40 protein-coding genes and 3 pseudogenes are annotated in these 56,545 nt (G+C 56.9%); 25 read left to right on the top strand and 18 right to left on the bottom strand.

The window, feature by feature from the left end:
- The 3 genes from VGC62_RS26945 to VGC62_RS26935 all read right to left on the bottom strand — a co-directional run.
- Positions 1 to 474, bottom strand: a 474-nt coding sequence (locus VGC62_RS26945) for a pyridoxal-phosphate dependent enzyme (protein WP_331190126.1), incomplete at its 3' end; no start/stop codon positions are given.
- A 589-nt stretch (positions 475 to 1,063) separates the two neighbouring features.
- Positions 1,064 to 2,104: an AraC family transcriptional regulator gene (locus VGC62_RS26940; RefSeq protein WP_331190122.1), complete on the bottom strand. Its 1,041-nt coding sequence runs from the start codon at positions 2,102 to 2,104 to the stop codon at positions 1,064 to 1,066.
- A gap of 4 nt (positions 2,105 to 2,108) precedes the next feature.
- Positions 2,109 to 3,251 (bottom strand): carbon-nitrogen hydrolase family protein, encoded by a 1,143-nt coding sequence (locus tag VGC62_RS26935; protein WP_331190121.1) that lies wholly within the window; start codon positions 3,249 to 3,251, stop codon positions 2,109 to 2,111.
- Positions 3,252 to 3,499: 248 nt separating this feature from the next.
- On the opposite strand from VGC62_RS26935, the gene VGC62_RS26930 reads away from it, so the two are divergent.
- From VGC62_RS26930 to VGC62_RS26915, 4 genes are all read left to right on the top strand, one after another.
- Positions 3,500 to 5,533, top strand: coding sequence for an NADPH-dependent 2,4-dienoyl-CoA reductase (locus VGC62_RS26930; RefSeq protein WP_331190120.1), 2,034 nt, complete (start codon positions 3,500 to 3,502; stop codon positions 5,531 to 5,533).
- A gap of 117 nt (positions 5,534 to 5,650) precedes the next feature.
- Positions 5,651 to 6,676 (top strand): 1-aminocyclopropane-1-carboxylate deaminase/D-cysteine desulfhydrase, encoded by a 1,026-nt coding sequence (locus tag VGC62_RS26925; RefSeq protein WP_331190119.1) that lies wholly within the window; start codon positions 5,651 to 5,653, stop codon positions 6,674 to 6,676.
- Positions 6,677 to 6,999: 323 nt separating this feature from the next.
- On the top strand, positions 7,000 to 8,340 hold the full coding sequence (locus tag VGC62_RS26920; protein ID WP_331190118.1) for an MFS transporter: 1,341 nt from the start codon (positions 7,000 to 7,002) through the stop codon (positions 8,338 to 8,340).
- 252 nt (positions 8,341 to 8,592) lie between these two features.
- Positions 8,593 to 9,807 (top strand): MFS transporter, encoded by a 1,215-nt coding sequence (locus VGC62_RS26915; protein WP_331190117.1) that lies wholly within the window; start codon positions 8,593 to 8,595, stop codon positions 9,805 to 9,807.
- Here VGC62_RS26915 and VGC62_RS26910 read toward each other — a convergent pair.
- Positions 9,757 to 10,755, bottom strand: coding sequence for a DUF1853 family protein (locus VGC62_RS26910; RefSeq protein ID WP_331190116.1), 999 nt, complete (start codon positions 10,753 to 10,755; stop codon positions 9,757 to 9,759). The two genes, VGC62_RS26915 and VGC62_RS26910, sit on opposite strands and share 51 nt — an antisense overlap.
- 124 nt (positions 10,756 to 10,879) lie before the next feature.
- On the opposite strand from VGC62_RS26910, the pseudogene VGC62_RS27865 reads away from it, so the two are divergent.
- From VGC62_RS27865 to VGC62_RS26840, 15 genes and pseudogenes are all read left to right on the top strand, one after another.
- Positions 10,880 to 11,050 (top strand): annotated as a pseudogene (locus VGC62_RS27865) (S-type pyocin domain-containing protein); the annotation flags it as partial.
- 36 nt (positions 11,051 to 11,086) lie between these two features.
- Complete coding sequence (locus VGC62_RS26905; protein WP_331190115.1) at positions 11,087 to 11,491, top strand: hypothetical protein; 405 nt, start codon at positions 11,087 to 11,089, stop codon at positions 11,489 to 11,491.
- Entirely contained in the window at positions 11,491 to 11,757 is a 267-nt protein-coding gene (locus tag VGC62_RS26900; protein ID WP_331190114.1) for a bacteriocin immunity protein, read from the top strand. The genes VGC62_RS26905 and VGC62_RS26900 overlap by 1 nt, the downstream gene beginning before the upstream one ends.
- Before the next feature lie 30 nt (positions 11,758 to 11,787).
- Positions 11,788 to 11,865 (top strand): annotated as a pseudogene (locus tag VGC62_RS26895) (colicin E3/pyocin S6 family cytotoxin); the annotation flags it as partial.
- Positions 11,862 to 12,089 (top strand): DUF7683 domain-containing protein, encoded by a 228-nt coding sequence (locus VGC62_RS26890; RefSeq protein ID WP_331190113.1) that lies wholly within the window; start codon positions 11,862 to 11,864, stop codon positions 12,087 to 12,089. The pseudogene VGC62_RS26895 and the gene VGC62_RS26890, both read left to right, overlap by 4 nt.
- Positions 12,090 to 12,296: 207 nt before the next feature.
- Positions 12,297 to 12,425 (top strand): bacteriocin immunity protein, encoded by a 129-nt coding sequence (locus VGC62_RS26885; RefSeq protein ID WP_331190125.1) that lies wholly within the window; start codon positions 12,297 to 12,299, stop codon positions 12,423 to 12,425.
- A 408-nt stretch (positions 12,426 to 12,833) separates the two neighbouring features.
- Positions 12,834 to 13,724 (top strand): NAD(+) kinase, encoded by an 891-nt coding sequence (locus VGC62_RS26880; protein WP_331190112.1) that lies wholly within the window; start codon positions 12,834 to 12,836, stop codon positions 13,722 to 13,724.
- The gene (locus VGC62_RS26875) at positions 13,724 to 14,695 is read left to right on the top strand and encodes a metallophosphoesterase (RefSeq protein ID WP_331190111.1); all 972 of its coding nucleotides are present in this window, start codon (positions 13,724 to 13,726) and stop codon (positions 14,693 to 14,695) included. Before VGC62_RS26880 ends, VGC62_RS26875 begins: the two co-directional genes overlap by 1 nt.
- Positions 14,692 to 15,564 (top strand): rhomboid family intramembrane serine protease, encoded by an 873-nt coding sequence (locus VGC62_RS26870; RefSeq protein WP_331190110.1) that lies wholly within the window; start codon positions 14,692 to 14,694, stop codon positions 15,562 to 15,564. Before VGC62_RS26875 ends, VGC62_RS26870 begins: the two co-directional genes overlap by 4 nt.
- A gap of 29 nt (positions 15,565 to 15,593) precedes the next feature.
- The gene (locus VGC62_RS26865) at positions 15,594 to 15,854 is read left to right on the top strand and encodes a YeaC family protein (RefSeq protein ID WP_331190109.1); all 261 of its coding nucleotides are present in this window, start codon (positions 15,594 to 15,596) and stop codon (positions 15,852 to 15,854) included.
- A complete protein-coding gene (locus tag VGC62_RS26860; RefSeq protein WP_331190124.1) occupies positions 15,851 to 16,681 on the top strand; it encodes a DUF2797 domain-containing protein in 831 nt (276 codons plus the stop codon). Before VGC62_RS26865 ends, VGC62_RS26860 begins: the two co-directional genes overlap by 4 nt.
- Before the next feature lie 13 nt (positions 16,682 to 16,694).
- Positions 16,695 to 19,358, top strand: coding sequence for an aminopeptidase N (gene pepN / locus VGC62_RS26855; RefSeq protein ID WP_331190108.1), 2,664 nt, complete (start codon positions 16,695 to 16,697; stop codon positions 19,356 to 19,358).
- A gap of 222 nt (positions 19,359 to 19,580) precedes the next feature.
- Positions 19,581 to 20,540 carry an omptin family outer membrane protease gene (locus VGC62_RS26850; RefSeq protein ID WP_331190107.1) on the top strand — a complete coding sequence of 320 codons (960 nt, stop codon included), beginning with the start codon at positions 19,581 to 19,583 and terminating at the stop codon, positions 20,538 to 20,540.
- Positions 20,541 to 20,911: 371 nt separating this feature from the next.
- Positions 20,912 to 22,021 (top strand): WD40/YVTN/BNR-like repeat-containing protein, encoded by a 1,110-nt coding sequence (locus VGC62_RS26845; protein WP_414705854.1) that lies wholly within the window; start codon positions 20,912 to 20,914, stop codon positions 22,019 to 22,021.
- A gap of 27 nt (positions 22,022 to 22,048) precedes the next feature.
- The gene (locus tag VGC62_RS26840; protein ID WP_331190106.1) at positions 22,049 to 24,430 is read left to right on the top strand and encodes an RND family transporter; all 2,382 of its coding nucleotides are present in this window, start codon (positions 22,049 to 22,051) and stop codon (positions 24,428 to 24,430) included.
- A gap of 109 nt (positions 24,431 to 24,539) precedes the next feature.
- Here the strand turns inward: VGC62_RS26840 and VGC62_RS26835 are convergent, their stop codons facing one another.
- Positions 24,540 to 25,736: an alkaline phosphatase family protein gene (locus VGC62_RS26835; protein ID WP_331190105.1), complete on the bottom strand. Its 1,197-nt coding sequence runs from the start codon at positions 25,734 to 25,736 to the stop codon at positions 24,540 to 24,542.
- Between the two features lie 258 nt (positions 25,737 to 25,994).
- On the opposite strand from VGC62_RS26835, the gene VGC62_RS26830 reads away from it, so the two are divergent.
- From VGC62_RS26830 to VGC62_RS26820, 3 genes are all read left to right on the top strand, one after another.
- On the top strand, positions 25,995 to 26,282 hold the full coding sequence (locus VGC62_RS26830; RefSeq protein WP_331190104.1) for a DUF5629 family protein: 288 nt from the start codon (positions 25,995 to 25,997) through the stop codon (positions 26,280 to 26,282).
- 369 nt (positions 26,283 to 26,651) lie between these two features.
- Complete coding sequence (locus VGC62_RS26825; RefSeq protein WP_331190103.1) at positions 26,652 to 27,821, top strand: lactonase family protein; 1,170 nt, start codon at positions 26,652 to 26,654, stop codon at positions 27,819 to 27,821.
- A gap of 174 nt (positions 27,822 to 27,995) precedes the next feature.
- Positions 27,996 to 28,178, top strand: coding sequence for a hypothetical protein (locus VGC62_RS26820; RefSeq protein ID WP_331190102.1), 183 nt, complete (start codon positions 27,996 to 27,998; stop codon positions 28,176 to 28,178).
- A gap of 302 nt (positions 28,179 to 28,480) precedes the next feature.
- On the opposite strand, the gene VGC62_RS26815 is transcribed toward VGC62_RS26820, so the two are convergent.
- The 13 genes from VGC62_RS26815 to VGC62_RS26755 all read right to left on the bottom strand — a co-directional run bounded on the left by VGC62_RS26815 (position 28,481) and on the right by VGC62_RS26755 (position 47,256).
- Entirely contained in the window at positions 28,481 to 30,598 is a 2,118-nt protein-coding gene (locus tag VGC62_RS26815; RefSeq protein WP_331190101.1) for a TonB-dependent receptor, read from the bottom strand.
- Complete coding sequence (locus tag VGC62_RS26810; RefSeq protein WP_331190100.1) at positions 30,595 to 31,821, bottom strand: MFS transporter; 1,227 nt, start codon at positions 31,819 to 31,821, stop codon at positions 30,595 to 30,597. Before VGC62_RS26810 ends, VGC62_RS26815 begins: the two co-directional genes overlap by 4 nt.
- Positions 31,811 to 33,733, bottom strand: coding sequence for an IucA/IucC family protein (locus tag VGC62_RS26805; protein ID WP_331190099.1), 1,923 nt, complete (start codon positions 33,731 to 33,733; stop codon positions 31,811 to 31,813). The genes VGC62_RS26810 and VGC62_RS26805 overlap by 11 nt, the downstream gene beginning before the upstream one ends.
- Positions 33,734 to 34,107: 374 nt before the next feature.
- On the bottom strand, positions 34,108 to 34,725 hold the full coding sequence (locus VGC62_RS26800; protein WP_331190098.1) for a glutathione S-transferase: 618 nt from the start codon (positions 34,723 to 34,725) through the stop codon (positions 34,108 to 34,110).
- A 5-nt stretch (positions 34,726 to 34,730) separates the two neighbouring features.
- Positions 34,731 to 35,240: a peptidylprolyl isomerase gene (locus tag VGC62_RS26795; protein ID WP_331190097.1), complete on the bottom strand. Its 510-nt coding sequence runs from the start codon at positions 35,238 to 35,240 to the stop codon at positions 34,731 to 34,733.
- A 102-nt stretch (positions 35,241 to 35,342) separates the two neighbouring features.
- Positions 35,343 to 38,987 carry an AAA family ATPase gene (locus tag VGC62_RS26790; protein WP_331190096.1) on the bottom strand — a complete coding sequence of 1,215 codons (3,645 nt, stop codon included), beginning with the start codon at positions 38,985 to 38,987 and terminating at the stop codon, positions 35,343 to 35,345.
- On the bottom strand, positions 38,984 to 40,228 hold the full coding sequence (locus VGC62_RS26785; protein ID WP_331190095.1) for an exonuclease SbcCD subunit D C-terminal domain-containing protein: 1,245 nt from the start codon (positions 40,226 to 40,228) through the stop codon (positions 38,984 to 38,986). The genes VGC62_RS26790 and VGC62_RS26785 overlap by 4 nt, the downstream gene beginning before the upstream one ends.
- A gap of 170 nt (positions 40,229 to 40,398) precedes the next feature.
- Positions 40,399 to 42,090 (bottom strand): BatD family protein, encoded by a 1,692-nt coding sequence (locus tag VGC62_RS26780; protein ID WP_331190094.1) that lies wholly within the window; start codon positions 42,088 to 42,090, stop codon positions 40,399 to 40,401.
- Positions 42,087 to 43,802 (bottom strand): vWA domain-containing protein, encoded by a 1,716-nt coding sequence (locus tag VGC62_RS26775; protein ID WP_331190093.1) that lies wholly within the window; start codon positions 43,800 to 43,802, stop codon positions 42,087 to 42,089. Before VGC62_RS26775 ends, VGC62_RS26780 begins: the two co-directional genes overlap by 4 nt.
- On the bottom strand, positions 43,799 to 44,866 hold the full coding sequence (locus VGC62_RS26770; protein ID WP_331190092.1) for a VWA domain-containing protein: 1,068 nt from the start codon (positions 44,864 to 44,866) through the stop codon (positions 43,799 to 43,801). The genes VGC62_RS26775 and VGC62_RS26770 overlap by 4 nt, the downstream gene beginning before the upstream one ends.
- Positions 44,859 to 45,353, bottom strand: coding sequence for a DUF4381 domain-containing protein (locus VGC62_RS26765; protein ID WP_331190091.1), 495 nt, complete (start codon positions 45,351 to 45,353; stop codon positions 44,859 to 44,861). The genes VGC62_RS26770 and VGC62_RS26765 overlap by 8 nt, the downstream gene beginning before the upstream one ends.
- Positions 45,350 to 46,294, bottom strand: a complete 945-nt coding sequence (locus tag VGC62_RS26760; protein WP_331190090.1) for a DUF58 domain-containing protein — start codon at positions 46,292 to 46,294, stop codon at positions 45,350 to 45,352. Before VGC62_RS26760 ends, VGC62_RS26765 begins: the two co-directional genes overlap by 4 nt.
- Positions 46,295 to 46,296: 2 nt before the next feature.
- Positions 46,297 to 47,256: a MoxR family ATPase gene (locus VGC62_RS26755; protein ID WP_331190089.1), complete on the bottom strand. Its 960-nt coding sequence runs from the start codon at positions 47,254 to 47,256 to the stop codon at positions 46,297 to 46,299.
- A gap of 383 nt (positions 47,257 to 47,639) precedes the next feature.
- Between VGC62_RS26755 and VGC62_RS26750 the strand changes: the two genes are divergently transcribed.
- The 3 genes and pseudogenes from VGC62_RS26750 to VGC62_RS26740 all read left to right on the top strand — a co-directional run.
- Positions 47,640 to 52,538, top strand: a complete 4,899-nt coding sequence (locus VGC62_RS26750; protein ID WP_331190088.1) for a Tc toxin subunit A — start codon at positions 47,640 to 47,642, stop codon at positions 52,536 to 52,538.
- Positions 52,539 to 52,690: 152 nt separating this feature from the next.
- The gene (locus VGC62_RS26745; RefSeq protein WP_331190087.1) at positions 52,691 to 53,545 is read left to right on the top strand and encodes a neuraminidase-like domain-containing protein; all 855 of its coding nucleotides are present in this window, start codon (positions 52,691 to 52,693) and stop codon (positions 53,543 to 53,545) included.
- 225 nt (positions 53,546 to 53,770) lie between these two features.
- Positions 53,771 to 56,545: pseudogene (locus tag VGC62_RS26740) on the top strand (hypothetical protein); the annotation flags it as partial.

Genomic DNA, 56,545 nt, shown 5'->3' with positions numbered 1-56,545 from the left:
CACCGTGCCTTGCCCGGCGATGGTGTCGGGGTCGTCGTAGGGGTGGACGTAGACGTAGCCTTTTTCATCGACCAATTTCAGCGAATAGGCCAGCGCTTCGGGGAACGAATCCCCGTGCAAAACCACTTTGCCACCTCGGGAACGCACACCTTCGACCTTGATCTCCGGTGTGGTCTTGGGCATGACGATGGTCGCTTTGACGCCCAGGGTTTTCGCCGCCAGCGCCAGCCCTTGCGCATGATTGCCCGCCGACGCGGTGACCACGCCATGTGCCAGTTCTTCGGGGGTCAACTGCGCCAGCTTGTTGTAGGCGCCGCGAATTTTGAAAGAAAACACCGGTTGCAAGTCTTCGCGCTTGAGCAAGACCTGATTGCCAAGCCGTTCGGACAACTGCCGCGCGCCCTGTAGCGGGGTTTCCACGGCGATGTCGTAGACGCGAGAGGTGAGGATTTTCTTGACGTAGTGGTTGAGCAGGTCGCTGTTGAACCGCGCGTTATCCAGCATCTGGTTCATCGTGTTGGCCTCGTGCAAAGGGCGGCGATGATCAGGTTCAGGCAAGCGGCAGAGAGGGAAGGGCGAATAAAGTTCATGTCTGACTCCTGGTTCGAGATTTTTGGCCCGGGAGACAGAAGGAAAAAACCCGCCTCGAGGGCGGGTTGGGTGCAAACGTCGGCTAACCCGCCATGACTGGAATGGCGGTAATAATTATCTGGCCGAAGAGGTGCTGGGTTACGTTCATGGCGTGAAGACTATTGCGCTTAGGGTTCGAGCGTCAAGAGCTGCATTGCTCATGCAAGCGCGCCGTCAGGTTTTCCTGACCCCTCGTCCCCTACGTCGGGCGCCTTCATTTTTCCTTCATGACGGCACTCTAAGGTGAGGGTTGTGATCAGTGATGTAAGTAATGCAGTCGCTGAAACGTCAATGAAAGACAACCGAAACGAAGAAACCAGCCACGAGGGCATGAGTAATGGACGACTATCAAGAAGAGCTTTTGGAATACAACGCGTACGAGTTTGATCCTTTTGAACCCGCTGACGACGCAACCGAGTTGTAGGCTGTCGCTTCAAGCGGTATGACGTTGGCTGCGGCGGAACTCTCCAGGAGTCTCACCGTTCCAGCGTTTGAAGGCGCGCTGAAAGGCCTCGGCCGATGAAAACCCTAGTAGATAGGCAATCTCGCCAAAAGCCAGTTCCGTGTCACGGATGTAGGTCATGGCCAAGTCGCGGCGCGTGTCATTGAGAATGGCGCGAAAGCGCGTACCTTCGTCGGCCAGTTTGCGCCGCAAGGTCCAGGTCGGCAGCTTTAGCCGTGCTGCCACTTCCTCCAGATCAGGCTCTCTTCCACCATTCAACAAAGGCCCCAACAACTGAGTGATCCGTTCACGCAGGCTGCGGGTGCGCGTACGGTGCTCCAGTTCCTGTTCGCAGAGCGCCAGCAAATGCCGCCAGGTGCTGGGGCAGTGATCGGGATTACGCAGGCCAAGGCTGTGTTGGCTGAGGCGCAATTGATTGGCGCCTGCGGCAAAACTCACCGGATGCTCACTCAAGTGCGCGTATTGAGCTGAATAGATGGGCGCCTCAAATTCGATCTCGATCTTTTGCGCACGCAGCTCAGTGCCCGCCAGCGTCGATAACTGTTGCAGCCAACTGCCGAGAATCGAATCGACGACGAAACGGTTGTAGTCGTTGTAAGGGCTAATGGAGTAGAAACGCAGCCAGGCACCACTGGCGTCTTCATGAAAGCTCGATTGCCCGCGGTAGTTGGCGCCATACAAGGCTTCGAAACGAATCAATGTACGTGCTGCTTCTCGCACAGTGGGGGCTTGCGCGGCAGTGACGCCTGCCAGCCCGGCTTGGCTGATGCGGCTCAACTGACCCATGCGCAAGCCTAGCCAGGGCACCCCTGTCAGTTGAATCGCCGAGTGTCCCAGGCGCATGTAGCGCGCAATTGACAACCGTGCGCCTGCTTCACCCAGCGTTGCCGCGTCCAGTCCGTACTGCTCAAGCAAGGGGGTTGGGTCCTGATCGAAGCTGCGCACGGCATCCGCCAGGCTATGGACGAAACCTACCGACAAATCCCCCAAACGTACCCGAGGCGCGGTCATGGCGTCATAACCACAGATTGATCAGCCGCGCGCCGTGCCCAGGCTTGCTGCCTTTGGGGGGCGTACTGACAGATTGTTCAGTGATACTTTGCCCGCCGCGATTGGCAAAGCTATGGCCTGTGCTGCCTTGATCCCAAAACTGGCCGCGCATAAACACGCTGATACCCGCTTGAGCGGTACTGATGGGCGCCAGTGTCAAGCGCCGCCACGCTTCGCCTTCGGTCAGGGGGGCAGGTTCAACACCGAGTTCTACAGGGAGCTTTTGCGCATGCCACGGTTGTGACCATGCATCATTGCCCGCAACGAATGCGGGCACCGCGATCAGCTCGACACCGCTTTGATTGAGGCGCGTGTAGTTGCGTGGGTACCAACTGTCGCTGCCGATCAGCGTACCGAGACGGCCGGCCGGAGTGTCGATGACATTGAGCGGCGCATCCTTGCCTGAACGGATATAACCGCGCTGATACCAGGTCGCAAACAATTGCCGTTGGGGTTGGCCGATAGGCAGACCATCGCGGCCAAACACTACGCTGCAGTTATAGAGCGCGCCATTGCCCACGTGCAATTGACCGTTCTCCACCGAAGGCCCTGGCAGCACAATCGAACCCGCCACCAACGTCACGCCAAATTCCTTGGCCAAACCACCGAATAGCGTCTGGTAGTCACGGGCCATATTCACCGACTTCATCCTGATACGCGCATCGTCAATCCGGTTTTCGCCTTTGGCGTGCAGCATCGCGATGGCAAATTGCAGTGGGTTGCTGACGGCTAGCCAATTCAGCGCTTCTTCAATAGTCGTGGCCTGGTAGAACTGGGATTTTTCGTCCACGGCAAACAACCAAGTGCCTACATGCTCGGGCAACACAACAATGGTTTTGTCGTTGATCAGGCCGTGTTCACGGGCTTGCTGGAGATAGGCGGCAAGTTTTCGGTGCAGGCGCTTGAGGCTTTGATAGTCGGACGCAAACAGTTCTGGCTGTATGCCCAGCAGATTGCCGCGATCACCAGGCTGGCCATCGTTGATCACCAGTTGAATGCGCAAATCGGTGAGGTAATGACCGGCGTGACGCTTGCCGGTCCACAGGCCATAGCTGACGAGGATAATCACCAGCAATAACACCGTGGATAAACCGAGAATTTTACGCATGTAGAACCGAACGCTGTCGTGGATGAAGGTGCGCACAAGAGTAGGGCGCAGCCAGGGACTTGCCAACCCTTGCTGCGCATTTGGATCAATAAGTTGTTACTTTCAGTCATTGAGCGTGATCAGGGTGCTGTTTACTGTTGGCGCCATGAACAGCGAGCTATTGTCAGTGCTTGATAGCGACCGCCGAATAATTTGACGAGTGCCTACAGAGCCCTCGCATCCCGTGATGATGCTCGATGGAGTTTGCGATGACCGCCCACTATCCACACCTGATGGCCCCCCTTGACTTGGGTTTTACCACGTTGCGCAACCGGGCTCTGATGGGCTCCATGCACACGGGGTTGGAGGAGAAACCGGGCGGGTTTGAGCGCATGGCCGCGTATTTTGCCGAACGGGCGCGTGGCGGTGTGGGCCTGATGGTCACCGGCGGTATTGCGCCGAATGTCGAAGGCGGTGTTTATTCCGGTGCCGCCAAGCTGACGACCACCGAAGAAGCCGACCACCATCGTGTTGTCACCCAGGCGGTGCATGAGGCGGGCGGCAAGATCTGCATGCAGATCCTCCATGCCGGTCGTTATGCCTACAGCCCAAAGCAGGTCGCACCGAGCGCGATTCAGGCGCCGATCAACCCGTTCAAACCCAGGGAGTTGGATGAAGAGGGTATCGAAAAGCAGATTCAGGACTTCGTGACCTGCTCGACCCTGGCCCAATCCGCCGAATACGACGGCGTCGAAATCATGGGCTCGGAAGGCTATTTCATTAACCAGTTTCTCGCCGCCCACACCAACCATCGCACCGACCGATGGGGTGGCAGCTACGAAAACCGCATGCGCTTGCCGGTTGAAATCGTACGCCGGGTGCGCGAAGCCGTTGGTCCGAACTTCATCATCATTTATCGCCTGTCGATGCTTGACCTCATCGAAGGCGGCAGTACCTGGGAAGAGGCCGTTCAACTGGCGCAGGCCATCGAGAAGGCCGGCGCGACCCTGATCAACACCGGCATCGGTTGGCATGAGGCGCGGATTCCGACCATCGCCACCAAAGTCCCGCGCGCTGCTTTTGTGAAAGTCACGGCCAAAATGCGCGGTTCGGTGTCGATTCCGCTAATCACCACCAACCGCATCAATACCCCCGAAGTTGCCGAGCACGTGCTGGCCGAGGGCGATGCCGACATGGTGTCCATGGCGCGGCCTTTTCTGGCCGACCCGGACTTCGTCAACAAGGCGGCTGCTGGGCGGGGCGATGAAATCAACACCTGCATTGGTTGCAATCAGGCGTGTCTGGACCACACATTTGGCGGCAAGCTCACCAGTTGCCTGGTCAATCCCCGGGCTTGCCACGAAACCGAACTTAATTATTTGCCCACTCAACAACCGAAGAACATCGCCGTGATTGGTGCCGGTCCTGCCGGGCTTGCAGCGGCAACCGTCGCGGCCCAGCGCGGTCATCAGGTGACGCTGTTCGATTCAGCCAGTGAGATCGGTGGTCAGTTCAATATCGCCAAGCGCGTGCCGGGCAAGGAAGAGTTCTACGAAACCCTGCGTTACTTTGGTCGCAAGCTGCAGACCACAGGCGTCGACGTGCGCTTGAACACCCGCGTTTCGGTGGATGACCTCAAGAGTGCTGGTTACGACGAAATCATTCTGGCGACCGGCGTCGAGCCACGCATGCCAGCGATCCCCGGTATTGATCACCCCAAGGTCCTGAGCTATCTGGACGTGATCCTGGAGCGTAAGCCGGTGGGCAAGCGCGTGGCAGTGATCGGCGCGGGCGGCATTGGTTTCGACGTCTCGGAGTTTCTGGTGCATCAGGGCGTGTCCACCAGTCTGGATCGCGCGGCATTCTGGGACGAGTGGGGCATCGACGAGGCGCTGGAAGCGCGTGGCGGTGTCGCCGGGATCAAACCGCATCCACATGCGCCAGCGCGTCAGGTGCTCCTGTTGCAGCGCAAGGCTTCCAAGGTCGGCGATGGTCTGGGCAAGACCACTGGCTGGATTCACCGCACGGGCCTTAAGAACAAGCAGGTGCAAATGCTCAACAGCGTCGAATACCTGAAGATCGACGACGCCGGTTTACACATTCGTATCGGTGACGGCGAGGAGAAACTACTGGCGGTAGACAACGTGGTGATCTGCGCCGGGCAGGACCCGTTGCGCGAGCTGTACGACGGCTTGAAAGACGCAGGGCAGAACGTGCATCTGATCGGTGGCGCCGACGTTGCGGCAGAGCTGGATGCCAAGCGGGCGATCAACCAAGGGTCACGGTTGGCGGCTGAGTTGTAAGTGATATCAGTTGTCCTACGGGGAGTGTGCAGAACCTGTTTCGCGGGATGCGTTACGAGCGGCGCTCTTGAGGGCCAATGCTAAACTCCGGCCTTCTTTAGTCCCCGATTAATTCTGATGCTTCCCGTTGACCACGCCCTGTTACCGGCCCCGCTGCAACGTCTGGATCTGCCTTGGCTCACTGACGCTGGCATTGAGGTTGCGATCCTGCGTCTGGACCTGATCGATCCGCTGATCTCTGGCAACAAATGGTTCAAGCTCACCCATCACCTGGCAGCCGCTCAACGTGCAGGCGCCCAGGGTTTGATCAGCCTTGGCGGCGCGCACTCCAATCATCTTCATGCGCTGGCGGCGGCAGGCAAACGCTTTGGTTTCTCCACGGTGGGGTTATTGCGCGGTCATCCCCAGGAAACGCCGACGGTGATGGATTTGCAGGCATTCGGCATGCAACTGCATTGGCTGGGTTATGCGGGTTACCGGGCGCGGCACGAAGCGGATTTCTGGGTGCCGTGGATGGCGCGTTATCCGCAACTGCATCCGGTACCCGAGGGTGGTGGCGGGTTGGAAGGTGCCTTGGGCTGTGCCGACATCGTGTGTCAGGCGCGTGATCAATTGGCGGCGGTGGGCTGGGACGATTATCACGGCTGGTGGCTAGCGGCAGGAACCGGCACCACGTTGGCGGGCCTGGTATTGGCCGAGTCGGGCGCGCGACTGGTATATGGCGCGATGGCGCTGCCGAAGGGGCATGGAGTGCCCGAGAATGTCTCGGCGATTATCGAGTCGTTTGAGAGCACGCTCGCCTCCACAGCGTTGGCTGCGTCTGGCATCGTTTGCTCGGACACAACACCTGTGGAAGGGCGCTTGCTCGCGAAAGCGTCACTTAAAGCGCCAGGTAACCAAGCGCCTGACCATTGTTATTGTCTGCTCGATGCCAGTCGCGGCGGGTTCGCCAAAACCGATCCGCACTTGCTGTCCTTTATCGATACCTGCGCACAGCACACCGGCATTCCTCTGGAACCGCTTTACACCGGCAAGGCCCTGCTGGCGTTGCACGACGAAGTTGTTGCCAGCCGATTCGCCGAGGGCACGAAGCTGATCTTTGTCCATACCGGTGGGTTACAGGGTAAGCGTGAGACTTTATAGCGGCGTGTCTTTTGGCCGGGATCAGCCTGTATGACGCAGCCTCTGTAGGAGCGAATTCATTCGTGAGATTGAGGCCCATCCAATACATCTTTGTCGTCAGCCCCATAGCATCGCGAACAAGTTCGCTCAAAGCGTGACCAGGAACAGAGTCTCTACAGGTTCATTTGAATCTCGCGACAGCGCAACACGGGTCCCGCTGGCACGAATCCTGCGGCCCAGACGTATCGATACGTCGGTTCTGGGCATGTCGGCGGCACTTCTGGAGTCAACCGCTTACGCCTCGGTGTCGATAATCGACCCTTCCAACACGCGCCGAGGTTTACATGACTACTGCAACCATCGAGCGGGTCGATCCTGCCACTTTGAGGAAAGTCATCGTTGCGGCGGCTATCGGTAATTTCGTCGAATGGTTCGACTTCGCCGTTTACGGCTTTCTCGCCACCACCATTGCCCAGCAGTTCTTTCCCAGCGGTGATGCCAGTGCGGCACTGCTGAAAACCTTCGCCGTGTTCGCCGTGGCGTTCGCGTTCCGGCCGCTGGGCGGGATCTTTTTCGGCATGCTCGGCGACCGCATCGGCCGCAAGCGTACGCTGGCGTTCACCATTTTGCTGATGGCAGGCGCGACCACGATCATCGGTTTACTGCCAACTTACGCCGCCATCGGGGTCATGGCGCCGATCCTGCTGACCATCATCCGCTGTGCCCAGGGCTTCTCGGCCGGTGGCGAATACGCCGGGGCTTGCGCTTATTTGATGGAGCATGCACCGCGCAATCAGCGCGCTTGGTACGGCAGTTTTGTCCCGGTTTCGACCTTTTCCGCCTTCGCCGCAGCGGCCATCATCGCCTATGCGCTGGAATCGTCGTTGTCCACTGAGGCCATGAGCAGTTGGGGCTGGCGTCTGCCGTTCCTGATTGCCGCGCCATTGGGGTTGGTCGGTCTATATCTGCGCTGGAAACTGGATGAAACCCCGGCATTCCAAGCCGTCACTCAAGAACACGCCGTGGCCCATTCGCCGCTCAAGGACACCCTGCGCAATCATGGCGCCGCTATTTGTTGCCTCGGCGCGTTTGTTTCGCTGACGGCGTTGTCGTTCTACATGTTCACCACGTACTTCGCGACGTACCTGCAAGTCGCCGGTGGTTTGAGCCGCGCCACCTCGTTGCTGATTTCGCTGATTGCGTTGCTGTTCGCGGCGGCGATCTGCCCTTTGGCCGGGATGTTCTCTGATCGGGTAGGGCGACGGACGACCGTGATGAGCACCTGCATCCTGCTGATTGTAGTGGTGTATCCGTCGTTCTGGATGGCCAGTTCCGGGTCATTTGTCGCCTCGATTATTGGCGTGATGTTGCTGGCGGTCGGTGCTGTCTTGTGTGGCGTGGTGACGGCTGCGCTGCTGTCGGAAACCTTTCCTACCCGCACCCGCTACACCGCTTCGGCGGTCACTTACAACATGGCGTACACCCTCTTTGGGGGCACCGCGCCGTTGATGGCAACCTGGTTGATAGGCATGACCGGCAGCAATCTTGCGCCAGCGTTTTATTTGATTGTGATTGCCTTGCTGGCATTGGCCGGTGGGTTGGCATTGCCTGAGACCTCGAAAGTCTCGCTGCATGAAGTGGAAGGCTCGTTGACGCAGCGTTCGGCGGCTGAATCTATCGCCTGACGAGTCCCTCCATGAAGCGCTGTTGCCCGCGATTGCGGTATGTCTGGGGCATTTTTGTATCCGACACGCTGCTTTCGCGGGCAGGCGCGCTCCTGGCAACAGTGAGCGTTGCGTTCAGTTTCAAGCATCGCGCATGCAACAAAACATGGCAGCGGTGCGCTAAAAAATGGCACATTGGCGCCTCCTGCGCCGTCACACAATCAGTCATAAATGAAACGGCGCGTTCGTAAACGTTCGATGGATGCCCTTGTCATGGCCGTCAGCAGCCCGCCTTCCACCAGCGCTTCAACCACTGCTATCCCTCAATCCAGCCCGCTGGTTCTGCGTATCATCGGCGCGGTGGCGCTGGCGCATTTGATCAATGACTTGATCCAGGCGGTATTGCCGTCGATCTATCCGATGCTCAAGGCCAACTATGACCTGAGCTTTACTCAAGTCGGCTTGATCACCTTGACCTTTCAGATGACGGCTTCTTTGCTGCAGCCGTGGGTTGGTTATTACACCGATCGTCATCCGAACCCGCTGGTATTGCCGCTCGGTTCACTGTGCATCCTTGCAGGCATTCTGATGCTGTCGACTGTTGGCAGTTTTCCCCTGATCCTGCTGGCAGCGGGCCTGATCGGTATTGGTTCCTCAACTTTTCACCCGGAAGCCTCACGGATTGCACGGCTGGCCTCGGGTGGTCGGTTCGGTTTGGCGCAATCGACCTTTCAGGTGGGGGGCAGCACGGGATCTGCGTTAGGGCCGTTGCTGGCGGCGGCGATCATCATTCCATTCGGTCAGGGCAACATCGCCTATTTCGGTCTGTTCGCGCTGTTCTCGGTCGGCCTTTTGTATGCCATTAGCCGCTGGTACAAAACCCATCTGAGCCTGTTCAAGCTCAAGCAGGGCGGGGTGGCCACCCACGGCCTGTCGAAACGGCGGGTGACGGCGGCATTGGTGGTGCTGGCGCTGCTGGTGTTCTCCAAATATTTCTACATGGCCAGTTTCACCAGCTACTTCACGTTCTTTTTGATCGAACGCTTCGACCTATCGGTAGCCAGTTCGCAACTGCACCTGTTCATGTTCCTTGCGGCAGTGGCCGCGGGGACCTTTTTCGGTGGGCCGATAGGCGACAGGATCGGGCGCAAGGCGGTGATCTGGTTCTCGATCCTCGGCGTCGCGCCGTTCACCCTGGCGTTGCCATACGCTGATCTGTTCTGGACCAGCGTGCTCAGCGTGATCATCGGTTTCATTCTGGCTTCGGCATTTTCAGCCATCGTCGTCTACGCCCAAGAACTGGTGCCGGGTAATGTCGGCATGATCGCCGGAATCTTCTTCGGTCTGATGTTCGGTTTTGGCGGCATCGGTGCGGCGTTGTTGGGGCATCTTGCGGACAGTCACGGGATTGTCTACGTCTACACGCTGTGCTCGTTTCTACCGCTGCTGGGGATCCTCGCGATCCTGTTGCCCAGAACCAAACGCTGATGCCGTGGCGGTGTCGGGCAGGTTGGGCCACAGGTTCGACACCAAAAACAGCCGTTCTGCCTCTTCCCATTGGCCATGTGGGGTGTGCGTGAGGCGCACCATCAGTTGAGCGGGGGCCATCGGTTGCAGTTCATGTAGCCAGTGGTGCAGTTGATCGTCGTTCCAGGCCTCTTCGTAACGCGCCGGTGCCAGCCAGGCGTGACGCGGCAAGGGTTGCCAGCGCCCCGGCGGACGTTGTGCGACGAAGGCCTGCCAGTCCCGCTGATGCAACCAGTGCCCACGCAGGTGATCGGCATGCACGCCAGCGGGTGATTGGGCGTTTCCGGGCCACGGATACAGCAGGTAGCCACCCAGCCACAGTTCAGCGCTAAACGTGCTCACGGCCAACGCCGCAAGCGCTTCTCGGCCTTCCGGGCGCGCTGAAATCGGCAATTGATGCTGGCTCAGGTGCCGCAGCTTGCGGTCCAGACGATCATGACAACCCGGCCCCAGCCACTGCGCCGGATCGCTGCCGTCGCCATCTTGCGGGCCTAAGTAAAGCTTGATCGCCAGTTCGATGTGATGGACGCCCTCGCGGTCGCGCAGCAGCATGTCCAGTTCGCCCAGCGTCTGCCCGGCCACGCGGATCGGCAGGTTGGCGGCGATTATGTCTACGCCGGGTGCGTGCTGTACGGCGAATTGCCAAAGCCGTTCGTAATAACGCCCCAGTCGTCGGGTCTCGCCCTGAGACAGCCAATGCGCGAGCGAGGTGTTGTCCTGGTCCAGCGCGAGAAGAAAGTCCGCCAGCGCTTGCGGATTGTCGGCCCAGTCGCTGGCGGACAACGGATGACGCTGCGGCCAGGGCGTTTGTGCCAGCATCGGCGGCGAGAGAATCACCCACGCCAGATCCCGCACCTGGGGATGGCGAAGTTGGCGGGGCAGGTCGATGAGGCTGGGGAATAGGGTCATGTGGGGGAGAATAGCGGGTGTCGCGACTTGAAGTCAGGCTAGTTGATAATTTTGATTAATTAAAAGCCTCTCTGGTTGACGAGGCTTTTAATTATCTTTCGGAACCCATCCAAACTAAGCACTTATTCAGTATCTGGATGGCAGCTCCACGTTATCCCCGAGCGAAACTCCAACTCTTCCGGCCGATTCAGGGGCGGGTGTATCACCCGTTTTGAATGAACTTGGTGGCTTTCCGACTTATGACCAGGAAGACTTTGATGACTACATTATCGTATTTCCGTCCGACTCCGGACTGCCCCCTATTTATGCGCTATTCAAAAGGCCACGGTACATGCCAGGAATTGTTAGCGGTGTGGGAGGAAGCCTTGATGAAAATTGGCAGGCGAGCGCCTCGAAAGGTTTAGGTTCGTCTATACCTTCTGTGGTTGCCGATGCTCTTAGGGGGAGACAGTACGCTGAATTTCGGAATTTGAAGCGCGCGATTTGGAGGGAGATGTCTAAGCACCCTGAGATGCTGACTAATATGGATGAAACGAATATTAAGCTGATCAAAAAAGGTAATGCGCCTATTGTTCCGAAGGGTGAGCGAAAAGGTGGCAGGATGTGGTATGAAATCCATCACATTAAGCCTATCTCGAAAGGAGGAGATGTTTACGGGGTAGATAATTTGGGATTTAATAGTCCTGCCAATCACGACAAAATTCATAATGAGTTGCGCAATCAGGAGGGTCACTAATGGAAAAGCCTTCATCCATCGAAGATGTTACTGAGCTTGAATTTTTGGAACTTGTCAAAAAAATATGCGTTGCTGGCTATCGGACACAGCATCAACATGGCAAGGCTATTCTAGAGTTTGAACGGCTGGGTGAACACCCCGAAGGGTCAGATCTGATCTACTACCCGAAAAAATCTGCAGACAACTCACCAGAAGGTATCGTCAAAACGATAAAGGAATGGCGAGCCGCGAACGGGAAACCAGGCTTTAAGCCAGACAATACTTAACTAAGTAAAGCCTTCCGTAATAAACAAGGAACACATTTGGGAGAAGTCGATCATGAAACGGGTGCACAAACAAAACCTGCTGATCCAGCACGGAGGATTGAACCATGATTCACTTCATAACCGGTTATTCGTCTGAAAACGACTTTCCTGTTTTTCGTCAAGATTTAGTCATCTCGCTAGCGCGGCTGAAAGAGATTATGCGGTGGGAGGATGACGGAGAGTGTGTTTTCTCTTATAAACTTAATGGCGAGCAGATTAAAGAAGTCGAGATAGCTGCGCTTGTTGAATTGCCAAAGGCGCTTGAGTTGTATTTAGATTGTGAGGAAGATTAATAAGCAGATAATTCACTCGAAGGTATTATTAAAACTATAAGGGGTTGGTGTATTGCAGGCGGAAAGCCGGATTTTATACGGGGAAGCCGATAACTTCGCCTCACGATAAAATTCCCAGTGAATTACGCAATCAGGATAATCACTAATGGAAAAGCCTTCATCCATCGAGGATATTACTGAGCTTGAGTTTTTGAAACCTGTCAAAAAATATGCATTGCTAGCTATCGGACACAGCATCAACATGGCAAGGCTGTTTTAGAGTTTGAACGGCTTGGTGAGCACCCCGAAGGGTCAGATTTAAAGGTGTCACAAGCCTCAATGAGTTCGGCGCCGTGACCGGGGACGCTGCCAAGTAACACCCAGTGGGCCACGTCCTTTGCAGCACATCACAGATTCATGACGCATGGAGACATCCGGCTGGGGACGTTGCCTAAGGAATTGTTCAATTTCTAGGTTCAGTCTGGCGCAGGACATGCCTAACAAGCTTGCCTGTGCTCTGGACTGCAGGCGGGGTCCGTCAGGGCCGATACTAAAAATAGCGTCCATTTCGGCCTCGAGGATTGCAGCTTGTTACTTCTCAAGGTTTGAAACGCCAGCGGGATGTCGCGTAAATCGCCGAGTTGGCAGATTCTCGGTAGGTGCTTTCGAGCAGCTTTACGTCGGTTACCGAGCCTTATTTGCCGCAGCCGAAGCCTTTCGCCCATAATCGCTTTCTTTGCACGCGCCAAACCCCGCAGGAGCCCCATGGAGCAATTTCGCAATATCGGTATCATCGGTCGCCTTGGCAGTTCGCAAGTGCTTGAGACCGTGCGCCGACTGAAGAGATTCCTGATGTCGCGGCACCTGCACGTGATTCTCGAGGACGCTATCGCTGAGGTCCTGCCAGGGCATGGCATGCAAACCTCGTCGCGCAAGATGCTCGGTGAAGTGTGCGACATGGTGATCGTGGTCGGCGGCGATGGCAGTTTGCTTGGTGCGGCGCGGGCGCTGGCCAAGCACAACGTTCCGGTGCTGGGTATCAACCGAGGCAGTCTGGGGTTTCTCACCGATATCCGCCCCGACGAACTGGAAGTGAAAGTCGCCGAAGTGCTTGACGGCCACTATCTGGTGGAAAACCGTTTCTTGTTGCAAGCCGAAGTCCGTCGTCATGGCGAAGCCATCGGCCAGGGTGATGCGCTCAACGACGTGGTGCTGCATCCAGGCAAATCCACGCGGATGATCGAGTTCGAAATCTACATCGACGGCCAGTTCGTCTGCAGCCAAAAGGCCGACGGGTTGATTGTCGCGACACCCACGGGCTCAACTGCTTATGCGCTGTCGGCGGGCGGGCCGATCATGCACCCCAAACTCGACGCCATCGTCATCGTGCCGATGTACCCGCACACGTTATCTGGCCGGCCGATTGTGGTGGATGGCAACAGTGAGCTGAAAATCGTGGTCTCCAAGGACATGACGATTTATCCGCAAATCTCGTGCGACGGGCAGAATCACTTCACCTGCGCGCCAGGCGATACCGTCACTGTGAAGAAAAAACCGCAGAAACTGCGCCTGATCCATCCGCTGGATCACAACTACTACGAGGTCTGCCGTACCAAGCTGGGTTGGGGCAGTCGGCTCGGCGGTGGAGGCGACTGATGCTCGATCCCGCGCGTAGCTACGATCTGATCGGTGACGTGCATGGTTGTGCCCAGACCCTTGAGCACTTGCTCGACACCCTCGGTTACCGTTTTCAGGCGGGCGTCTGGCGTCACCCTGAACGCATGGCGTTGTTCCTTGGCGACATCATCGACCGCGGCCCACGTATTCGCGAGGCGCTGCACATCGTGCATGACATGGTCCAGGCCGGTCAGGCGTTTTGCATCATGGGTAACCACGAGTTCAACGCGTTGGGCTGGATCACCCCGGCGCCACTGGAAACCGGCAAGCAGTTCGTGCGCGATCACACGCCGCGACATACTCGGTTGCTGAGCGAAACCCTGGCCCAGTTTGAGCAGCATCCCGGCGACTGGCACGATTTCACACAGTGGTTCTACGAGCTGCCGCTGTTCATCGATGCCGAGCGTTTTCGGCTGGTGCATGCGTGTTGGGATGCGAGCCTGATCGCGCCGTTGCGTGGCGTGCATGGCGACGGACGAATTGACCAGCACTTTGTCCAGGCCTCGGCGATACCGGGCAGTTTCGCCAGCGCGGTGTTTGATCGTTTGCTGCGTGGCACCGATATGCGCTTGCCGCACGGCATGACGTTGACCGGCGGCGACGGCCTGACTCGCGCCTCGTTCCGCACCAAGTTCTGGGAGGACGACCCACAAACCTATGGCGATGTGGTGTTCCAGCCCGATGCATTGCCGGAGCCTGTGGCCAAGCGTCCGTTGTCTGACAGCGAAAAAAGCGCGCTGCTGCGTTATGGCATCGATGAACCGCTATTGTTCGTCGGCCATTACTGGCGCAGTGGCATCCCCGCAGCCATTCGGCCGAACCTGGCCTGTCTGGATTACAGCGCAGTGCTGTACGGCAAACTGGTTGCCTACCGGCTCGATCAGGAAACACAGATCGATCCGGGTAAATTTGTCTGGGTCGACGTCAAGCGCCCTGAGAATGTTGAATGAGTCCTGTCGCCGTTTTACGTCTGCCATTGAACACTGACCTGAGCGGTTTCCTGCAGTTGCTCAAGCGCTTGAACGTCCCGCATCGGGTCAGTGAGGAGGCCGGCGAGCAAGTACTGTGGGTTCCGGATGCACCGACATTGGCAGACGAGGTGCGCGATCTTTATCAGCGCTACCCCGAAGGCGACCCGACGGCTCAGTTGCCAGCCGGTCAACAGGTCTCGACCTTCAAGCGACCCAACGCCTTCGTGCAATTGCGCGCCAGCCCGGTCACGGCGTTGATTCTGCTGCTGTCATTGATCGTCGCGGGTGTGACGTTGCTGGGCGATAACCTCGATACCTTGCACTGGTTCACTTTCAACGATTTTCGCATCAGCGGCGAATATGTCCTGTTCACGCCGCTGCAAGGCAGCTTGGCGGCAGGGCAGTGGTGGCGGATCGTTTCGCCGATGCTAATCCACTTCGGCCTGCTGCACCTGGCGATGAACGGCATGTGGTTCTGGGAGTTGGGCAAGCGCATCGAGATGCGTCAAGGCAGTTGGCAACTGCTGGGCCTGACCCTGTTGTTCAGTGCATTTTCCAACTATGGGCAGTATTTCTGGAGTGGCCCGAGCCTGTTCGGCGGTTTGTCGGGTGTGCTTTATGGTTTGCTCGGCCATTGCTGGATCTTTCAATTGCTGGCGCCCAACCCCATGTACCGTTTGCCGCGCGGCGTATTGATCATGATGCTGGTCTGGCTGGCGGTGTGCCTGACCGGCGTGGTCGGCCTGCTGGGCTTTGGCGAAATCGCCAACGGCGCGCATGTGGGTGGACTGATCATCGGTTGTGTAACAGGTCTGTTGGGCGGTGCATTAGCCCGCCGTAAACATTAAAATCGCCCGCTAAATTCTGGGAGAAGCCCATGTCCACTTTTCAAGAAATGATCGAAAACATCACGCCGGACATCTACGAGAGCCTGAAACTGGCCGTGGAAATCGGCAAATGGTCCGATGGACGCAAGCTGACTCAAGAACAGCGCGAGTTGTCGCTGCAAGCCCTGATCGCCTGGGAGGTAATGAACGTGCCGGAAGACCAGCGCATCGGTTACATGGGGCCGCAGGAATGCGCGTCGAAATCCACGACGGTGCCCAATATCCTGTTCAAGTCGGATGCCATCCATTGATCGAGATTGGCCGCGGAGCAGTCAACAAAATGTCGGCGCGTCTTGATGCGTCGCGGGTTGAGTACACTTTTCGTTTGGGTGACACCGAGATTCCGGTCAATCCATTGATCGGCAAGACGGTACGCCTGGAATACCTCGGCGCCATTCATTGCAGCCACTGTGGGCGTCGGACCAAGACCAGCTTCAGCCAGGGTTATTGCTACCCGTGCATGCAGAAACTGGCGCAGTGCGACATCTGCATCATGAGCCCGGAAAAATGCCACCACGAACACGGCACCTGCCGCGATCCGGCGTGGGGCGAACAGTTCTGCATGACCGAGCATGTGGTGTATCTGGCCAACTCGTCGGGCGTGAAAGTCGGCATCACCCGAGGCACCCAACTGCCCACTCGCTGGCTGGATCAGGGTGCAAGTCAGGCGTTGCCGATTCTGCGTGTGGCCACGCGTCAGCAGTCCGGGTTCGTCGAGGATTTGCTGCGCAGCCAGGTCGCCGACCGCACCAACTGGCGTGCATTGCTTAAAGGCGATGCACCAGCGGTTGACCTCAAGGCCATTCGTCAGCAATTGTTCGAGTCCTGCGCCGAAGGCTTGAAGGGCTTGCAGGAGCGATTTGGTCTACAGGCCATCCAACTGCTGCAGGATGTCGAACCGATTGAGATCAACTACCCGGTCCAGGCGTATCCGACCAAGATCGTCAGCTTCAATTTGGACAAAGACCCAATCGCAGAAGGCACGTTAATGGGGATCAAGGGCCAATACCTGATCTTCGATACCGGCGTGATCAATATTCGCAAATACACGGCGTACCAGCTCGCCGTGCATCAGTAATAAGGAATTCATCATGCGCACCGACCAGCCGAAAATGATCTACCTGAAGGATTATCAGGCGCCTGAGTACCTCATTGACGAGACGCACCTGACGTTCGAATTGTTCGATGACCACTCGCTGGTCCATGCGCAATTGGTCATGCGCCGTAACCCGGCACGTGGTGCCGGTTTTCCGCCCCTGGTCCTCGATGGCCAATTGCTTGAGCTGTTGTCGATCAAGCTCGCGGATGTCGATCTGACCGAAGCTGATTATTTGCTGACCCCGGACAACCTGACCGTACACCCGAAATCCGACAGCTTCACGCTGGACACCACGGTCAGGATTCACCCGGAAACCAACACCGCGCTCGAAGGCCTGTACAAATCCAGCGGCATGTTCTGCACCCAGTGCGAGGCCGAAGGCTTTCGCAAGATCACCTATTACCTCGACCGCCCGGACGTGATGAGTAAATTCACCACCACGGTCAGCGGCAACAAGCATGACTTTCCGGTGCTGCTGTCCAATGGCAACCTGATCGCTCAGGGGCCGGGTGACGACGGTCGGCACTGGGCAACCTGGGAAGACCCTTTCAAGAAGCCTGCGTACCTGTTCGCGCTGGTGGCTGGCGATTTGTGGTGCATCGAAGACACGTTCATCACCATGACCGAGCGCAAGGTGACGCTGCGCATCTTCGTCGAGCCGGAAAACGTCGACAAATGCCAGCACGCCATGGACAGCCTGAAGAAGTCCATGCGCTGGGACGAAGAGGTCTACGGCCGCGAATACGACCTGGACATCTTCATGATCGTGGCGGTCAACGACTTCAACATGGGCGCCATGGAGAACAAGGGCCTCAACATCTTCAACTCCAGCGCCGTGCTGGCTCGCGCCGAAACCGCGACCGACGCTGCGCACCAGCGCGTCGAGGCCATCGTCGCCCACGAATACTTCCACAACTGGTCGGGCAACCGCGTGACCTGCCGCGACTGGTTTCAGTTGTCGCTCAAGGAGGGCTTCACGGTGTTCCGTGATTCCGGCTTCTCGGCGGACATGAACTCGGCGACGGTCAAGCGGATTCAGGACGTGGCGTATCTACGTACCCACCAATTCGCCGAAGATGCAGGCCCGATGGCCCACGCGGTGCGCCCGGACAGCTTCATCGAGATTTCCAACTTCTACACCCTGACTGTGTATGAAAAAGGGTCGGAAGTCGTGGGCATGATCCACACGCTGTTGGGCGCTGAAGGCTTCCGCAAGGGCAGCGATCTGTATTTCCAACGCCATGACGGCCAGGCCGTGACCTGCGACGACTTCATCAAGGCCATGGAAGACGCCAATGGCGTTGACCTTACCCAGTTCAAACGCTGGTACTCGCAAGCCGGTACGCCGCGTTTGGCCGTCACTGATGCCTACGATGCTGGCGCCAAAACTTACAGCCTGACGTTCCGCCAAAGCGCGCCGACCACGCCGGGGCAGCCAGGCAACGAGAAAAAACCGTTCGTGATTCCGGTTTCGTTGGGCCTGTTGGATGCACAGGGTGGCGAGTTGCCGCTGCGTCTGCAAGGCGAAGCGGCAGCGATTAAGACCTCGCGTGTGCTGTCAGTGACCGAAGCCGAGCAAACCTTCACCTTCGTCGACATCGCTGAAAAACCGTTGCCTTCGTTGCTGCGCGGCTTCTCGGCTCCGGTGAAACTGAGCTTCCCGTACAACCGCGATCAACTGATGTTCCTGATGCAGCACGACACTGACGGTTTCAACCGCTGGGATGCCGGTCAGCAGTTGTCGGTGCAAGTGCTGCAAGAGTTGATCGAGCAATATCAGCAGGGCAAGTCGCTGGAGATGGATCAGCGTTTGGTGACGGCGCTGGGCACTGTGTTGGCGGACGAGAGTCTGGATCAGGCCATGGTCGCGGAAATGCTCTCGCTGCCGGGTGAGGCCTATCTGACCGAAATCAGCGAAGTAGCGGACGTCGATGCGATCCATGCCGCACGCGAGTTTGCCCGTTTGCAGTTGGCCGAGAAATTATCCGACAGCCTGTGGGCCCGTTATCAGACTAACCGCGCGGTATCGAAAGCCACGCCGTACGTGGCCGAAGCCGAACATTTCGCCCGTCGTGCGCTACAGAACATTGCGCTGTCGTACCTGATGCTGGTCGGTAAGCCAGAAGTGTTGACGGCCACCAACGAGCAGTTCGAAACCGCCGACAACATGACCGAGCGCCTCACCGCGCTGGCGGTGCTGGTCAACTCTGCGTACACAGAAGCCAAGGACAAGGCGCTGGCGGTATTCGCCGAAGACTTCAAAGACAACCCGCTGGTCATGGATCAGTGGTTCAGCGTGCAAGCGGGCAGTCCGCTGCCAGGTGGTCTGGATCGTGTGAAAGCGCTGATGCAGCACCCTGCGTTCACCATGAAGAACCCGAACAAGGTGCGCGCCTTGATCGGCGCGTTTGCGGGGCAAAACCTGATCAACTTCCACGCGGCAGACGGTTCAGGTTATCGCTTCCTGGCGGATCTGGTCATCGAGTTGAATGGCTTCAACCCACAGATCGCCTCCCGCCAACTGGCGCCGCTGACCCGCTGGCGCAAATACGACGATAAGCGTCAAGCGTTGATGAAAGGTGAACTGCAGCGCATTCGTGCGTCGGGCCAGTTATCCAGCGACGTGTATGAAGTGGTGAGTAAAAGCCTGGCGTGATTCGCGCCGGTTATCGATCTGAGGGCCGTCCGTTCACACGGGTGGCCCTTTTTTGCGCTCTGCTTTTTGTAGGATGTTTCGGCGATCGCTTATCACGGTTTCATACGGACCGATAAGAGGCAGCCGACAGAAATATCCCGCTACCAAGTTCATCCTTTCGCAGCTTGCCAGGCGGTCTGCTACCGCCAGGTATATCTCCGACATAAGGGTGTGCAATTGTTGATGACAGGACGTAAGGCGCTGGTACTGCTAGGGGCGGTCACATTTGGGCAAGAGGCGCTAGCCCATGCACAGATGACCAACGAGCAACGGTTTAACCTCGGCAACGTTGAAGTAAACATGGGTGTCGGGCTCTTGAACGGCCAGGCTCGGGAAACGGTTTACGACGTCGAGGCAGGCGGTAAGAAAATCAGCCAACTGAATTGGGATTTCAAACAGGTGCCCACGCTGCACCTGGGCCTGACTTACCACCCTCAGGAGTGGCTTTCCCTTGACCTGACTGGCTGGACTCACATCGCTAAGGGCGATAGCCACATGAAGGACTATGACTGGCTGAGCGATGAGCACGCCGATTGGAGCCATTACTCGGATCACCCGGATACCCGCGTCAAGACTGCCTGGCAGGCTGAGGTTTCAGCGACCGCCTGGGCGATCAAGCGTGAGGACGTTGCGCTTGGGTTCATGCTGGGTTATCAGCACAGCCAGTTTGGTTGGGAGAGCCGGGGTGGTCGCTACCACCATTCTTCGCAGGAAGGCTATCGTGACCTGTCTGGCGAGTTTCAGGCTGGGGAAAAGGTCATCAGCTACAAGCAGCGCTATGACACGCCCTACGTTGGACTCGTAGGCATTTACAACTTTCATGACTGGACCCTGGAAAGTCGCTTCAAGTACAGCCAGTGGGTCAAGGCACGAGACTTTGACACTCATCATCGCGACCGGACTTTTACCGGCAACCACGGGAATAAAGGCCGGATGCAAAGCCTCGCCGTGGCACTTTCTTATCACGTCACCCCGCGTTTCTCGGTGAAGGCGGGCGTTGACTATCAGGTTAATGCCGAGGCCAAGGGCAGCACCTTGATCAAGGACCTTGGCGACGGCAGCAGCGAGGGTTTCGGTGGTAACTCCAGTGGCCAGGCCAGCAAGATGATCCTGTCCACCCTGGCGGTGGGGTATCAGTTCTGATCGCAGCCGGTGGGTTTTTTAAAAAAATACCTGCAATCTCCCAGGCACCAGTGGCCCTTGAAGTACGCTTGCCCGCACCGCAAACGCTGGCAAGCGTGCTCAATATTGACCAAACAGAATGGCTGATTGCTTGTATGTCGTCCGCCAGCCAATGCCAGCGTCTAGAGTCCTTAATCAATCCCAGTGATAACGCTCTAATCACCGGAGCGTTGCTTCACCAAAGATAACGTTATGTCGATTGTCATACATTTCCAAAGCTGGATAGGATGGGCTCGCTTCGACAGTCACATCAGTAAGCAGGCTAGAGCGTTTGCAGGCTGATGACGTGGCCGTAAGGAGAACCTAATAAAAATAAAGGAAGGGGAAGCCCCATGCGTGAGCCAGTCATTCGGCGCACTCGATCCGATGTCATTGTGAGCGATGGCGTCCCTCGAACCGTTTACACGGGCAAGCCTCTGAGCGCAGCGTTGTCGTTGCTCATCGCACTTACGCTGTCAGGTGCCTTGATGCCTGCGTTCGCCGCTGTGTCGTCACCCGCCGATGTACCAGCCAGTGCTGGCGATTCTGGCGTCTACGCCATTGAATCTTCCAAAGCTTCGCGCAGCCTGTTGCTCGACGTCACGCACGCAGGCAAGCGCATGGTTGTCGTTGGCGACCGTGGGCATATTCTCTATTCCGATGACCAGGGCAAGAGCTGGACCCAGGCCAAGGTCCCGACGCGGCAGCTGCTCACCGCGGTGTATTTCGTCGATGAGCAACACGGTTGGGCGGTCGGCCATGATGCTCAGATCCTCGCCAGCCGTGACGGCGGCGCGACCTGGAGTAAACAATTCGAAGACCTCAAGCGCGAAGCGCCTTTGCTGGACGTCTGGTTCAAGGACACGCAGACCGGTATTGCAGTCGGTGCGTACGGTGCCTTGCTGGAAACCACCGATGGCGGACAGCACTGGGAAGACATCAGTGATCGCCTCGACAATGAAGACCAGTACCACCTCAACGGAATAACCCAAGTGAAGGATTCCGGGCTGTTCATCGTCGGCGAGATGGGCAGCATGTTCCGCTCCTCCGATGACGGCCAGACCTGGGAAAAACTCGAAGGCCCTTATCAAGGCTCGTTGTTCGGCGTGGTTGCCACAGCGCAACCCGCCACATTGCTGGCCTACGGACTGCGCGGCAATGTGTACCGCTCCAGCGATTTCGGCACTACCTGGGCACCTGTCGCCCTGAACGGCGAACGAGGTCCGCTGGAGTTCAGCCTGTCGAATGCTTCTTTGCTGCAAGACGGTTCATTGGTGCTGGTGGGCAATGGCGGCAGTGTCATGCGCAGCACCGACGATGGCCTGACATTCAAGGTTTCCAACCGATCCGACCGTATCTCGCTCAGCGGCGTCGCCGAGGACGATAAAGGTGATCTGATTCTGGTAGGACAGGGTGGCGTCCGCGTCGCCTCGCCAACGGGCGCTGATGTTGCCCAACAATAAGAACTGACAAGGCGAGGACGTTTTCGCATGACCAATCTTCAACATCCCCACGAAAAGTCGACGTTCCTTGAGCGACTGATTTTCAACAATCGTCTGATCGTGATGGGCATTTGCCTGGTGATCAGTATTTTCCTGTTCTGGCAGGCGACGCTGGTACGACCTTCGACCAGCTTCGAAAAAATGATTCCGCTGGGGCATCCCTTCATTCAAAACATGATGAAGCATCGCAACGACCTGGCGAACCTCGGTAACACCGTACGGATTTCTGTGGCAGCGAAGAGCGGCGATATTTTTTCCAGCGAGTACATGGAGACGCTGCGCCAGATCAACGACGAGGTGTTCTACATCTCCGGTGTCGACCGCTCGGGGCTCAAGTCATTGTGGAGCCCCAGCGTGCGCTGGACCGAGGTGACCGAAGAGGGTTTTGCCGGTGGTGAGGTGATTCCACAGAGTTACGATGGCTCCCCGGAAAGCCTCGATAAGCTGCGCAACAACGTGCTCAAGTCCGGTCAGGTCGGGCGTCTGGTGGCCAACAACTTCAAATCCAGCATCGTCGATGTGCCGTTGCAGGAGTTCTACCCGGACCCAGCCGACCAGAGCAAGTTGCTGCCGTTGGACTACCGCCAGTTCTCCCACCAGTTGGAAGAAAAGATTCGCGATAAATACCAAGCGCAAAACCCCAACGTCGATATTCACATTGTCGGTTTTGCCAAGAAGGTCGGTGATTTGATCGACGGCTTGATCATGGTGGTGATGTTCTTCGCCGTCGCATTTTTGATCACCCTGGTGTTGTTGGTTTGGTTCACTCGCTGCATTCGCAGCACCGTGGCTGTTTTGAGCACGACGTTGATCGCTGTGATCTGGCAGTTGGGGCTGATGCATCTAGTGGGTTTCGGCCTCGACCCCTACTCGATGCTGGTGCCATTTCTAATCTTCGCCATCGGGATTTCTCACGGCGTGCAGAAAATCAACGGCATTGCGCTGCATTCCAGCGATGCCGACAGCGCGCTGACTGCTGCCAAGCGCACTTTCCGCCAGTTATTTTTGCCGGGCATGATTGCAATTCTGGCGGATGCCGTGGGTTTCATTACGCTGTTGATCATCGACATCGGGGTGATTCGCGAGCTGGCAATTGGCGCGTCTATCGGTGTGGCGGTGATTGTGTTCACCAACCTGATCCTTTTACCTGTGGCGATTTCCTACGTCGGCATCAGCAAAAAGGCGGTGTTGCGCAGTAAACAGGATGCCGTGCGTGAGCATCCGTTCTGGCGTCTGCTGTCGAACTTCGCCAGCGCTAAAGTTGCGCCGGTGTCGATTGTGCTGGCGATCCTCGCCATGGGCGGCGGTCTCTGGTACGGCCACAACCTGAAGATCGGCGACCTCGACCAAGGCGCGCCCGAGCTGCGGCCTGACTCACGCTATAACCAGGACAACGCGTTCATCATCAACAACTACTCCACCAGCTCCGATGTATTGGTGGTGATGGTCAAGACCCCGCCCGAAGGGTGTTCGGCCTATCAGACGCTGTCGGCGATCAACGAACTTTCGTGGAAGATGGAAAACACGCCGGGGGTGCAATCGGCAATCTCGTTGGTAACCGTGTCCAAGCAAGTGATCAAGGGCATGAACGAAGGCAACCTGAAATGGGAATCGCTGTCGCGCAACAAGGACGTACTCAACAGCTCCATCGCCCGGGCTGACGGTTTGTACAACAACACCTGTTCGCTGGCGCCGCTGCTGATTTTTCTCAACGATCACAAGGCCGAAACCCTCGATCGTGTGGTGCATGCCGTGCAGACGTTTGCCGACGAGAACAACAAGGAAGGCCTGGAGTTCCTGCTTGCGGCAGGCAATGCCGGGATCGAGGCTGCCACCAACGAGGTGATCAAGCAGTCTGAGATGATGATTTTGGTGCTGGTGTACCTCTGCGTCGCGGTGATGTGCATGATTACGTTCCGCTCGTGGGCGGCGACCCTGTGCATCGTCTTGCCGTTGGTGCTGACCTCGGTACTGGGTAACGCGCTGATGGCGTTCATGGGGATCGGGGTGAAAGTCGCGACCTTGCCGGTGGTGGCGCTGGGGGTGGGCATCGGCGTCGATTACGGGATTTACATCTACAGCCGTCTGGAAACTTTCCTACGGGCAGGATTACCGTTGCAAGAAGCCTATTACCAGACCCTGAAATCCACGGGCAAGGCGGTGTTGTTTACCGGTCTGTGCCTGGCAATTGGCGTGTGTACCTGGATCTTCTCGGCGATCAAGTTCCAGGCCGACATGGGCCTGATGCTGACCTTCATGCTGTTATGGAACATGTTCGGCGCGTTGTGGCTGTTGCCTGCACTGGCGCGGTTTCTGATCAAACCGGAAAAAATGGCCGGCAAAGTGGGGAATTCGCTGTTTTCGCATTAACGGTCGTGGTTGTGTCAGGCACTCTGCATGCGCTGATTTTACTGCCGGTGCCCGGCAGATCGCGGGACAAGCCACGCTCCCACGTCTTACGCGCAGAAGCGCCAATGCCTCACCGCGTCACCTTCACCCATCGCGACACGGGTACGCCGTTCATCACGACGGTGTAATTGAGGGCGGTGACCCGCTTGGGTAGATCATGGTCGATGTATTCGCAAGCACTGCCGCTTAACGTGGCGATCAGTCTGCCGGAACGGTAAATCCTTATAGGTTGCAGGCTCGGCGTGGTGATCCGCCATCGCAACGTGATCAGATACGCAGAGGTATCCAGATTGGCCGCTAATTGCCTGACCCCCACCGGCCCGATCAACGGCATACCGTCGATGCTGTAATGCGCCGGGTCAGGTTCGATGCCCAAGTGCGCCAGAATCGTGGGGGCAATATCAGCTTGGCTGGCATAGCCGTAGAGCCCGTCAAAGTCAGCATTGTCCGGATCGGTTATCGGTGTTGTCAGCTGTTCGTTGGCCAGTTTGTTGAGGCCCACGAAGGTGGTTTTTTCTCCCAGCGTCTGACCTCCGTGATCTCTGCCGTCGGGGGATTTACGTCCATGGTCGGTGACCACCATCACCAGCCAATTTTCGTCAGGATGAGTGACAAGCCGGGCATCGAGGGCAGCCATGATTTGCTGAACCTGAGCGTCCACGGTTTGGATTGCGTCTTGATACCCTGTGCAAAACCCAAGGTCATGACCCGCACGATCAGGTTGATCGATGTCGACGAAAATGAAGTCGTAGCTGCCTGACCGCAGTGTTTCGAGCGTTCTGCTCAGCACGCACTGATCATCACCCGCGCATTTCACCGCCATCTCGACATCGCCGGCTGCGATGTCATCGGCAAAATGATCGTTGATGGTGTCCCAACTGACGATACTCACGGTGTGACGCATGGGTGCCGACTGGCTGATTCGCTTGAACAGGCTGACGGCCTGGTTGCGCAGGTTACTGTCGTTGCCGGTGACGGCGTGGCGGTCTGCCCAGGCCCCCGTGAGCAGCGTGCTCCAGCCGGGTCCGCTAAGGGTGGGTTGCTCGCTGGATTGACCGGCAATGCCGCCTGCGTAGGTTTTATACAGATGAAATTTGCCCAGTTCGGTGGCTTGACCGTCAGCGATGGCGTCCTGCAGTTTTTCAAATTGCATGCCGTCCAGGCCGATCAGCAGCGCCTTTTGTTGGCTGAAGTCAGCGTGAGCGAGTGAACTAAAGACAACCAGAAGCGGCCACAATGCATGGCTGGATTTGAAGGTGGTGTTCATGGTGAGCCTCATCCATTGAGTTGAGGTCGCGAACGGTAATACGTGTGCGCGGCGAGTCCGTGCTGTGTTGTTCGATGCGTGGCGGGTTTATGGGGTATAGCGGAGTTTTCTGAAGATTGAATGACAGATGATCGCCGCGTGAGGTTCTGCTCCAACACTCGCGACTGATCTCCCGAAAGCTGTCTGACAAACGCTCACGATCACATGCAGGCGTCTTTTCGCCTATTATTCGCGGTTTCACCAATGCGAATGACAGCCATGACCACCACCCCTGAAAACCTGCTCGCCGCCCTGCAAACCGCTGACATGCTGGAAATCGACGGCTTGCATGCCTTCGACTTCTCGTTGAACGAGGAGCAGTTGGACATTGAAAGCATGGACGGTCGCGAGCGTAAGGTCTGGCGCTTCACCCAGGCGCAGATCGACGCGGCTAGCTTTGATGACACCCTGCAAAGCTGGGTCATCAATGATGGCAACGCCGATCACCGGATTATCGCCATGAGCGCATTTGCCGCGCGTGATGAGGGTGATGACGAGCAGGAGTAACCCGATTCCCGTGTGGATACTCCGTTCCTGGTCAAGCTTTCAGCAGGTGTTTTTCGCTGAAAAGCTTGACCGTATCAAAAGCGTCAAAATGCACTGGAGAGCAGCTTGTCCCGCGATCTGGCGTGCAGTGGCAGCAAACCCGATGTCCGCGGCATGCCTGTCACACCGAGTGCGCAGGTTTTACGACGGGTTCCCCGCCGGTCGTGGGACAAGCCCAACTCCTACATGGCGGGGCAGGGCCAGAACGCACTGGAGCGAACTTGTCCGCGAGGCGGTGTCTCAGCCTTACTGCACAGGCAACTACCGTGTGTTCTGCGCTGTCATATCAACGACTTCCATGTCGGCAAACAATCAACAAGAGAGCTGCCCATGACTTGTAAACTTCTGCCCTGGCTGGTGATGGCCAGCAGCATCAGCGCATTTTCTGTTCAGGCGACAACCATGACTGACTACGACGTGCTGGTGGGTTCTTACACCGCTGGCGCCAGCGAAGGCATTTATCGTTTTCGCTTCGACACCACAACCGGCAAGCTCGATGTCGCGCCTCGCCAAGTGATCAAAAGCGAAAACCCCTCATGGCTGACGCTTTCCAAAGATCAGCGTCATCTCTATGCGGTCAATGAGAACGGCCCGGGTCAAACTGACGTTGTCGGCAAGGTCAGCAGTTTCGCCATCGATCCCAAGACCCATGTTGTTTCGTTCATCAATCAGGTCGAAAGCAAAGGCGATGAGCCCACGCATTCGAGTCTGAGCGGCGATGAGCATTTTCTGTTCGTAGCCAACTACGCGGTACATGCTGATCCCGGTGGTGTGCTGGCTGTGGTGCCGGTGGGCAAGGACGGCACATTGTCCGCCGTCGCCCAAACCAGCACCCACCCTGCGAGCAAGGTGAACCCTGAGCGGCAAGCCTCGTCCCATGTGCATTCGGCGGTTTCCTCACCTGACGGTAAATACCTGATCGCCAGCGATCTGGGTGCCGACAAACTCTTTGTGTTTCGTTACGACGGCAAGAAAGCCCAGCCTTTGCAGCCAGCGAAAAACCCATCGGTGGACCTGCCTGCGGGCAGCGGCCCCCGGCATTTGCTGTTCAGCCACGACGGTAAACATGCTTGGCTGACCACTGAGATGAGTGCGCAGGTGGCCGTGTTCGACTACCACGACGGCGTGTTCAAACGCACGCAATTGGTCGAACTCGCCAACAAGGAAGGTCAGCAGTACCGCGCAGCGGGCGGGCTGCACGCCTCACCAGACGGTAAATTCCTTTATGTCGCCAATCGTGGTGACGTGAATGAGCTGCTGGTGTTCAGCGTTAACCCAGCCACCGGGCAGTTGAAGGAACTCCAGCGTCGCTCGGTCGAAGGCAAGGAACCACGGGAGTTCAGCTTCGATCCCAGTGGTCATTTCATGTTGATTGCCAACCAGAAAAGCAACCAGATCGTCACTCTGCGCGTCGATCCAAAAACCGGGCTTTTGGGCGAAACGGTGCAGGCTTTGGATTTCGATTCACCTTCTGACTTTCGTTTTCTAACCACCAAGTGAGTGCTTGAAGTTGCCTTCAGCCCTTACTTTGCAAGGGCTGAAGGCATGTATTAATTGAACTGATATGATCTAGTGCTACAAAAAATTTCTGCTATCGCTACCTCGGGCGTACATTCGATCCACGGCCAAGACGGTCAAGACTTGAAACGCAAACCCAACACCGAGGTACACGTCATGAATTTCAATCTCTTCTCCATCATCGCCGCGTCTGCCATCTCCGCCACTGTTGCCCTGCCTGCCAGCGCCAGCGTCGAAGTTTCAGACAGGAAAGCCAGCTCAACCCAGACTTACACACCGAGGTATCTGCAACAAAGCGCCAATTTCTACGCAGCACTGGATCACAAGACCCAGCAATGAATAGAACTTTCGATGTGAATCCATTCCCCGTTAACGATACAAACGATACCGGGGAATGGATTTGTAAGAACGCTGTTTTAGCCCTTTGCTCCGATACTGTTGTTAAACGTTTTCGCGAGCAAATTCGCCTTTAACAGGTGGACGCGACCCACTGACCACTGCGTGTCAGGCCATGCACCCACTGTAAGGCGAGCTTGCTCGCGAAAGCGTTGACGTATTCCCTTTTATCCCCGTCTGCTGAATAAGCGATGGGGATTTTTTTATGCCTTATTCTTCACCTCATCGACACCTTTGTGCTGTTGTTACCAATCCAATGCGTAGCTCACACCCAATGTCCTACCCTGCGCGTTGGCATACGGCGCGCGGGCATTTGCCTGTGCGAACAGGTTTTGATAGTTACGATTGGTCAGGTTGTAAACGCCACCCTCAAGCTTTCCGACAGGTAAATTCACAGAACCCAATAGGTCCAATAGTGTGTAGCCTTTGATTTTCCGACCGTTGTTGTCGTTGAAGGCCGCCTTATAATTCTGCAACTGCATACTCTGTAGACGTATAGCGTGGTTGTGTCCGTGGTACGCCAGGAACAGTGTGCTTTTTGCAGGTGATATACGGGTCGCGGGCAAATCTATCCATTTACCTTTTTGTCGGGTTTCACCTTTGGCCCATCCGTAAGTTCCGCCCAACGACCAGCGCTCAGAGGCGCGATACGTGAGGTTGCTTTCAATGCCTCGAACCCGTTCTTTCTGATTGATCAAACGCAACACCCGGTCATTGGCGTCATAGAACTGGGTGACGTCTGAGGTGTTCTCATAGGCTGTCACTAAGGCTTGCCACTGATTCCAGTTACCACGCCAGCCCAGTTCACGACTGTCGACTTTCAGTGCCTGGGCATTAAGTTGATCAATGTCATAGCGGCTGTTGACGTCACGAAGATAGCGCTGGATATCCGGCAGCGAAAACCCTTGGCTGAAGTTGGCGAATACCTCCTGATGGGGTGTCAGGTAATAAACGGCGCCAAGGTTGTACAGCGTATCGTCGTACTTTAACGTTCCTCCTTTGAGCGTTGAGCGGTTCCCGGTTTGCACGATTTCGCCGTAAGCAATACTGTCGCTGACTTCACTTTCAATCCATGTTCGCCTTACACCTCCCCTCAGCGTCCAATCGGCGATGTCGTAAGACAGTTGCCCAAACAGTGCGCGCGTGGTGGTTTGCAGATCAGGACCCAACTCGAAGGTGGTGCCGGTTCGGGTATACGTCAGTCCGTCGACGACGTATTGATCACCGCGTTGACGCGAACGCTCATGGTCGTAGTCGGCACCCCAGACCAAGCGCCCGGTCGCCGGGCCGATAGACGGCGCTTGGCTGTCGATAGCCATCCGCAATCCATAGACATCCTGAACGCTGTTGTTATCAGAAACCCCGGCTTTGCCACGAGACAAGTCCGGGAAGAACAGGGCGTCTGCCCGGCGCCAGTAATTCTCCAGTTGAAGGCCCTGGCCGAAAAAATCTTGATCGGTGTAATTCAGGTTCACTGCTTGATTATGGGTATAAGGTTGATGGTCGAGTTGCAAGCCATGGACGGCAACAGCTTGCGTCTTGTTACCACGATCTTTCGTGTAGTCAGTGTCCTGCCTGTCTTTATAGTCCTGCAACGAAAGACTGATTTTTTTGGTCGCATCCAGCTCATAACCAAACCGTCCCTGCAGGTCGTAGGTATCGGTGTCCATATTGCTGCCTTGCGAAGTGTCCTGAGGCACACGTTTGCCATTGCCGTCGAATTGGTCGTTGCGCTGCGTCAGGTTGGACGACACATACCAGTCCAGCGTGTTCTGCCGCCCGGTTGCGCTTTGAAAAACCTCATAAGCCATGCCGTTGCTGCTGAGTTGATCGGCGCTGGTCATGCCCAGTCGGCTACTGAACGCTATCCCCTGGCCGCTATTTCGTTTGGTAATGATATTGAGAATGCCACCTGAAGCGCCCGCACCATAAATACTGCTGGCGCCTGAAACGATCTCGATGCGCTCGATACTGCCTGGCGAGATGCTGTTTAGCTGTCGGAAGTTATCCCGGGTGGCGTTCTGCGACACGCCATCGATAAGTACCAGCATATTGCGCCCGCGCAAGGTCTGACCGAAGTTGCTCATTCCACCACTTGACGGTGCCAGCCCCGGCACCAACTGCCCGAGGATGTCTGAAACCCTGCGACCTGGCCCACTCTGCTCACCGATCTGTTGTGCATCGATCACCTGGACCGCGCCGGGTATCGATGCAATGGTTTCAGGTGTTCGGGTTGCCGATATCACCACCTCCGACAGGTTAAGGGGCTGGGGTGAGCCATCGCTCTCGATTTGTTCTGCGCCAGCGGGCAGGCTGACGCAGCCCAGGAGTGATAGCAGCGTCGATAATCTGAGTGTTGTCATCGTTTGGTCTTTTTGTGAGGCTGAAGAGAGGCGGGTGTAAAGGGGGAGTTCGACTGTTGTGACACGATGCGTACGGCTCTGATTGCGACAGCCGCAAAGGCGTAGGTGAGCGCTACTAACCAGAAGCCCTGATCCAATCCGATTGCGCTAATGCCAAGGCCACCGATTAACAGACCCAACAGTGCGCCAGCTTTGGCAGTGCTGTTGCCCATGCCCAGAGCGAAACCGTGCTCACTCAGGGGCATCGTGTTAGCGATTAGCGCGTAGGCCACGGGTAGAAGCGCCCCTTGCCATACACCCCAGATTAATCGGCTGGCGATAAAGCTTGTCCAGTCACTGGCGAGGGCGCTGACTGCCAGCGTTGCAGCGCAGAGCCACGTGACTCTTTCGATAACGCGTAGAGTTTGAGATGAATGCCGGCGATCAAAAAGCTTTCCCCACACAGGGGCGGAAATAGCCAATGTCGCGGCGCTAGCGGCATAGCTGATACCGATCAACCACGGGGCCCCGTGCAGAATCTCGATCACGTAAAGCGCATAAAAGGGCTGAGGCATGAGCTTCGCCGCCTGGATCAATACGATGATCGTGAGCAATCCGCTTAACCATCTTTTTTGTGTTGATGCAGCGGGACGCGGATTTAATTCGCGTTGGCGTCCTGGTAGAGCAGGTAACGACAGGCTGAGCATTGCGCACAGCAAACAAATGAACGCGGCGCTGTAGCAGAGAAGAGCGAAATCCTGGGTTTGCATCAACCAGCCGCCCAGCACCGGACCCATCAGTGAGCCGATGGCTGTCGCTGATTGCAGACCGGCTAGCGTCTTGCCGCGACTGTTATCGGGGCAATACACCATGGCGTAGGCTTGGGCGGCCGTAATGAATCCGGCGAGCGCTCCTTGTGCCGCACGGACTGTCACCAGCATCCATGCGTCATTGAGCATGGCGGCGAGGCCTTGGCATAACGCAAGTGCGAAAAGCGCTCGGACGATCATTATCTTGTGCCCGACTCGATCCCCCAATCGCCCCCACATCGGAGTGAAGACCATTGCCGCCAGCAACGGACCAGCGTAAACAATTGTCGAGAGTAGCCCGATGTAGCGAGTGTCCTCAGGGCGGAGCAAGGCTTTAATCTGCAAGGGCCAGAACGGACCGCTCATTTCCATGGCGCCCATGGAAATGAGTTGTATCAGTATCAGAAGCTTGATTGGACTTCTATCAGACTTCATTGGACGTTGCATCCAACGGATTTTTAAGGCGCCCGACGAGGTCAATGTGACTGTCGAGCAGTCGCATCCGCATGAAAGACTTTGCAGGCCAATCCAGTTCCAACAATGCCTGACGTTCAGTTTTCCAGCGTTGAGGATTGACCCTGTTTCGCAGCTCATCAAAGCAATGCTTGACCTGATCTGCTAATAGATTCCACAGCAACGCTTGAGGCAGCGTCCAGTGTCTTGCCACCAGAAGAATCAGCTCGCCAAGATGGCACATGAAGGTGGCGTGCAACAATTTATCCCGGACAAACTGAGGATTATCGTAAAGCGTCATTGCGCGATCATGAGTTTCGACATCTAGACCACAGGAATGCAATGTGCCCCTGTCGATACGAATATCGCCGAAATCTCGTAACAAAAGCCGGCTTGGTTTTTGGTCAGTACCCATGACCATGAAACTGTTTTGCTGGTGTGCCTCAAAAGCGATTCCATACAGCAAATACAGGCTCAACAAACCTTGCACCGCAATGCTCAGATAATTCTCTAGAAACGCATAGACGGCGTTTTCGTCGTCAGCGCCTTCGGACAACGACACCCATTGGCGTAATAGTGGTTCACCGTTCTGATCAAGTGCGAAAAGACTACCTACCGGAATTGCCATCTCGTTGGTATTTAGTATGGTTAGTGGATTGGTCCGATACAGCACAGCTAAATGCCTTGCGCGATCATCATCGCGGACAGCGGATTTGTAATGAATGCCAAGAGATTCGGGAAGGATCGACAAGATGGTTTGTATGCTCTGTTCTCTTTCAAGAATGTCGAGAAGGAGTCGGGATACACGCGGTCCCATGCACGCGGATCTAGGGGATACTGTTCGCTGAACGCTAGTCAGGCGCAGTGCTACAGGCAGCTTTACCATTGGCGCTTCACGACAGCATTCTGGTACCACTGTTCTGAATGACATCGTTGGATAGGCGGTGAATGCCTTGATAGCGGTCAGAACCAACAGCTGGTCTCGGATCTCATTTGCGAACAGTTTAGGAAGTGTTTCAGATGCCTGCCACGGATGTACTGGCAGCGCGACATAGTCATTGACGTTTAATCCTTGTGACAGGAGCGATGCTTGCAACGCCTCGGTAGCAGTAGGGAAAACGCTACTCAACCATTGCCAATAGTCGAGGTCGTCGTCTATCGCTTCTATGTGTGCGCAGCTGCGATGTAGCGCGCAAAACGAAACATCGTAACTTGCGTCGAATTCAGGTGAAAAACCGATCACCTGCTCTGTAGATAGACCGAGCTTGGTCTTGTAATTGGGGTGCCATGGGTGACCAGACGTTCCCCATTGCTCAAGCAGCAGAGTCGGATTGATGTTTGGTTGTTGGGTTAGAGCGGCAAGGAATCCGCGGTGCGCACCTTGGCCGTATTGCTGAGTGAGGCTCTCAGTCCACGCATTATGGAAAGCGACACAGAGCGTATCGTTCATAAAGCTGTCATCGAGTTCCTCTGAAAAACGCGAAAGCACTTGTGCCGATACGGGCTGTTCGAAGATGGTCGCAAGAAGGACCAGCAGTTGCGACGGAAAAACCAGTTGACGAGGTGTTGCGCCTTCGGCGTGGAAAGTAATGCTGCCCTTGAGATACCAGCTGTTCATTCGCCCGGACGACAAATTATCAAGATGCAACCGGTTTCCACCGTGAAGATTTATCCAGATACCCTCAGGCGAAGAGCACTCAATGAAAGTCCTGGGAATGATTTCTTCACGCAGTAGTGCTTGTATCAATCGCTGGCAGCACGCTTCAAACGACTTTGAGGCCGCGGCTTGCAGGACGTTAAAGTTTAAATTGTGACGCTTGAAGGCCGGTGTCTCTAAGGCATTCAACCAGAGAGAAACCAGTGATGCCTGTTTGAATCTGTAGAGCGAGTTCAATTCCACATCCCTAGTGATAGTAAATTCAACAGTGCGCTTGATGATAATGATTATTATTGTTGCCGATTTGAGCGGCGCATATTAATCATGTTTGCGGTTATGGGTATGTAGTAATGTTTGCTCAACACTTGAAAGATGTTTCTGAAGTTGATGTAGGAGACTGCTGACGTATTTAAACTTTACTCAAGATGAACTTGCTGTCGAGTCGGTTAATTAACTTAATAATTAACCGGGTTCCTTCTTGTCGGGGGGGGGGCTGGGTTCAGTCGATGGCGTGACGCACGCAGTATTGAATTTTGCTACGAATTCGCTCAAGACGTTGCGACGCGACAGTCGCAGAAACTGTTCGCCGGAAATCCGTCATACACATGCTTTTACATCGATTGAATGAACAACGCCGAGTTCAAAAAACGCTGCAACCATTCACGCAACTTTGGATACGGGCTTTGCCAGAACCAATCCGGGTCGACAAAGCAGAACTGCCGAATGAACGGAGCGAGTGCTATATCAGCCAGCGTCAGGTGATTGGCCACCAGATAATCCCTTTGTTGCAGTCGACCTTCCAGCTCACATAAAAACACTTCTGCGCGCTGGCGATACTCCTCCTGAGAAAACTCCGGGTAGCGCACCGCGTATTTATAACGATCCAAATCCTGCTTGAACGCGCCGTCGTTTTGCGCGATCAATTGGGCGATTTCACGTTGTGCATCGGGGCTGGCGGTCATGGACCAATCGTGCGGATCATTTTGCGCCAGGGCCCAGTGCATGATGTCCAGGCTTTGCTCCAGCACTTCGCTGGCCAGCAGCAAAACCGGCACTGTGCCTTTGGGCGAGCGTTGTAGCATCTCTGCCGGCTTGGCCTTGAGGCTGACTTCGATGATATCGACGTCACAGCCGGCGTAGCGCAGGGCCATGCGCGCACGCATGGCGTAGGGGCAGCGCCGAAACGAGTAGAGCGTCGGCGTCGCGCTGTTGAGTGCGATCACCGACATTGCGCTTAGGCTTCTGTCAGTTCGCCGCAATCGGCAATGGTGACTTTCTTGCTGGTGCGGCCGGACTGTGAACCCAGGGCTTCGATGGCGCGGACCACGTCCAGGCCTTCGATGACTTTACCGAACACCACGTGTTTGCCATCCAGCCAGCTGGTGACGATGGTGGTGATAAAGAATTGGCTGCCGTTGGTGTTCGGGCCAGCGTTGGCCATGGACAGGTCGCCTGGCTCGGTGTGCTTGAGGGTGAAGTTTTCGTCGGCGAACTTATTGCCGTAGATCGATTTGCCGCCTGTGCCGTTGTGGTTGGTGAAGTCGCCACCTTGCAGCATGAAGTCGTTGATCACACGGTGGAATGACGAGCCCTTGTAGGTCAGGCCGTCGCCTTTTTCGCCGGTACACAGTGCGCGGAAGTTCTCAGCGGTTTTCGGCACCACGTCATTGCGCAGTTCCATGACGATGCGGCCCAGAGGCTCATCGTCGGCAGTGATGTCGAAAAATACTTTGGAGTTGGACATGCAAATTACCTTCTTCTTTAAGTTCGGCGCGACGGGGCGCGCGGTGGGTATAGCGTTGCACGAAACACCGGTTGGCGTTTTCGTGCCTGACAAAAGTCTGGATTATCCGTTATTGACCTCAACCGTGCTCAGGCCGTTGCCTTGACGCCGCACCTGAATTTGCACAGGTATCCGTTCGTGCATTTCCTGTACGTGGGAAATCACCCCGACCTTGCGTCCTTGGGCCTGCAAGCCGTCCAGCGCGTCCATCGCCAGTTGCAGCGACTCTGGGTCCAGGCTGCCGAACCCTTCGTCGATGAACAACGACTCGATTTTCAGCGTGCTCGACGCCATCGACGCTAGCCCCAGCGCCAAGGCCAGCGAGACCAGGAAGGTTTCGCCGCCGGACAACGAATGCACGGAGCGCAGTTCATCGCCCATCTCGGTATCCATCACCAACAGCCCCAGCATGCTGCCGCCGCGTTTCAGGCGATAACGCCGCACCAGCTGTTTTAGCTGGGCATTGGCGTGATGCACCAGCAGGTCGAGGTTGTAGGCTTGAGCGATTTTACGGAAGGTGTCGCCGGTCGCTGAGCCAATCAATGCACTGACTCGGCCCCAGCGTTGATACTCTGCCGTGGCCAACGCAATGCGCTCTTGCAATTGGCTGTTGGCGTTGCGTCGGCGTTCGTCCTCGCTCAATTGCGCGCGCAGTTCGGCGCATTGCTGCTCGTGGCTGGCGGCGAGGTTTTGCGCCTCCAGTAAGGCGCTCGACAGGTGTTCGGCGCTGATGATGTCGCTGTGCTGCGCTTGATGCTGTTGGACCTGTTTTTCGCGTTCCTGGACCAGCACGCGTGCCTGCTCCAGGTTTTTTTCGCTGAGCTGCAATTGCTGGCGAAGTTGACTGACAGCCTCTTCGTCATAGCCGAGCAAGCCGTCAAGCGCTGCATCGTCGAGTTCACTGTGGGCGTTGCGCCATTCAAGGATCTGCCGGTCGAGTTCGACCAATTCTTGCCCCAGCCCTTGTAGTTGCTGGCGCTCGCCGTCCAGTTCTGCCGTCAGTTTGATCAGCTCACCACGCGCCTGTTGCAGCGCATCGCTGGTCATGCTTTGAGCGGTGCGCGCCTGTTCGACGGCCTGTTCCAATTGCTGCTGCCATTGCTCGGCGCTGGCCCGCTCGCCGAGTAACTCGCTCAAGCGTTGTTGACCGGCCAAGTGCTGCGCCTGACTGACGTGTAGCCGTTGCTGCAATTGCTCATGCAACTGTTGGCGATTGAGCTGCGCAAGTTGATCCAGCTCGATCTTTTTGGCTCGCTCGCTGTGTTCCTGTTGCTCATCTTTTTGCTGGTCGAGTTGCTCAAGGCGCCGTGCGATGTCGTTGTCCAGTTGCATGAAGCTTTCGGTAGCTGACTCACGCCACTGCGGCAGGCTTTCGGCAGGCAGCAACGCTTCGAATTCTTGTAGCGCGGTTTCGAACGCCTGATTGTCCTGCGAGATACTGCGCTGCTGGTCGTCGAGCAGTTTCATCGCCTGCTGACTGGCATCGCGAGCGGCCTGAACGTGTTGCTGCAAGCCTTCGGCCTGCTGTTGAACCTTGAGCAAACGCGTCTGGCGCTGCTCGCTGCCAAGAATTTCCTGCGCCAGTGTGTGTAAGCGCTCGCCGAGCCAGTCGCCGCGCTGCTGCTCTGGCTGTTCAAGCAGGCGTGGGTATAGCGCGTGCGCTTCGAGTTCCGGGGTGATTTTCTGCAACTGCTCGCTGAGTTGGTCCTGTTGCGGTTTGGACTGCTTGAGCTGGCTATTGAGCTCCAACACTTCGGCACGCAGTTCCGCGAGTTTTTCGCTGAGCTGGCTGACCTTCAGGCGCGCAGCGGTTTCCTCGCTGTCGTCATGCCCGGACAGTGCTTCAAGCAGCGCGGCGGACTGGTGATACGGATGCTCTTGGCTGCCGCACACTGGGCAGGGTTGCTGATCGATGAGCTGATCGCGCAGTTGTTCAACACTGGCGCTGCGTGCCAGGCGCTGACGTTGCAGCAGTTCAACGGTGACCTTCAGCGCTTGCTCGGCGGCCTCGTGTTCGGTCTTTAGTTGCAAGCCCAAGGCGATGCTTTGCGTGCGTCGTTCGTTGGCCTGTTGCTGTTGAAGCTGGATGTCGCGCAGGCGGCTGTCGAGGTCCTGATGGCGCTGCCATAAACGCTCCAGTGCATCGCTGGCACTGTGTTGCTGGCGGTTGTCTTGCAGCAATTGGCCGAGGCGCTGGATTTCTTCGTTGACGGCGTCGGCTTTCACGTCGGCTTCGCGGTACAACGTGTCCAATGCGCTTCTGCGTTCTGTCAGCTCTTGCTCGGCGCGGGTTGCGTTCTGTTCGAGCTGCGGCAGCTCTTCACGGCCTTTTTTCAGGCGCGCGCTGAGCGTGACGGTTTGCTGCAAACGGGTTCGATACGCAGGCCACGCCTGGGTCAGCGGCGCCAGTGCGGCGCTGTGTTCCAGTTGTGTGGCGATCGATTGCAGGCGTTGCTCACGCTCACGTTGTATTTCGATCAGCCTGTCCAGCTCGGCTTGCCCTGCCGCGCTGGCTTGCAGCGCAACATTCGACTGTTCGGTAACGTCGAGCAACGCCTGATTCAGGTGGGTCAGGTTGCTCTGCTGTTCGAAGGCCTGACGCAGCAGTGGCGCCGCCGAGGCCTGTTGCTCTTGTGCCTGTTGCAGACTGCTTTGTGCCGCGAGGAGGGTTTCTTCCTGGGATGTCTGTCGTGCCAGAAGCTCGCTCTGCTGTTGAATATGTTGCTGTATCACCGCGCTCAGCGGGCCGATCTGCCCGTCGAGCTTTTTACGCAGGGCGAACACATGCCGCTGCGGCGCGAGTCGCTCCAGTTGTCCGAGCCGCTGACGCTGGCCGCTTTGGTTATCCCAGTCTTGTTGCGCACGGGTCAGTTGTTCGGTCGTACTCAGATGCTCGTCACGCAGACGTTGCAGTTCAGTCAGCCATTGTTGCTTGAGCTCAAGCTGACGCTGTTGGGCTTGATGGGTTTTCAGTTGCTGCTGGGCATCGTTGAAGCGCTGCTCAAGTTCGGCACGTTGTTCGGGCGCCATGGGAGTGACTCCCGTCGCCAGCAGACTCAGGTCGTCGCAAGCCTTTTTTGCTTCGCTGGCCTTGCTGTAGGCGCGACGGCCGAGCTGGCTGTAGATTGCCGTGTCGGTGAGCTTTTCCAGCAGCTCGCTGCGCTCTTTGTCGTCGGCCTTGAGGAATGCGCTGAACTCGCTTTGCGCGAGCATGACGGCCCGGGTGAACTGCTCGAAATTCAACCCCAGGCGCGCTTCCAGTAGCGGTTTGTAGTCGGTCTTGTTCTGACTGAGAATCTGCTCGCTGTCCAGGTCAGTCAGGGTCTGGCGACTGGCCTGCAATTTTTTGCTGGCGTTATCGCGAGCACGATTGGTTTCCCAACGGGCGCGATAACGACGTTTGTCGATGCCGACGAAATCCACTTCGGCGTAACCGCTGCCGGTGCCACGACGCAGCAGGTTGCGCGGGTCGCTGGTGCCGATGTCGCCGTCGATCTCCGGGACTTTCGATTGGCCGATGTTGTTCAGGCGCGGAATGGCCCCGAACAGCGCCAGACACAGGGCATCGAGCAGCGTGCTTTTACCGGCGCCGGTGGGGCCGGTAATCGCAAACAGTCCCGCACTGGCCAATGGCTCGGCGGTGAAGTCCAACTCGAAGGGCCCAGCCAGCGAGGCGAGGTTTTTCAGGCGAATGGCGAGAATCTTCATGGCTGTTCGCTCTCCAGCTGGACGTCTTGCAACAACTGGGCGAAATCCTTGAGCGTCTGTTCGTCCACCTCGCTGCCGTAGTTCTCCAACCAGGCGCGGCTGAATAATTCCTGCGGGCTGAGTTGATCAAGTTCGATCAAGCCCGCGCTGTCGTCGTCATCGCCATTGGCGCCCTTGCCCGCGTATTCGGCGGCGATCCGCACCAGACGCACGGCTTTGCCTTGCAATGCGGTTTCGATCTGGTTGCGCAGGTCCGGTTGCGGTTCGTCGAGGCGCACGCGCACCTCCAGCCAGGGCTGACGGTCGATGTCGGCGAGCAAGTCGATGTCGGGCAGGTCTTTGAGTTGCAGCAGCAGTTCGGCCAGTGGCGCGGGGCCGACACGTTGCAGATTGACCGCACGAGGAATCAACAGTGTTTCAACGCTGGTCAGCTTGTCGCCCTTGCAGTTGATTTCGAGGATCTGGTGTTGGTAGCCGATTTCTGAAAATGACAGGGGGATCGGCGAGCCGCTGTAGCGGATGCGTTCTTCGCCGTTGACCCGTTGCGGCTTGTGCAGATGGCCGAGGGCGACGTAGGTGATGCTCTCGCCGAACAGGCTGGCGGGCAGGGCTTCGGCGTTACCAATGATCAGGCTGCGTTCGGACTCTTCCGACACCGAGCCACCCGCCATGTGCGCATGGCTGATGGCGATCAGCGCTTGGCCGGGCTCGCGCTTGAGGTTGGCCGCTTTGATCAGCAGTTCGTGCACACGACCGATACCGCGCAGGTAGTTGTCGCCGAGCGTCGGCCCCGTGACTTCGGCCGGGCGCAGGAAGGGCAGGGCCAGGCACCAGGCTTTGATTTTGCCCTTGGCGTCGGGCAATGGCAGCAGCAGACGCTCGACATCGAGGGTGCCGTCGTCCAGCCACAGTACCCGACCCAACGCGTGGGTGCGCAAACGGCGCATCAGCGGTGCGGGCAGCTCGATGCGCGAGCCGGAGTCGTGGTTACCGGCGATCATCACGATGGTCAGTTTGGGTTGTTGCTCATGGGCGTTGACGATGAAGTCATACAGGCGTTCCTGAGCTTTGACCGGCGGATTGACCGTGTCGAAGATGTCGCCGGCGATCAGCAGCACATCCGGTGCGCGCTCAGCCAGACGCGCCAGCAACCAGGTGAGGAAACTGGCGTGTTCGAAGTCTCGCTCCTGGCCGTGGAGGTTTTGGCCCAGGTGCCAGTCAGAGGTGTGGAACAGACGCATTGGATTACCTTGTTTCAAATATTGATGTAGCAGGGGACGCTGATCGTTGGAGTGAGGCTTGCCCGCGAACTGTTCGCGCGATGCAGGATATTCGGTGAATGTACCAGCCCCCTTCGCGGGCAAGCCTCGCTCAACAGGGACAGGCGAGCAACAGTCGCGTTCAGCCGTTATTACTTTGGATACAACGGCGGCAAACTATTATCGTCATGGTTGTCCTGTGGTCGTTCAATCGCAGGCAGTGCTTTGACTGCGCGCCATAAATCTTCACCCAGCCATAATTGTTCGGTTTCGCTGTACAGCGCACCGTTCAGACCGTCCAGAGCGTCGGACAGCGGCACAAAGCGCGCAGCCATGTCGGCCAGGGTTTCCGGTTGCTGCCGTGCCCAGGCGTCCAACGCCTGCCGGGTTGCCTGTGGGTCGTTGGCCAGGCTCGCACGTTTGAGGTCATCGAGCACCGTGCGTGGGCTCGGCCCGGCCTGCGCCACTCGGCTCAGGGCCGGTTGCCAGCGGGCGCGCCACCACAGGCCAAATCCCAGCAGCGTGGTGAAACTCAGCAGTACCGTCGCCAACTGCCACGGCCAGACCGGCGCGCCGATGACGATCAGTCCGGCGTTGTCGCTGACGGGCGTATCCACCGACAACGCAGGGTTGTTACTGACTTGTAAGGTCCTTGCGGGCAGCGAGCTGTGTTCGAGGTGGTCTTCGTGGGTGTTCCACCAGACCAGGTCCACGGCGGGTAAATCGATTGCGCCGGCGCGGTTTGGCACCAGCGCCTCACGCTCTTCGCGAGTACCAATCAAACCACGTTCGCTGGCCAGGTTGGCCAGTTGAGGCTGATCGGGATAGCGCCGCAAGGCACCGACATCGGTGGCGGGCAACGGTGGCAGTTGCGCGCTGGACAACCCTTCGACCTTCAACGTCAGGGTACGGGTCAGCGAATCGCCCACTTGGCTATGGCCGGGTTCCGGGTTCCAGGTTTCGCTCAGGTTGACGCTGCGCGCGGGCAGCCAGGCGCTGTCGGCTGGATAATTGGGGGGCTGCGGTTTGACCTTCAGCGACAACGGCGTCGAGGTCACCCGTATCACTTTGCCTGGCTTGGGCCCGAACGGGTTGATGTCGTTGTTTTGTGGCTGGCCCTGACCGCTATTTTGCGTTGCAGGGTCCTGCACCAGTGTTGCGCTGAACACCTGCGGCGGGATCAGCAGATCGCCGCTGTGCTGCGGATAAAGCGCATAGCGCATCTCGATCACGCCATGACGAGTGTTGTTGATCAGCTTTTCATAGGTGCGAGTTTCGCCGAGTTTTTCGATCCGTGCGTCGGGCACTTGCAGTGGCGTAAGGTTGCTGTCATCGAACAGCGACACCGAATGATAGATGCGCAGGGTCATGACCGCCTGCGCCTGCACGTAGACCGTCTCCTGATCGAGGCTGGTTTCGATGAATACCGGCGCCAATTGCTCCTCCTGAGGGCTGGTCGAAGGCTCGACCTGCGCCACTTGCAGGGTGATCGGCTGGCTTTTCATCTCGCCCAGTTGCAGCTCGGGAATCACAACAGAACCACTGTGTTTTGGCATCAGGGTGATGAGCCAGCGAGTGGTGGCCTGGACGTTGCCATCCAGTGTCGTCGAGCGATTGACCTGACGCGTGCCCCGTACTTCGAAATCGGTGTCAAGCACGCTGATGTCCGGCTTGCCGAACAGCGTCGGGTCGTTGGACTCCAGGGTCAACTCGACGGTTTCCCCGGTGTTCAGGCGTGCGCGATCAACGCTGGAGAGCAATGTCGGTGCGGGTGTTGCGGCCTGTGTCGACAGCGCGACCAGGCACAACAGCCAGCCGATCATTAACCTGTGTACACGACTCATCGGGTCTTTTCCTGATGCTGCTGTTGTTCGTACCAGAATTTGCGCCGCAGCAGCTCGCCTGGTTCATCGGGGATCTGCCGCAGCCATTGTTCAAGTGCTTGCTTTTGTTCGCTGTTGATGACGCCGTTGGCCGGTTTTATCGGTGCTCGGGTCGTTTCGTCATCGTTGAGTGCCGATTCAAGCGTCTCGTTGCCTGCTGATATGTCTTGCCGATTGCCGGGGTTGTTTTCCTCACCCGCTTGCAATGGGGTTTGTTGGTTTTTTTGCGCGTCGACAGTGCCACTGCGCGGGTTGTCGCCATTGTCGTCGCTTTCACTTTGGCTTTTGCTGTTGTCGTCGACCACTGGTTGTTTGTTCTGCTCAAGGATGTGCTGCACCAACGCGCGATTGGCCGTGGCGGCAGGGAAGTCGGGTTGTCGGTCCAGCGCCTGATCGTAAGCATCCAGTGCGGCTTCTAGTTCCCCGCCTTTGGCCAGGGCATTGGCGCGATTGTAATGATCGATGGCGCTGCTGCCTTGGGCAAAGCGCTGGGCGGCACCGGCGTAGTCCCCGGCTTCGTAGAGTGCAATGCCTTGCCATTGCGGGTCTTCGAAACGACGCGCGGCGTCTATCGGGCGATGCCGCTCAAGCAAGCGTTGGCCCTGTTGATCGGGGCGTAGCCACAGGTCCTTGAAGTCGAAGGCATAACTGTTTTGCGGCAGCATCAACAACAGCGGCAGGCACAACATCCAGCCGCGTCGCCCCGCACAGGCCGCCAGCAGCAACAGCGGCAAGAGCAACCAGTAACCCTGATCGGCCCAGGTGTCGAGCTGGATGATTTGGCCATCGCTGCGGATGTTTTTCGGGCTGTCGAGTAGGCCGAGCTCGCGCAGGTCCTGGTCACCCATGCGCAAGGTGCTGTAGCGGCCGTCGAATTGTTCGCTGAAGTCCTTGAGGCTGGCGCTGTCCAGACGCGGCACCAGAATCGCGCCTTGAGCGTCCTTGAGGAAGCCGCCTTTTTCCTGCGCAACGGGTGCGCCTTCTGCCGTACCAACACCGAGAATCAGCAGCGGCTGTGAGTGACCGCTCATGGCCAGGCGAATGCCCTGACGTTCCTGCTCGGTGAGTGATGAGCCAATCAGCAGCAAACGGCCCTGACCCAGCGCGCCTTGCTTGAGCAAATCAAGAGCCTTTTTCACAGCCAGATCAGCACGCTGACCGCTTTGGGGCATGATCGATGGCTTGATCGCGTCCAGCAGATTATTGCTGGTCGCGACGTCATCGGACAGCGGCACCAGCGTGTGAGCGCTGCCAGCGTAGACGATGATCGCGGTCTGCGAGTCGCTGCGCGCCTGCAACAGGTCCATGAGTTTGCGTCGGGCCTGCTCCAACCGCGTCGGCGGGCTGTCGGTGGCGAGCATCTCCGGGGTCAGTTCAAGCATGATCACCAAGGGGTCGACGGGTCTCTGGCTGGTCTGCTCGACCCGCTGCCAGCTAGGCCCCAGCAGCGCCAACAGGGCAAGCGCCCAACCCAGGCCCATGGCGATCCACGGCAGTTTGCTTTCGCGCCCGTTGCCACCGTTAAGCAACACCGTATGAAAGGCGACGGGCAGGATCATCTGCCAGCGTCCGATGCGTTTTTGCCGGTTCCATAAACGCCAGAGCAACCAGCCCAACAGCGGCAGAATCAGCAGCCACCATGGACGAAACCAATGCGGCCAGAGCGCGATCACTGGCGCCTCCTGAGCTGCTTGAAACGCTGACGCCATTGCGGGACCACTTGCAACGCCGGTTGGCGTTTAAGGAACTGGTAAAACGGATTATTTGGCCAGCGTTCGTGAATCACCAGCAATACGCTCAGCAACAAGGCTGCACCCAGCGGCCAGTGGTAAAGCGCCCTGGTTGGGCGGGCCTGGGTCGGTTGTTGCGTTACGGGTTCGAGGGCGTCGAGTGTTTGACCGATCTTTGCCAGTTGCACGCCATCGCGCGCCCGGAAGTATTGACCGCCGGTGATGTCGGCCAGTTCTTTCAATGACGCTTCGTCAAGGTCCAGGCTTGGATTGAGGCCCAGCACGCTGGCCACGCCTTTGTCCGGGTCGGCGCCGATGCCGATGGGATAGATCTTGACGCCTTCCTGGGCTGCCAATCGTGCCGCCGTGGCCGGGTCGATCTGCCCACTGTTGTTAGCACCATCGGTGATCAGTACCAGCACCCGGCTTTGTGCCGGGCGCAGGCGCAGGCGTTTGAGTGCCAGCCCGATGGCGTCGCCGATGGCGGTGTTTTTACCCGCGATACCAATGCGCGCTTCATCGAGCCAGACCCTGACGGTATGCCGGTCGAAGGTCAGCGGCGCTTGCAGATACGCCTGACTGCCAAACAGGATTAGCCCTACGCGATCACCTTGACGATGTTCAAGAAAATCGCCCATCAGCAGCTTGACCAAGGTCAGGCGGCTGACTTCATCGCTCTTCCAGGTCATGTCCGGGTAATCCATGGACCCGGACACGTCCACGGCCACCAGCAAATCCCGCCCGCTGGCGGCAATCGGTAACGGATCACCCAGCCATTGTGGGCGTGCGGCAGCCATCAGCAACAACAGCCACAGGCTGACGAAGGGCAATTGCCGGCGCCAGCCAGGCAGATTGGACCGTGCGCGGCGACCGGCCATGCCTTCGAGTTCACTGAGGAAACTGACTTTCAGCGCAGCCTCGCCGCTGTCTGCGATGGGGAGCACAAAACGCATGATCCACGGCAAGGGCAAGGCCAGAAAGACCCAGGGCCAGGCGAACTCAAACATGTTTGCGAATCCAGGTATCGACCGACTGTGTAAGCCCGTTGATGGCTTTGTCGTCGAGTTTGCATTCCGGCTTGTAGGCTCCTTCGACAAGGATCATCCAACGCGTCAGTCCGGCAGCCGGGCAGCGATTATCCAGAAACGCCAGCCATTTGCGGCCGTTCAGTGTGTGGCTCTGGCTATAGGGGTAATGGTTGCGGCACAGGCGTTTGAGCAGGCCATTGATTTGTTGCAGCCAGGCGCCGGCGGGGGCGCCATCGTAGGGTTTTGGCAGGCGAGCCAACTCATCCAGTGCGGCTTGGCGTAACGGGTCGAGCGGTTGTTCGGCTTTTTGCGTACGAGCCTTTTGCGGCATAAAGCGCCGCGCGTGCCAGGCGCCATAAGCCAGTGCCGCAACGACCATCAGCAACATCCACCAACCGGGCGCCGGGGGCCAGAAACCGATAGCGGCGGGGGCAATCAAGGGTTGCAGTTTATCCAGCGGGTTCATTTCTGTTTTACCGGATGCTGGGCGTTGAGGTATTCGCGCAGTTGCTCGACCATCTCGCGCTGCGTGCTCAGGGGCATCATCAATACCCGAAGTTTTTGCGCGAGCCGTTCCCAGCGCGCGACCCGTGCTTCGCCCTGGGTGCGATAGGTCTGGCGCAGGTCGGGGTTGAGTGTGTCGAGTTCCAGTTGCGCGCCATGCTCGGTAAAACGCAGCAGGCCAGCGGCAGGCAGGGCATGGTCCAGTGGATCGGAGATCGGCAGTAACAACAGATCGCAATGCCGTGACAGCAACGACAGTTGTTGCTCCACGGAGTCGGACAACGCGCGTTCGTCGCAGAGGATGATCGCCAGACTGCCGGGGCGCAGCACTTCGCGCGCCCGGCGCAGGGCGATGCCAAACGTATCGCGGTCGGCGAGGGCTTCGGTGTGCAGGGATTGATTGGCTCGCACCAGCCGGTTAAGCAACTGCAACAGGCTCTGTTTACTGCGACGCGGCTTGATTTCATAGTGCTCGTTGTCGCCGAACACCAGCCCGCCGACCCGGTCGTTATGGCCCAGGGCGGCCCAGCCGACCAGCGCCGCAGCCTGGGCTGCCATGACCGATTTGAACATCAGCCCAGAGCCGAAGAACAAGCGCCGGCTCTGCTCGACCATGATGAAAATCGGCCGCTCGCGCTCTTCATGAAACAGTTTGGTGTGCGGCTCCTGAGTGCGCGCAGTCACGCGCCAGTCGATGGTGCGTACATCGTCTCCGGCCTGATACACCCGAACCTGATCGAAATCTACCCCGCGACCGCGCAGCTTGGAGTGGTGCAGGCCAATCAGCGGGCTGCGTCGGCTGGGTGTGGAAAACAGCTGAACTTCCCGCACGCGATGGCGCATTTCGATCAGCTCGGCGAGGCTGACGCGAATGCCGGGTTGGGAAATCAGATAAGGCTGCATGGTCAGGCGACGGCAACGACGTCGAGAATGCGTTGAATCACTTTGTCCTGATCGACGCCAGCGGCCTCGGCTTCAAACGACAGAATGACCCGGTGGCGCAACACATCGAACAGCACCGCTTGAATGTCTTCGGGGCTGACGAAATCTCGCCCGGCCAGCCAGGCATGGGCGCGGGCGCAGCGGTCCAAGGAAATTGAACCGCGCGGGCTGGCGCCATAGGCGATCCACTCGGCCAGCTCCGGATCGAACTTGGCCGGCGTGCGCGTCGCCATTACCAGTTGCACCAGGTATTCCTCGACGGCATCGGCCATGTACAGGCCGAGGATTTCCTTGCGTGCGGCAAAAATCGCCTGCTGGCTGACCCTGCGTTCTGGCTTGGTCTCGCCATTGAGTGCCTCGCCTCGGGCCTGGGCCAGAATCTTGCGTTCCACGGAGGCGTCGGGGAAGCCGATCTTGACGTGCATCAGGAAACGGTCGAGTTGGGCTTCGGGCAGGGGATAAGTGCCTTCCTGCTCGATGGGGTTTTGCGTTGCCATCACCAGAAACAGCGGCGACAGGTCGTAGGTGCTGCGGCCGATGCTGACCTGGCGTTCGGCCATGGCTTCCAGCAGGGCCGACTGCACTTTGGCCGGAGCACGGTTGATTTCGTCGGCAAGCACCAGATTGTGGAAGATCGGCCCCTGTTGGAAGACGAAGCTGCCGGTTTCCGGACGATAGATTTCGGTGCCAGTGATGTCGGCGGGCAGCAGGTCGGGGGTGAACTGGATGCGGTGAAACTGCGCTTCGATGCCTTCGGCCAGTTCTTTGATTGCCTTGGTCTTGGCCAGGCCGGGTGCGCCTTCGACCAACATATGGCCATCGGCGAGCAGGGCAATCAGGAGTCGTTCAACCAGTTTCTCCTGCCCGAGAATCTGTGTTGAGAGAAAGGTTCGCAGCGCGATCAACGCTTCACGATGTTCCATCGATGACGGTTCCTGGCAGGGTAGGCAGCAGCGCCAAAACGGCACCGAAGCTGGGGGCGTTACTTTAATCCATCCCGGGGCTGGCGACTAACGGCGAAGGTTTTTTTTGCGCAACTAAATCAAGAAGCAAGGGACTACAAATCCTGAGCCATAACCCTCGTAGGCAGGCTCGCCCCAATACCGTGTCGGGTTACAAAAAGATTACTCGGCATTTTTTTGCAGCGAATGTGCAGGGAGCAAGGGTTCGGCGTGGCATACGCCGCTGGCGCGTATACGCCGCTTGTCGCTTGGGAGGACCTTCTGCCACAGTCGGTGCTTAGCTTCTATTTAATAGGTCTTCAGCAGTGGCCATCAGGGATAGGTACTCAGGATGAGTGGCTGCTATGAAGAAGAAAATTCCCAAGGATTCCGTCAAACCCATTACTGCAATGGATGTGCTGCTGCAGAAAACCGGTCAGCCGCAAAGCCGTAGTGCCTCTCTCTTGGAACAATACCCGTCGGTCATGAGCCTGGCGCGGGCAGATGTTGGGCAGTTGATGAAAAGCAACCCCGGCCTGCACATCACCCAAGCGCGCAAACTGCATGAACAAGCCACTGCCATGTCAGTGGTCATTGCCCGCCAGTTCCGCGAACAGCGTCTGACCGCTTCCGTTCGCCAGGCTAACCGCCCGCCGACTGGCATCAAAGGGTTGGTGGACGGCCCTACCTACACAGATATGTTCAACCCTGATTGGGCCAACCATTGCCCTCCCGACGCGATTGAAGCCACTACATCGCCTGTGGCGTACCTGGCCGACCTGTATCGCTACGCCAAAGAACTGGAAGCTACCGGCAAACCAGCGGAAGTCATCACCCTCGATGCTCGTAGGCCTGATCTCAAGGATCTTGTGCTTGATCACACGGCCCTCAATCGCATCGAGCCCACCATCGTGTTGGTCAATGAGATTCTGGAAAAATCGATTCGCAGCCATCTGGACGGCATCTCCCTGACGGACACGAGTGTCGACGACGCGCTGCTTGAGGCTCGCTATCCCAATGCATTGCCCTTCGAACGCTATACCAGCCAGATCAATTATGTGTTGGGGCGCAAGGGCTATTCCTTGGGTGACGTGATTCGGGCGGCTGATCCGGCGTATCCCTACTTCAAAGAGCCGGGTGTGCATTCGCTGCTTTCCGATACAGCGCTGATTCAGGACACCGGTTTTGGGCCGGTACAACAGGCGCTGCTGTTGGAAGCGCCGTATTTCCCCGATGCTGAGAAACAGACGCGTTCGTTGATTGCCGACAAGTGGCGCATCGACCCGCGTACACGTTTGCTGGTAGACGCTGGCGAGGGTGACGTACAGGCCACCAAGTTCTTTCAAGACAACTTCGGTGTTGGGGGGTTCTCTGACCTGGAGGATACCCAGACCTTCTGCCTGCGCACTGGTTTGAAAACCGAAGAGCTGGAAGCCCTGCTGTCGGTGGGCGCTTTTGCACCCAGTCCCTCACCAAACGTCACAGCCATTGCCGCAGGCGAGGTCGACGGCAGTGTGTCAGGCTCGGTCTACATCAATGCCGGTCAGGCCCCGGCAATGGCCATCGAAACCTTGCCCGGCGAAATGGCTGATGGCGTCCTGATACAAGGCCCGCGCCATCGGATCACCCATGCCAGCCCTGATCGTTTCGACCGCATGAACCGCATGATCCGCCTGGCGCGGTGGTTGGGTTTGCCGTTTGATGAGGTGGATCAAATCATCGTTGCCTGCATGCGAGCGGAAAATCAGAAGGACTTCCCGGTCATCACTACTGACACACTGCGGGCCATCGGGTTGTTTCAGACATTGCGAGGCAAATATAAGATGGCCTCCGAAGACTTTGCTGCACTGATTCAGGGTATTGGTGTTTACGGGCGCGGCAAGGAATCTTCACACTTTGATCGGGTATTCAACAGTCAGGCGTTATTTTCCATCCCGCTTAAACTTGATGACACACCCATGGTGTTGGCGCCTACTGTCGACGCAGAGCGGCAGAAAATAGATCATCTCTGCGCATCGCTCGGCATGACCTATGAAACGTTTCGTTATGTGGCTCGAGTTATCGTGCAGGCTCGTGGGGATCAACCACTGTTGTGGTCTATTGATGTGGTGTCGACATGTTATCGATTGACAAAACTACCGAAGTACTTAGGGAAGAGTGTAATTGAAGCCTTGGCGCTTATTGAAGTAATCGATAACGGCGCAACTCAGCTAATGTCAAAAATTGCAGGTGTAGCGCAAGTAAAAATGCACAGTTCGACGCCTGACAGTGACACATTAAGTGTTATTCATGCGTGGGTGGATTGTGTGGCGTGGATGCAAGGAGCTTCTTGGCAGGTGGAGCAGTTGTATTCATTTTTGGGTGCGAGATTTACTGAAATAGTTGCAACGGATGCTGAGCATAACTTGCTGGAGCAAATCAATCAGCGGTTACAATCGGCCCTAATCACCGAGAGCAGTTTTGCCGAAATAGGTGCGCCTAACTCACAGACTGTATGGACGCGCGATGCTCAGGGGCAAGATGGTCCGGCCATGCAGTCCATCGATTGGTTCGAAGAACTTCAAGCTTTCATTGATACCGGGGGCGAGACAGATGGCCTGACCAAAGGATTAATCAAGCACCTTGGAGATGCCTACGAGCCAAATTTTGAGCATCGCCTTATTGAGAATGTCAAGAAGGTCCTGGCAGATCTGAACCTTGTCGATGAGGCATTAGGTGTCAAGATATCTAACAGGGTGATGCGGGCGAGGGGCGAGCAAGGTGCATTGTTGATGGAGGGCCTTTCGGGTTATTTAAGCGTTTCCTCCGACCATGCGGATGCGCTTTTAACCTGGGCGCAGGGTAATAGCTATCTTCTATTGAGGGAAGTTCGCAGAGTGACGGGCGGCGATAACACGATACAGGTACCAATAGGCGATGACGTATTGGAGCTTTTCATGGAGCTGTCCAAGCGTGCAGCTGTCACCCGCCATCTTCAATTGGGGCCAGCGTTGATTCGCCAATTCCTGTCGCAGCCTGATTGGTTTGGCTTACCTCACACGGGCTTGTCATTTCCGGCTATCTATATTCTCACGCAGTACGCCAGCGTGGTTAGGCGCAGTGATCAAAGTGAAGATACCTTGCTTGATTATTTACGCCTGGTAAATACCTATAAGGGCACTACTGAGGGAGATAAAATAGTCATTCGCGAGAGCGCGGCACAACGGCTGAGTGCTTATTTGCGTTGGGGCGTACGTGATGTATTGGCGGTGGCGCTTTATCTCGACAGTGAAAACGGCGTCACTCGAACGTTGCAGAGTATAGATGTTGCTGGCCGTTTATCATTGTTGGGGCACCAGGCAAGCTTGGACGCCAAGGCACTTCTTGCTTTGAACGCGTTGGCGCCGACGAGTCAGACTTCGGAATATCGAGCTGCCGCCGAACAGGCGCTCAGCAATATCAATAGTTTTACATCCGAATCCCGTGAAAGCGAAGTCGGTCAGAGTCGAGCGCATACGATCACCGCGTCTACGGATTATCTGGTAGCCAAAAAACAGGATGAACAAGCCGTTTTTACTATCAACTTGCGGCATCTGACGGATGAGCCCGTTGCTGATGTGCCTGTGCGCTGGACGACAAGTCTGGGGCAGTTGAGTGATGAAACCGTTAGCACCAACGCGCAGGGTATGGCCTCCGTGACATTGGGCACCAGTTCCGAGATGGGCGTTGCAATTGTGCAGGCACACTTCGGTCTGGGGGAGACTCAAACCGCGCCGACTGTAACGATTGGTTATGACCGTGCCACCCTAGCAATCATTGATGGTGAACGAGATCCTTCTTCTGCTCTGGCTAACAGACTTGAGTCCGTTTCCTTTACAGCCGTGCTCGAAGATATGTATGGAAATGCTGGTATTGACCATCCGGTTACCTGGGAAACGACCCTTGGCGAGTTTCAGCGGCATATAACTCAGGGTGACAGCAATGGTGTTGCCAGGGCAGAACTGAAGAGTCTTACCCACGGCTCCGCACTCGTTGTAGCGAGGTGTGAAAATGGAGATGATTTTGTATTTTCTCCTGTTGAATTCATCAGTATTCCGTATTTTCAATACGTGCACTTTGCGAATGCTATAAGTGTTGGCTATGAGGTCAGGGTCGAGTGTCGAGTGGTGGAGATTGATGGCAGTCCGGCGCCAGCGGAAACAGCAGTTAAATGGACGACAGACAATGGCGAGTTCAACGTTACCTCCAGTACAACCAATGCTGATGGGTTGGCTAGCGCGCTACTGATTCCGGAGAGTGCAGGCAGTGTGATAGTTACGGTGGAGTCAGATTATGGTCCGATAAGTAAAAGCAGTGGCAGTGCGCTTGTGCATCCTGTCACGACACTTGAACTTACTGTGTCCAGTGACAAGTACATGATAGGTGCCGAGCCATTGGTATTCTCGAGCGGCTTAAAAATAGGCGACGCCCCGGCGGTTGGCCGACGTGTCGATTGGTACGTAGACAATATCCAAAGGCATAGCTCTGACTCCAATGGTGAGGGTGTGGCAGTTTTTTTATCCAGGTTTGCGTTGGGGCCTCATGGGGTTAAGGCCGTGATTACGGGCACGGATGTTGGAAAATCTGTGAATGTCCAGGCATTGGATTACAAGTATGAGTGTTCCTTGAGTGGTTTCTTGCTGTCGCAAGCGCCTGGTTTGTTGTCACGATATGAGACTTATACGCTAACTGTTAATGTGTTCAGCGGCGCTGAAGCTGTGGCAGGCGTGCCCTTCATGGTTAAGGCCAAGGGCGCTGAGGAGTTGGCGATAACGGTGGTCGGTTTGGGGACACCTCAGGAATCCAGCGCTGATGGTTTGACGTTCTCTATTACTTTCAGCGCAGTTGCCCTTACCGGGCCTTTCACACTTCAGATTGAAAGTGGCGGAACGGTGAAGTGGAGCGGCGATTATAAGGTTGGCTACTATTACAGGTTAGATATGGTCAGGTTTCACAGCTTGAGGAGTTACGCAACGCTTGCTCCTTATTCAGATATTTCAGACATTAATAGCATAGGGGGAGTATTGGAAGGGAAAACGATATACTCTGAAATTTCTATTGCTTCGGAAAACTGGAGTGGATCCCCGACGTTCCGAAATCCTTTTGGAGAACCTGCGAATGTGACTGCAGACTTCGGTGGTGGCGTGAAGCCGTCTCGTGGTGCTATTGCAGTCATTCAAGCCAAGTCTGCATTGGATGGTTGTTTTTATTTGGTCGAAAGCCAAAAGGAGGTAGACGTGAGTTAGGGAAGTGTTGATTTTTTAGTTGTTTTGGCGTTATCGGTTTTTGAGTGATGTCTCGATCAAGGCTCTGCATTGCTGATTTAGTATTTGAGCCTGAAAGTCGAGTGGCTTTAAATAAGCAGTGTTTTCATTTGTATTGTGTCGGGCATACTAATATGAATAATGGAATCGTTCCTGTACTGGAAGAGAATCGCCGTGATGCGTTAGTCTCTTATTATTTAGGGAAGATGGCCGCATCTCTGGATAATGACGCGTCTGCACAAGTCAAGACGCCAGAAGACCTCTACGAATACCTGCTTATCGACAATCAGGTCAGTGGCGAAGTCGACACCAGTCGTGTCGCCCAGGGCATTGCCAGTATTCAGCAGCATGTCCATGCCATCTACAACGGCATGGAGCCGGGGTTCGGTCAGGTGCAGGACATTGCGCAGCATCGAGCAGCGCTTAAGCAATGGCACGACGGCATGAGCGAGTACAGCACTTGGGCGGGGTACCAGATGGTGGCTGATTATCCCGAAAACTATCTCGACCCGTCTTTGCGTCTGGGTAAGACCGAGGCGTTTAAAACATTCGAAAGTGAGCTCGCGCAGTCGCGCATCAATCGTGACAACGTACAGAAAGCACTGGGCAATTATCTGGCCCGGTTCGAGGAAGTGAGCAATCTTGCGTCCGTGTGCTGCTATATCGACGGCGTGGATTTTCGCCGTGCCGACTATTACTTCGTCGGTCGGCAACGTATTGAACCGTTCGCTTATTACTGGCGCAAGGCAGACATCGACCTGAACGACGACAGTACCCATGTATTGCCTTCGGCATGGAGCGAATGGAAGAAGATTGACATCAAAACGGGGGGCACCATTACCCATGTACGAGCGGTGGTGGTGCAGGGGCGTTTGCATCTGGTGTGGCTTGAGCAGGTACGCGAGGTTCTGGACGACAATGGCAATTCGGTCGCGGACAGTTATCTGTATCACTTGAACACCAGTTATCTACAGAGCAACGGTCAATAGTGCCCAGCGATTTGCCTGTATCAATGCAACATGCCGTCGTTCGCGACGCTCGAAGCAGAAAACTATGTTCTTGTGGCAGTACTGGACAGTCGCGTGGAGGCATCGCCTAGGCTGGCGGTGGCGTTTCCAAGGAATGCAATTGGCGCTGCACCGCATGCGTTTGTTGTTTTGAGAGACAGGCTTTGGCAGCCAGTTCCGATGGATCCAACGGCGCAGGAATATCTATTGTATTCCTTGGTAACACAAATGCTCATGGGGGGTGGAGCAGGAGGAGCGCAGTTCGCCCTAGAGGGATTGGATCTCGACGGTAACCTATGGACACTCGACAGCGTGGTCTGGAACGAGGCAGGCGATAACTACGTAGCGCAACTTAACCGATACCTCGAACTCGATGTACGCGTTAAAACCATCGACGGCGTTTGCAATCTGGAGACGGTCGGTTTCTGTAATAAACCCTGGTACCTGGACGACCAGACTACAGGGGTGTTCCGTGGCAATTTTGGTCTGTGGAAAAACTCGAAGCGTTCCCCTTACCCCCTGACGCTCAATGGGTCTGCGCGAACGCCTGTACAGGTTGATCCCTGGTCCGTGAGCGGTGATGAGTTGAGTTATGGGATGCGCTTTGGTATGGACGACACGTCCACCGGCCTTGGCTATAACGAGTTCACCGTCACCCGCAAGCTGCGCTCCTTTGCTTTGCCGACGCTGATAACGACTGCTCAAGGTGGACAATTCCTCGACTTGCAAGCGCTTGAACTACCCAACCTGCGCTATGTACGCCTGAATACCACCTTCGCCGCTGAGTTGGCGCGTAAGGCCGAGCGCTCACTGGAAAGCGCGCTGGGCTGGGAAACCCAGCACACGCCGGAGAGCCCGGTGCCGGGTGACGACAAAGCAACCATCATCGACTTCAACGGCGCCAACGGACGTTATTTCTGGGAGTTGTTCTTTCACGTGCCGCATTTGGCCGCGTCACGGCTGAATCAGTGTTTTGATCATGCTGGCGCCGAGCAATGGCTGCATTACCTTTTCAATCCGCAGGTGCGGGTGGCGCCGTTGTATCCGCCACCGGAAAAAGTACATTGGCTTCCCTATTGGACCAGTCGCCCGATGGGCTTTGCCGACGACCCGCTGCACGACACCGCCGCTCCACGCGATCCGAATGTAATTGCCTATGGTGCGCCCTCGCACTACCGCAAAGCCGTTTTCATGCTGTACCTGGATAACCTGATCGCATGGGGCGACACACTTTATCGGCAGGCCAACCGCGATTCGCTCACCGAGGCCAAGCTGCTTTACGTGCGTGCGTTGTCCTTGTTGGGGCCGCTGTCCAAAGGGCGCAGCATCAGCCAATGGGCGCCCCAATCGTTAGCAAATGCCGCCCGTTATCAGCCCGAATCATTTACCGCGCTCGAGGCTTCAGGGCTGGATTGGCTACAACACGACACGCCGCACACGCTGGGCGACCAGCCCTGGTTGCGGTTGATCGATGCGCCGTGGTTTCGCTTGCCGGTCAATACTCGATTGCTGGACTTGTGGGAGCAGCTTGATCTGCGGCTGTACAACCTTCGCCACAATCTGACGCTTGATGGCAAACCCATGCAACTGGCGCTGTACGAACCACCCTCCAATCCGCTGGATATACTGCGCTCGCAACTGTCTGGCAGCAGCACCACGGTGCGCCGATTGGGGTCGATGGCGATTATCGCGCCCTATCGTTTTGCTGCCATGTTGCCGCGAGCGAAGGATGCAGTGGATACGCTGATCCGTTTTGGCGAGCAGGTGCGACAGTTCATGGAGTCCGGTGATCGCTCTGAGCAGCAAGGTTTGCAGCAGGGGCATTTACTGGAGTTGTCGGGCTTCGTCGAGCGGCTGGACGCCATGGCAATCGAGCAGGTGCAACTGAACCTCGAAGCGTTGCACGCTAACGGCAAGCAACTACAGGCGCAGGTCGATACCTACGATGAATGGATTGCACGGGATGTAAGTGACGCAGAACAACGCGCCGAAGAAATGCTCTCTGGTGCGAGCGCTGCTCGCATTGTTGCCGGCGCTGGCCGTAGCGCCGGTTATGCCCTGACCACTGCGCCCAACACGATCACATTCTTGCCTGGCCCTATTCCTGTTCCCATCCCAGGTGGCTGGCACTGGTCGGGGCCGCCATGGAGTGCTGCGTTGGCGGCGCAAAGCGTAGGGTCGTATCTGGCTGACAGCGCCGATGCGCACTTGCGTGCGGATGCACATCAGCGCAGGCGCAAGGAATGGCTATTTTTCAAGGATCAGGCGCAGAGCCAGCTTGAATCCCTGGCGCGGCAGGTCGAACAGCAGGAGATATTGATCCGCTCGGCGCAATTGAAGCGGGTCCGATCGCAGAACGCCCGCGAACAAGCGCAGGCGCTTTATGCGTTCATTCAGAACCGCGCCAGCAATGTTGCCTTATACCAATGGCTGCTTGGGCAGATGTCCACGTTGTACTTTCAGGCTTACGACGCGGTGCTGTCTTTATGTCTGGCGGTCGATGCGTGTTGGAAGTATGAAATTGGCGATGGCGATACGCGCTTCATTCCCGTTGATTCCTGGTTCGATAACCGCCACGGGCTGACTGCGGGCGAGAGTTTGAACCTTGGGCTGTTGCAAATGGAGTCGGCGTTCCTTGTTCGACAGGAACGACGCCTGGAGTTGATAAAAACCGTATCGCTGCGCCAATTGCTTCAGGATTATCAAGGCGAGGGCGGTGAAACCGGGTGGGCGGCGGTCATCGCCAGCCTGCGCAGCACGGGCGGCATCGAGTTCGCGTTTAAGCCGTCGTTGTTCGATCAGGATTATCCAGGCCATTACCTGCGTCAGCTTGTGCAGGTTTCGCTGTCATTACCTGGCGTGCTCGGCCCCTATGAATACACCACAGCGTTACTCGGTCAGCTTGCCAGCAGCTACTTGCTCAAGGCCGACATCGGTGGCACCCACTACATGTATCAGCAAGCCCAGGAGTTGGCGCAGGAG

Source organism: Pseudomonas sp. (assembly GCF_036404235.1).
Classification (GTDB): Bacteria; Pseudomonadota; Gammaproteobacteria; order Pseudomonadales; family Pseudomonadaceae; genus Aquipseudomonas.
This window is presented reverse-complemented; position numbering and strand designations above follow the sequence as displayed.

What these genes read in the sequence shown, in the direction of transcription:
- VGC62_RS26940 (WP_331190122.1), bottom strand. Translation starts at nt 2,104, where the DNA reads ATGACCGCGCCTCGGGTACGTTTGGGGGATTTGTCGGTAGGTTTCGTC.
- VGC62_RS26935 (WP_331190121.1), bottom strand. Translation starts at nt 3,251, where the DNA reads ATGCGTAAAATTCTCGGTTTATCCACGGTGTTATTGCTGGTGATTATC.
- VGC62_RS26930 (WP_331190120.1), top strand. Translation starts at nt 3,500, where the DNA reads ATGACCGCCCACTATCCACACCTGATGGCCCCCCTTGACTTGGGTTTT.
- VGC62_RS26925 (WP_331190119.1), top strand. Translation starts at nt 5,651, where the DNA reads ATGCTTCCCGTTGACCACGCCCTGTTACCGGCCCCGCTGCAACGTCTG.
- VGC62_RS26920 (WP_331190118.1), top strand. Translation starts at nt 7,000, where the DNA reads ATGACTACTGCAACCATCGAGCGGGTCGATCCTGCCACTTTGAGGAAA.
- VGC62_RS26915 (WP_331190117.1), top strand. Translation starts at nt 8,593, where the DNA reads ATGGCCGTCAGCAGCCCGCCTTCCACCAGCGCTTCAACCACTGCTATC.
- VGC62_RS26910 (WP_331190116.1), bottom strand. Translation starts at nt 10,755, where the DNA reads ATGACCCTATTCCCCAGCCTCATCGACCTGCCCCGCCAACTTCGCCAT.
- VGC62_RS26905 (WP_331190115.1), top strand. Translation starts at nt 11,087, where the DNA reads ATGCCAGGAATTGTTAGCGGTGTGGGAGGAAGCCTTGATGAAAATTGG.
- VGC62_RS26900 (WP_331190114.1), top strand. Translation starts at nt 11,491, where the DNA reads ATGGAAAAGCCTTCATCCATCGAAGATGTTACTGAGCTTGAATTTTTG.
- VGC62_RS26890 (WP_331190113.1), top strand. Translation starts at nt 11,862, where the DNA reads ATGATTCACTTCATAACCGGTTATTCGTCTGAAAACGACTTTCCTGTT.
- VGC62_RS26880 (WP_331190112.1), top strand. Translation starts at nt 12,834, where the DNA reads ATGGAGCAATTTCGCAATATCGGTATCATCGGTCGCCTTGGCAGTTCG.
- VGC62_RS26875 (WP_331190111.1), top strand. Translation starts at nt 13,724, where the DNA reads ATGCTCGATCCCGCGCGTAGCTACGATCTGATCGGTGACGTGCATGGT.
- VGC62_RS26870 (WP_331190110.1), top strand. Translation starts at nt 14,692, where the DNA reads ATGAGTCCTGTCGCCGTTTTACGTCTGCCATTGAACACTGACCTGAGC.
- VGC62_RS26865 (WP_331190109.1), top strand. Translation starts at nt 15,594, where the DNA reads ATGTCCACTTTTCAAGAAATGATCGAAAACATCACGCCGGACATCTAC.
- pepN (WP_331190108.1), top strand. Translation starts at nt 16,695, where the DNA reads ATGCGCACCGACCAGCCGAAAATGATCTACCTGAAGGATTATCAGGCG.
- VGC62_RS26850 (WP_331190107.1), top strand. Translation starts at nt 19,581, where the DNA reads ATGACAGGACGTAAGGCGCTGGTACTGCTAGGGGCGGTCACATTTGGG.
- VGC62_RS26845 (WP_414705854.1), top strand. Translation starts at nt 20,912, where the DNA reads ATGCGTGAGCCAGTCATTCGGCGCACTCGATCCGATGTCATTGTGAGC.
- VGC62_RS26840 (WP_331190106.1), top strand. Translation starts at nt 22,049, where the DNA reads ATGACCAATCTTCAACATCCCCACGAAAAGTCGACGTTCCTTGAGCGA.
- VGC62_RS26835 (WP_331190105.1), bottom strand. Translation starts at nt 25,736, where the DNA reads ATGAACACCACCTTCAAATCCAGCCATGCATTGTGGCCGCTTCTGGTT.
- VGC62_RS26830 (WP_331190104.1), top strand. Translation starts at nt 25,995, where the DNA reads ATGACCACCACCCCTGAAAACCTGCTCGCCGCCCTGCAAACCGCTGAC.
- VGC62_RS26825 (WP_331190103.1), top strand. Translation starts at nt 26,652, where the DNA reads ATGACTTGTAAACTTCTGCCCTGGCTGGTGATGGCCAGCAGCATCAGC.
- VGC62_RS26820 (WP_331190102.1), top strand. Translation starts at nt 27,996, where the DNA reads ATGAATTTCAATCTCTTCTCCATCATCGCCGCGTCTGCCATCTCCGCC.
- VGC62_RS26815 (WP_331190101.1), bottom strand. Translation starts at nt 30,598, where the DNA reads ATGACAACACTCAGATTATCGACGCTGCTATCACTCCTGGGCTGCGTC.
- VGC62_RS26810 (WP_331190100.1), bottom strand. Translation starts at nt 31,821, where the DNA reads ATGAAGTCTGATAGAAGTCCAATCAAGCTTCTGATACTGATACAACTC.
- VGC62_RS26800 (WP_331190098.1), bottom strand. Translation starts at nt 34,725, where the DNA reads ATGTCGGTGATCGCACTCAACAGCGCGACGCCGACGCTCTACTCGTTT.
- VGC62_RS26795 (WP_331190097.1), bottom strand. Translation starts at nt 35,240, where the DNA reads ATGTCCAACTCCAAAGTATTTTTCGACATCACTGCCGACGATGAGCCT.
- VGC62_RS26790 (WP_331190096.1), bottom strand. Translation starts at nt 38,987, where the DNA reads ATGAAGATTCTCGCCATTCGCCTGAAAAACCTCGCCTCGCTGGCTGGG.
- VGC62_RS26785 (WP_331190095.1), bottom strand. Translation starts at nt 40,228, where the DNA reads ATGCGTCTGTTCCACACCTCTGACTGGCACCTGGGCCAAAACCTCCAC.
- VGC62_RS26780 (WP_331190094.1), bottom strand. Translation starts at nt 42,090, where the DNA reads ATGAGTCGTGTACACAGGTTAATGATCGGCTGGCTGTTGTGCCTGGTC.
- VGC62_RS26770 (WP_331190092.1), bottom strand. Translation starts at nt 44,866, where the DNA reads ATGTTTGAGTTCGCCTGGCCCTGGGTCTTTCTGGCCTTGCCCTTGCCG.
- VGC62_RS26765 (WP_331190091.1), bottom strand. Translation starts at nt 45,353, where the DNA reads ATGAACCCGCTGGATAAACTGCAACCCTTGATTGCCCCCGCCGCTATC.
- VGC62_RS26760 (WP_331190090.1), bottom strand. Translation starts at nt 46,294, where the DNA reads ATGCAGCCTTATCTGATTTCCCAACCCGGCATTCGCGTCAGCCTCGCC.
- VGC62_RS26755 (WP_331190089.1), bottom strand. Translation starts at nt 47,256, where the DNA reads ATGGAACATCGTGAAGCGTTGATCGCGCTGCGAACCTTTCTCTCAACA.
- VGC62_RS26750 (WP_331190088.1), top strand. Translation starts at nt 47,640, where the DNA reads ATGAAGAAGAAAATTCCCAAGGATTCCGTCAAACCCATTACTGCAATG.
- VGC62_RS26745 (WP_331190087.1), top strand. Translation starts at nt 52,691, where the DNA reads ATGAATAATGGAATCGTTCCTGTACTGGAAGAGAATCGCCGTGATGCG.